Genomic DNA, 57671 nt, shown 5'->3' with positions numbered 1-57671 from the left:
CATCACTCGGCGTCGGGGTGGGGCTGGTGTTCGCGGTGCTCTTCGCGGCGGTCTACGTCGTCCTGGCCGTCTTCATCAGGAAGGGGCAGAACTGGGCCCGCATCACTGCAACCGTGCTGGCGACACTGAACGTGCTGCTGGTTCTCGGCGGGCTGCTGCTCCTGCCCATCGCCAACCGGGCCGTCGAAGCCAGCGGGCAGACGATTCCCCCGATATCGGGCTTCAGCACGGCGCTCGACATCCTGGTCATGCTCCTCGGTGTGGCCGGCGTCGTCATGACGTACCTGAAGCCCGCGCGCCCCTACTTCGCTCCGCAGCGCCTCGGGTACTGAGGACCAGCACGCACCTACTGGGCGCGGGAGATCGGACCAAGGTCCGGTTCCTGCGCCCTTTGGGCGTGATATGCCAGGATCTCCAGTTCGGTCGACATGTCCACTTTCCGCAACTGCACGTGTGACGGCACCTGGAGCACCACGGGTGCAAAACTGAGGATGCTCGAGATCCCGGCGGCGACGAGGCGGTCGCACAGTTCCTGCGCGACCGCTCCGGGGACCGCAAGAACCGCCATGTTGGTGCGTGTGCGGTCGAGCACCGCCTCGAGGTCGGCCACGGCACTCACCCGGAGGTAGCCCACCTCCGACCCGACGACGAGTTGATCGGCATCGAACAGTGCAACGATCTCGAAGCCCCGCGAGACGAATCCGGAGTAGCCGGCGAGCGCACGGCCGAGGTTGCCCACGCCGACGATCGCCACGCGCCAGTCGAGCGTCAAACCGAGGGCGAGGGAAATCTGCCGGTTGAGGTACTGCACCTCGTAGCCGACACCGCGCGTCCCGTAGGACCCGAGGTAGGAGAGGTCCTTGCGGAGCATCGGTGAATTCACCCCGGCGGCATCCGCCAATTCTTCCGAGGAGACCCGCTGGATGCCCTCGCCCAGGAGCGAGTTGAGGGCACGGAGGTAGATGGTGAGGCGTGCCACCGAGGCGGGCGGTATGTGGCGCACCGGATCGCCCACGGGCTCAAGGCCTGGCGTGTCCGGCGTTGTCACTGTTATCGGCTCCGTTGCTAGCGCCAAAGCACCCGATCGGCGGAAGGATCCCTCCACGTCGGGCGGACGTAGGTCCACTTTATGCTGAGGACGCAGGGCCACCAAGCTTGTGCACACCCTGGATGCAGGCCGCGCCCGTGGGGCGGCCTGTGCCCGGGATGAGCCCGGGCATGGCCGGTCACCCCTGGGACAGAAGCCGCCGCAGCCTCGACTCGTCGATGGACCAGAAGTCGCGCTGCACTCCGTCGATGAACAGCACGGGCAACTCCTCCGCGAACCGCGCCCCCAGGGCAGGCGCGTCACTCACCGACAGCTCCCGCCATTCCAGCCCGAGCTCGTCCGTCACGCGTGCCACCACGAGTCTCGCGTCCTCGCAGAGATGACATGCGGGGCGGGTCAGCAGGACGACGCCGGGACCGGGTAGCTGGGCGGGTGTTTCCATCGTTCCACCGTACTGCCGCGCCGCGGGCCCGGCCGCGGGGCGACGAACTAGACTCTGATCATGCCGGACGCCGCAGGGGGCACTCAGCCCACGCCAGAGCCTCCGGCGACCACTTCGGGCGAGGCAGCCTTCTTCGACGTCGACAACACGTTAATGCGTGGCGCGAGCCTGTTCCATGTGGGGCGCAAGATGTACCAGCGCAAGGCCTTCACCCTGCGCTTCGCAGCCGGCCTCGCGTGGAAGCAGCTGCGTTTCATCATGCGTGGCGAGACGATGACGGATGTGAACTCCGTGCGCGACGCTGCCCTGGCGTTCGCGATCGGCATCGCCCACGAGGACATCCTCGCCCTCGGCGAGGAGGTGTACGACGAGATGATCGCGTCGAAGATCTGGCCCGGGGCCCGTGCCCTCGCCGAGCACCACCTGTCCTCGGACCGCCAGGTATGGCTCGTGACGGGTACCCCCGTCGAGGTGGCGGCCGTCATCTCGAGCCGGCTCGGGCTCACAGGCGCACTCGGCACGGTCGGCGAGGTCGCCGAGGGTCTCTACACGGGTAAACTGGTCGGCGATTTCCTGCATGGACCCGCGAAGGCCGCCGCAGTCCTGGCACTGGCGCAGCGGGAGAACCTCGACCTCGCGCGGTGCTGGGGCTACAGCGACTCCTTCAACGACATCCCGCTGCTGAGCGTCGTCGGACATCCGGTGGCCATCAATCCGGACAGCAAGCTCCGCCGCCATGCCCGCGCGAACAACTGGCCGGTGTACGACTTCCGGAGCGGACGCCGCGCTGCGACGCTCGGACTGCGGGCGGCCACGGTCGCAGGATCCATCTATGGGCTCTGGCGCGGGTTCTCGCGGTTCAGGGGCCGCTGACCCGGTCCGCACCTGGGCGATGCTGTCGCCGGTGCTGCGAGGCCAGGGAACGACGACGGCCCGGCACCCGTGCCGTGATGGCAGGGTCCCGGGCCGGTCGGCACACTCCGGCATAGAGCCGGAAGCGTTGCTACTTCTTGTTGCGGCGCTGGTGACGGGTCTTTCGCAGCAGCTTGCGGTGCTTCTTCTTTGCCATACGCTTGCGGCGCTTCTTGATTACTGAACCCATAGAGTCCTCACAAACTGTTGTGGTGCCAGCACGTACTCCGGCGGTGAGCCAGGAGGCGGCACTGGGGCTGACGAAAGGCGCATACCTGGTGGCAATCGCCCGAATGATGCAATAAGTCGAGCGGGCCTAGGCCCGCCCAAAACGCTCCTTAACAGGGTACATCCGTTTGACGGACGGTCAGGACGACCCCTGGCGGCTCAGGCGCTCTCGGACTGCCCGTCCACTTGCGCCCGCTGGAGGAACTCTTCGACGGCCGACTCCGGTACGCGGTAGGAACGACCGAACTGCACGGCGGGCAGGTCCCCGGCGTGCACTAGCCTGTAGACGGTCATCTTCGAGACACGCATGAGGTCAGCGACCTCCGCGACCGTCAAGAACTGCACATCCGAGAAGTTATTCCCGTCTGCCATCACACCACTATTCCTTTGCTTGGATGTCCGTAACTCACCTGAGACCGGCATCGAGAAAAGACACCCTGGGCGACTGATCGGCGTGTCGCCTTGTAGCAAAAGGATTATCCGCCTAAGGGTTCACTCTAGTGGCTGATGTGACCAAAGTGAAAGAGCAGCTCGAGGCCCTCCACCTCTTCCTGCACCTCGCCTCGCATGCGCCGCCCGTTCTGGCCGGATACCCGAGGACTAGGACGAATGGTCGCGTCGACGCCGGAGCTGGGAGAGCAGGTCGGCGGCACGCTCCGCTGCACGACCCATGGTCCGACCGATCTGCGGCCGGGAGCCATCAGCTCCCGGCAGGACCTCCGGACCTGCCAGCACAGCGGCGGCCAGCACCCCGGCCTCCGCACCGGTCTGGCCCGTTCCGGCTTCAGGTTCGACGACGGGTGCCTGGCTACCTGCCCCCTGCTCGGACGGTCCGTCCGATCCAGCCGCGGGTACCGGCGGCTCGAAGTCGGCGAGCCAGTCCCGTACGAGGCCGAGCGGGGCCGTCTCCAATGAGTAGTAACGCTTCTGACCCTGGGCCCGCATGGTGACCAGGCCCGCTTCCCGCAGGACCTTGAGGTGCTTCGACACCGTCGGCTGACTCACCTCCAGCTCGACGACGAGCTCACCCACTGCTTTGTCACCGTCGCGCAGGTTCTTGAGGATCTGCCTGCGCGTACCTTCGGCGATGACAGCGAAAACATCATCGATACCCATTCGCCTACCCTAGCGATATATACGTGGCGGGGCATCCTGCCCGGCAGTGCTCAGTCGAACCATGGGTCGAGCCCGTGGAGAGGGAAGACCGCCTTGCGGGTCGCCATCACCGTCCGGTCGAGCTCGTCACTGGGGTCGTAGCCGATCTCCCATGAGCGCCACCACAGCTCGGCGCCGTCGCCCATGAGCCGCGGGGCATCGATGCCGTGCCGCTCCAGGACGTAGTCCCGCCACGCGGCGGGGACCGGCGTCGTCGGACCCATCGCCGCGCCCGCCGCGACCGCGACGAGCAGGGTCCACGACCTCGGCACCACGCTTGCGAGCGCATAACCGCCCCCACCGGTCGCGATCCATCGACCGCCGCACAACCTGTCCGCGAGATCGCGTACCGACAGCATCAGCGAGTGCTGCGCGTCCACACTGACCCGCAGGTTCGTCAGCGGGTCCTCACGGTGTGAATCGCAACCGTGCTGGCTGACGATGACGTCGGGTGCGAAGGCCCCGGCCAGCTGCGGCACCACGGCGTGGAAGGCCCTCAGGACGGCGGCGTCCCCGGCCGTCGTGGGGAGGGCGACGTTCACCGCATACCCCTCGGCGCCGGCACCGCCGGTCTCATTGGCGAACCCGGTACCCGGGAACAGGCTCATGCCCGTCTCGTGCAGGGAGATCGTCATGACGCGGGAGTCGTTCCAGAAGATGCTCTCGGTGCCGTCCCCATGATGGGCGTCGACGTCGATGTAGAGGACGCGCTGCGCACCGCGGTCGAGCAGTCGCTGGATGCAGGCGGCGGCGTCGTTGTAGATACAGAAACCGCTGGCCAGCGAACGCGCCGCGTGATGCATGCCGCCACCGAAATTGACCGCCCGGAGGGCGTCCCCCCTCATCACGGCTTCCGCCGCTCCCAGCGATCCGCCGGCGAGTCGCGCGCTCGCCTCGTGCATGCCGGCGAAGGCGGGATTGTCCTCCGTGCCGAGGCCCCGGGCCGGATCCGAGGTGTCGGGATTGCTACTCACCCGGCGGACCGCGCTGATGTAGTCAGGGCTGTGTACCGAGGCGAGCTCGTCGTCGGAGGCGACGAAGGGGGCCGTCACGCTGACGCCGGCGAGGTCGAGCAGCCCGCAATCGCGCATCAACCGTGCCGTCAGGTGCAGCCGCTCCGGGTTCATAGGGTGCTGGCCACCGAAGTCGTAGGCCAGCATGGAATCGTCCCAGACGACCTGGAGTGGCACCGCCGGCCCGGAATGCGTAGACATCACTGCAAGGCTACGCGATGCGTGATATTCCCACGACGATTCCTGGTGAGATGCTTTACTACTGCAGGGGACAATCAGGGTAGCCGCTTCGGCGGGAGGACCAGCACACGGGGCAGAGCGGACGTCAATGTTAAGTCAACAGCCACAGTGGCTGACGGACGATCGACGCGGATACGTCAGGCTGCTGGCGTCGGTCCGTGACTTCGTCGATTCCTTCGCGAACAGCTCGCCCGCGCGACTCGCCCTCTTCATCTTTACAGGCGTCATCCTGGTGTTCACGGCGCTGCTGAGCCTGCCGGTGTCCGCCAGCAACGGCGAAGTCACCGCCCTTCACGACGCCTTCTTCACCGCTGTGTCCGCGGTGTGTGTCACGGGCCTCACCGTCGTCTCCACCGCCACGCACTGGTCCTTCTTCGGGCAGCTCGTGATCCTTCTCGGCATCTTCATCGGCGGACTGGGCACCCTGACACTCGCTTCGCTCCTCGCCCTGATCGTGAGCAAGCGGCTCGGCGTGCGCGGGAAGCTCCTCGCCCAGGAGGCGCTCAACAACGCGAGCCGCCTCGGGGAGATCGGTACGCTCCTGCGGATCGTCATCACCACCTCCGTGCTCATCGAGATCGTGCTCGCCGTCGTGCTCATCCCGCGGTTCATGATTCTCGGGGAACCCTGGTGGCAGGCCATCTGGCACGGCATCTTCTATTCCATCTCGGCGTTCAACAACGCAGGTTTCACCCCGCACAGCAACGGACTGGTGCCCTACGAGACCGACCTCTGGATCCTCACGCCCCTCATGGTCGGAGTGTTCCTCGGCAGCCTCGGGTTCCCCGTGATCATGGTTTTCGTACAAGTGCGCCACCGCTTCAGGAAGTGGACGCTCCACGCGAAGCTCACGGTGTCGGTCTCGCTGATCCTGCTGGTCGCCGGCACGTTCGCCTGGGGCTTCCTCGAATGGGAGAACGATCGCACGATCTCGAACCTGACCATCGCGGACAAGACCATCCATGCCCTTTTCGCCTCCGTCATGACGCGGTCAGGGGGGTTCAACCTCGTCGACCAGAACGAGATGAATTCGACGACGATGCTGCTCACGGACGCGCTGATGTTCGCCGGAGGCGGGTCGGCATCGACCGCGGGCGGCATCAAGGTCACGACGATCGCCGTCATGTTCCTCGCCATCGTGGCCGAGGCCCGCGGTGATTCCGATGTCCGCGCCTGGGGCCGCACCATTCCTGCCGGCGCGATGCGGGTGGCCATCTCCGTCATCTTCATGGGCGCCACCCTCGTGCTGGTCGGCAGCGGGCTCATCCTCGCCCTCTCGGACGAACCGCTCGACAAGGTGGTCTTCGAGGTCATCTCTGCGTTCGCGACCGTCGGTCTCAGCACCAACCTGAGCGCCGAGTTGCCGCCCGCCGGCAAGTACGTCCTGTCCGCCCTGATGTTCGCCGGGCGCATGGGCACCATCACGCTCGCCTCGGCCCTTGCGCTGAGGCAACGCAGCACGCTGTACCGCTACCCCGAGGAAAGGCCGATCATTGGCTGAGAGACCCGCCCATAACGCCCCCGTGCTCGTGATCGGCCTCGGCCGCTTCGGAGCGGCCACCGCCGAACAGCTCGTCCGCCAGGGCCGGGAGGTCCTGGCTATCGAACGGGACCCACAGCTCGTGCAGAAGTTCGCCAGCATCCTCACCCATGTGGTCGAGGCCGATGCGACGAACATAGACTCCCTCCGCCAGTTGGGCGCGCAGGAGTTCTCGGCAGCCGTCGTCGGTGTCGGCACCTCGATCGAGTCGAGCGTGCTCATCACGGCGAACCTCGTGGACCTCGGCATCGACCACCTGTGGGTCAAGGCCATCACGCCCTCCCACGGCAAGATCCTGAAGCGCATCGGCGCCAACCACGTCATCTATCCCGAATCGGACGCCGGTCAGCGCGCCGCCCACCTCGTCGGTGGCCGCATGCTCGACTTCATCGAGTTCGACGACGGCTTCGCGATCGTCAAGATGTACCCGCCGAAGGAGACCCAGGGTTTCACGCTCGCGGAATCGTCCGTGCGCTCGAAGTACGGCGTCACCGTGGTCGGCGTGAAGTCACCGGGCGAGGACTTCACCTATGCGCGGCCCGAGACCAAGGTGTCCGGACGCGACATGCTGATCGTCTCCGGGCACGTGGACCTGCTCGAACGCTTCGCCGGCCGGCCCTAGGGTGCGGGTCCTCTCCCCCGGACCCCGATCCGCCGGCATGGCACCGCTGCCCCGCCGGCTCCGGGTAGCGACGGCGGCGGGGGCCGCGCTCGTGCTCGCCGTCGTCGTTCTGGCAGCCCGGATCCACGGGCTCGACCTCACGGTGTACCGGGAGGGGTCGCTGGCGCTCCTGGGCCACGCCGGGGACAAAGAGCTCTACGACGACGCGCTCGTCCAGACGGATACCCGTGGTCTGCCCTTCACCTATCCGCCCTTCGCGGCGATCCTCTTCGTACCCTTGGCGCTTGTTCCCGAAGCGCTTGCGCTGGTGATCGTCACCGCACTGTCGTGCGTCTGTCTCGTCGGTGTGGCCGTCGTCGTCGCACGCTATCTCCGCGCCTCCGGGGCGGTCCGCGGCGACAGGCCGTGGACTATGCCCGCCGCCGTCCTGGTGACGATGCTGCTGACCGGCATCAGCGGCCCGTGGCGTGAGGGTCTCGGCTTCGGCCAGGTCAACGCGCTCCTGATGGTCCTGATCCTCGCCGATCTGCTGCGCTCCACGCGGCTGCCCTCCGGCGTCCTGATCGGCGTCGCCGCGGGCATCAAGCTCACGCCTCTCGCGTTCGGCCTCGTCTTTTTGGCGCGGCGCGATTGGCGCTCGCTCGCGTGGATGACGGGCTCGTTCGCCGCGACGGTGGCCGTCGGCTGGGCCCTGGCACCCCGGGAATCGGCATTCTTCTGGCTCGGCGCACTGTTCGATGCCTCACGGGTGGGGTCGACGGCGGATCTCTACAACGTCTCGCTGAACTCGATCGTCGCGCAGTCCGGACTCGCCGAGAGTGTGCAACGGCCGGTGTGGGTCCTGGCATCGCTCGTGGTCATCGCGCTCGGCTACCGCGCCATCCGCAGGGCCGATGACGCCGGCGACCAGGTCCGAGCCATCACGGCCAACGCGGTCGTCATGCTCGCGATCTCGCCCATCTCGTGGTTCCACCACTGGGTCTGGATCGCCCTGCTGTTTCCCGTCGGCTACGTCTATGCGCGGGAACGAACGCGGGCACGGCGCACGACCAGTTGGGTGCTGCTCGCGGCGCTCGCTCCGGTCATGATGTTCTCCTCCATCACCGTCACGCTGACCCTCACCGGCACCGTGTCCGGAGAGGGTCCCCTTCCGCTTCGGCTCTTCACCGGTCTCGGAGTGGTACTGCCGGTGGCCCTGCTGGCGCTCTGGGCGCTGCGGCCGGTCAGGACGAGGCAGGGCCTGCCAGATCGCGGGTGATCTCGGCAGCCCGTGCCGTCGCGGCGTGAGCGCCGTCGGCAACGACCCGCGCAAGCCCCAGTCTCTCGAAGGTCTCGATGGCGCTCTGCGTCGTTCCGTGGGGGCTCGTGACGGCGCGGCGGAGCGCCGTTGCGTCAGCGCCCTCCTCGGCGAGCATGAAGCCCGCTCCGGCGACGGTCTCACGGGCTATCAGTGCCGAGAGGTCCGCATCCAGGCCGAGTTCGACCCCCGCAGCCGCCATCGCCTCGGCGAGGTAGAACGCGTAGGCGGGGCCGGATCCGCTGATGGCGGAGAGCGCGTCCACCTGTTCCTCCGGAATCTCGACGACGGTGCCGGCGGACTCCAGGAGGTTCCGCGCCCCCGCCATCAACTCTGTGCTCACGGCGGACCCGGCGGAGATGGACAAGACTCCCCTGCCGAGCCGGGACGGGGTGTTGGGCATGGAACGGATGACGGCCTGGCCCTTGGGCAGGGCTCCCTCGATCATTGCGGTGGTCACGGCCGCCGCGACGCTCACGACGACGGCGGACGGCGCCAGTGCCGGTGCGATCTCCCGGGCCAGCGGGACGATACCGATGGGCTTCACGCCCAGGATGACGACGTCGGCCCCGCGGATCGCCCTCGTGTTGGCGCCCTCGTCATCACCGGTCGCGAGGACCGTCACACCGTGCCGAGCGCGGAGTTCGCCCGCCCGCTCCGGCCGGCGGACCGTCGCGGTCACGTTCGAGGGGTCCGTCCCTGCCGCCAGCAGCCCGGCCAGGATGGACTCGTTCATGGATCCGCAACCGAGGAAGGCGATGCGCTGGGAGTTGTCCGTCGTCATGATCCCATCCTGCCACGAGGGCTCACAGCCCACTCCCAGGGTCCTTGCCGTTGGAGCACAAGGAGGGTCCCTAGTGTTGGGACCACCTCATAAGGGTGCGAGTGATGGGGACCGGAATTCCTGATCCGGTCCGGCGTCGGTGGCAACAGATGATTCCCCCAGCATCTGGACAGTCCGCCGGCGCCATTCCTCGTTCAAGGACCGTTCGCCCACACCTGGTCGGCCGGACCAGCCGTCAATGCTGCAGGTGCAACCGGGCGAACCGGAGCGTCTCCGCGAGCCACTCCTCGCGTTCGCCGGCAGCACGCGCACGCCGCGTACTCACCTCGACGGCCACGACCCCGTCCCATTCCGAAACGGCGAGATGCTCCAGTGCCTCGGCGCATCGCTGCTGCCCCTGGCCCGGCAGCAGGTGCTCGTCCTTGCCGTTCGGGGTCCCGTCCGTCAGGTGCACGTGCGCGAGTCGGCTCCCCAGGCCCCGGATCTCCTCGTAGGAGTCCATTCCTGCGATCGCCGCGTGGGAGAAGTCCCAGGTGATCCGCTCGTACGGCTCCGGCACCGGATTCCAGTGCGGCAGGTAGGCCTTCGCCTCACGGCCCCGGACCTTCCACGGGTACATGTTCTCGACAGCGATCTCGACCCCGTACTCCGATGCCACCCGCCGGATCCCTTCGGGGAATTCCTCCGCGTAACCGGTCTGCCAGCGGAAGGGCGGGTGGGTCACAACGGTCTTCGCGCCCACTTCCGCGGCCATGGCGGCCGACATCTCGATCTTCGTCCAGGCCTTGCCCCACACCTGCTGGGTCAGGAGCAGCGTGGGCGCGTGGATCGCGAGGATGGGCATCTCGTAGCGATCGCTGAGGACGGTCAGCCGGTCCGGGTCCTGGCTCACCGAATTGTTCGTGACCATGACCTCCACGCCGTCGTAGCCGAGGTCCTGGGCCAGGGCGAAGGCATCGTGGACCGCGAGCGGGTAGACCGAGGCACTGGAGAGGGCAACGGGGATCGACCGCGGCTTGCCGGTCGGGTCCTCCACGTCAGGCTCCACGGGGAAGGGACTCGCGTCGCGTGGAGTCGAGCTGGGAGTGTCCTACCCCGGCTCCCGGAAGCGGCTCGTCGGCCTCGAACATCTTGGCGTCGAAGCGCCTCAGCAACAGTCCCTCGCGGAGCGCCCACGGGCAGATATCCATGGCTGGGACATCGAAAAGCTCCAGGGCGCACTCGGCGACGAGCGCACCGGCGAGGACCTGTGGCGCGCGCAGATCGGACACGCCGTCGAGGTTGGTGCGGTCCTTGGCGCTCATGGCTGCCAGCCGCTTCGTCCACAGGGTGAGGTCCTCCAGGCGCAGTTCGCGGCGGACGAAGGGCCCCGCCGCCGACGGCGCGGCCCCTGCGATGCGTGCCAGCGACCGGAAGGTCTTCGACGTACCCGCCACCAGGTGGGGTGTCCCGAGGTGCGCGAACTGTGGGACGGCGTCGCGCAGGGTTGCCTTGATATAGCGGCGCAGCTCCTTCACGCTCTTGGCCGAAGGCGGATCCCCCTGCAGCCAGTCGCGGGTCAGCCGGCTCGCACCGAGCGGGACGGACAGCGCCACCTCCGGAAGCTCGTCCGTTCCCATCGCCATCTCGAAGGAGCCCCCGCCGATGTCGAGGTTCAGGATGGATTCCGCACCCCAGCCGTACCAGCGGCGGACGGCCTGGAAGGTCACCGCTGCTTCCTGGTCACCGGAGAGTTCCTGGAGGTCGACGCCGGTTTCCCTCCGCACGCGCTCCAGGACATCACGGCCGTTGCCGGCCTCTCGGATCGCGGAGGTGCAGAACGCGAGGAAATCCTCGGCGTCGTGCCCGGCGGCGAAGGCGCGCGCCTCACGGACGAAGCCGACGAGTTCGTCCTGGCCCGCCCGCGTGATGCTGCCGTGCTTGTCGAGGTAGGCGACGAGCTGCAGGGGCTTCTTATGGGACGCGAACGGCACCGGCCGACCGCCCGGACGGGCGTCCACAAGGAGAAGATGGACCGTGTTCGACCCTATATCCAGCACACCTAGCCGCATTGTTCCCGCGCTTCCAACTCTACCCAGGCCATTGTCAGTTCCTCACGCCGTGCCGCGGCTACTTGCCGGCCGCGACCTTGCGCTTGGCAGGCGCCCGCCGGGTCGTCTTCTTCGGCGCAGGCCCCTTGGCGCGCTTCTCGGCGAGCATGTCGATAGCCTGCTCACGCGTGAGTTCCTCGATCGCCATGGATCCGGGCACGGTGATGTTGGTGACGCCGTCGGTGACGTAGGGGCCGAACCGGCCGTCCTTCACCACGATGGGCTTCTCGCTCACGGGATCGTCACCGAACTCGGCCAGGGGCGGGGTCACCGTGCGGCCGCCGCGCTGCTTGGGCTGCTTGTAGATCTCCAGCGCCTGCTCGAGGGTGATGGAGAAGATCTCCTCCTCGGAGCCGATGGACCGGGAGTCGCTGCCCTTCTTCAGGTACGGGCCGAAGCGGCCATTCTGGACCGTGATCTCCTTGCCGTCCTCATCCGTCCCCAGGACGCGCGGCAGGTTCATGAGCTTGAGGGCGTCCTCGAGCGTCACGGTATCCACCGACATGGACGCGAACAGCGAGCCCGTGCGCGGCTTCACCTTTGCAGCCTTCTTCGGGGGCTTGGGCTTGCCGTTCTTGAAGAACTCGACCGGCTGGTTCGCGAGTTCCTCGGCGGTCACCTCGGGGATCAGCTCGATCACGTAGGGGCCGTAGCGGCCGTCGCGGGCGACGATGGAGCGGCCCGTCTCGGGGTCGGTTCCGAGGACACGCTCCTGTGTCGTCGGCGCCTCCATGAGTTCGATGGCCTTCTCGGCCGTCAGTTCATCGGGGGCGAGGTCCTCCGGGACATTGGCGCGCTGAGGCTCCGTGCCCTCGGGTGCATCGGCGGGCAGTGGCTTCTCCAGGTACGGGCCGAACTTGCCGACGCGCAGGGTGATGCCCTCGGCGATCTCCACGGAGTTGATGCGCCGCGCATCGATCTCCCCGAGGTCGTTGACGATCGTATGGAGACCTGTCTCCTTGCGGTCGCCGTAGTAGAAGCGGTTGAGCCACTCGACGCGACCCGCCTCCCCGCGGGAGATGCGGTCGAGGTCCTCCTCGAGCTCCGCCGTGAAGTCGTAGTCGACGTAATCGTTGAAGTGCTCCTCCAGCAGGCGCACCACCGAGAACGCGATCCAGCTCGGCACCAGGGCCTGGCCGCGCGTACGGACGTAGCCGCGGTCCATGATGGTCGACATCGTCGCGGCGTAGGTCGACGGGCGGCCGATACCGCGTTCGTCGAGCACCTTCACGAGCGATGCCTCCGTGTAGCGCGGTGGCGGGGACGTCTCGTGGCCGATGGCCTCGATGGCCTTGGCCCCCAGGGAGTCGCCCTTGACGACGTTCGGCAGGCGCGTGCCCTGCGCGTCGTCGTCCGTGCCGTCCTCGGTGCGGTCGGCGTCGCGACCCTCCTCGTAGGCGGCCATGAAACCGCGGAAGGTGATGACCGTGCCGGACGCGGCGAACTCGGCGTCCCGGCCGTCGGCGCTCTTCGCACCCAGGCGCAGCGACGCCGTCGAACCCTTGGCGTCGGCCATCTGGGAGGCGACCGTGCGCTTCCAGATCAGCTCGTAGAGGCGGAACTCGTCGCCACGCAGGGACTGCGCCACCTGCGCGGGCGTGCGGAAGGAGTCACCGGCGGGACGGATGGCCTCGTGCGCTTCCTGGGCGTTCTTGGCCTTGCCCTTGTAGACACGGCGCGACTCGGGGACGTACTCGGGGCCGTACAGCTCCGACGCCTGGCGACGGGCTGCGTTGATGGCCTGGTCCGACAGCGACGACGAATCGGTACGCATGTAGGTGATGTAGCCGTTCTCGTACAGCCGCTGCGCCACCTGCATGGTGACCTTCGAGCTGAAGCGCAGCTTGCGGGCCGCCTCCTGCTGCAGGGTCGACGTCGTGAACGGAGCCGCCGGCCGACGCGTGTAGGGCTTGGTCTCGAGCGACCGGACCGTGAACTCGGCCGTCTCCAGGCCGGTCGCCAGTGAGCGGGCGGCGTCCTCGTCGAGCCGGACCACGGTGGAGGCCTTCAGCTCGCCGCGGTCGGAGAAATCCTTGCCGGAGGCGATGCGGCTGCCGTCCACGGCCACGAGCTTCGCCGGGAAGGTGCTGCCTTTCGACGAGTCCTCCGGCGTGAACGTTCCGGTCAGGTCCCAGTACGACGCCGCGCGGAACGCCATGCGCTCCCGTTCCCGCTCGACGACGAGGCGCGTCGCGACGGACTGCACGCGACCGGCGGACAGTCCGCGAGCCACCTTACGCCAGAGGACGGGCGAGATCTCGTAGCCGTAGAGGCGGTCGAGGATGCGGCGGGTCTCCTGTGCGTCGACCATGGGGATGTCGACGTCGCGCAGTTCGCCGAGGGCACGCGTGACTGCTTCCTTGGTGATCTCGCCGAACGTCAGGCGGTACACGGGAACCTTCGGCTTGAGGACCTGCAGCAGGTGCCACGCGATCGCCTCGCCCTCGCGGTCGGCGTCAGTTGCGAGATAGAGCTCGTCGGCGTCCTTCAGGGCGGCCTTCAGCTCTGCGACCGTCTTCCGCTTGTCCGGGGAGACGACGTAGTACGGCTCGAAATCCTTGTCGAGATCCACGGCGAACTTACCCACCGAGGATTTCTTCAACTCGGCGGGGAGATCGGACGGCTGGGGGAGATCACGGATGTGCCCCATGGACGCCGCGACCTGGAAACCCTCACCGAGATACCCCGAGATGCTCTTGATCTTGCTGGGGGACTCAACGATGACGAGCTTCTTGCCGTGCTTCTTGTCCGTGGCCTTGGTCGGCACTTCTCTCCTATATATACGGGTGCGATACCGCGGCAGGAACGTGGGTATCGGGCTGGAACCCCCTGCTGGGCCTCACCACACAGTATGCGTCATGCGTACCTGCACAAGGGTAACCGCTGGTCTCAGGGGGCTGGAATCAGGAAACCCTCGCGGATGAGCTGTTCGACGTCGACCAGCAGTTCCGAGGTGAAGGCCGCGTCGGGCCGTTCCAGCAGCATGGCGAGGGCCCCCGCGATCTGGCCCGCGGTGAGGTCACCGTCGCACGCCGACGCGAATCCGGCGAGCTCCGTGCTCAGCAGGGTCGTGCGCCGGAGGCCGGCTCCCTGCCTCAGGAGGATCACTCCGGGGTGCTCCGCCCCGGGCCGCTGGTGGCGTTCCTCGGTGACGTCGTCCGCGACGAGGAGGAACTCGTCGGCGATGCCTATCCCGGACGCCGCCTGCTCCGTGTGCGCGGCGAGCCAGTCGTTGCGCCGGACAGCGGCAGCCAGGTGCGGGCCCACAGGTTGCTCGATCTCATGGGTGATCTCCTCGAGCGTCACCCGCACGAGGTTCCTCGCGTCGAGCGGCCGCCTCAACCAGACCCAGCCGAAGCCGATGCCCTCGACGCTGCGCAGGGCGAAGTCCGCAAGGTAGTCACCGAAGCTGTCGAGGTACGCCCCGCGGTCGCGATGCTCAGCTGCGTCCCGCAACCAGGTCTCCGCGTACTGGACCGGGGACAGCTGCTCGCGCTGGATGATCCAGGCGTCCACGCCGGCAGGGACGAAGGACCGGATCCGCCGGTCCCACGGCGTCCCCTCGGTGATCTCCCAGTTGCCGAGCAGCTGTGCCACCCCGCCCGGGGTCAGCACCCCGGGGAGCTCCCGGACCAGGGTCTCGACGATCGCGTCCCCGGCCAGGCCGCCGTCGCGGTAGGTGTAGGCCTCGTTCTGCGAATCCGTGCGCGGGGTGATCACGAAGGGCGGATTGGACACCACGAGGTCGAAGCGCTCCCCCGCGACCGGCTCGAGCAGGCTGCCCCGCCGTAGGCTCACCCGTTCCGCGAGGCGTCGCGGGTCGAGGTCGAGGGCGGGGGCGTTGAGGAGGAGGTTGAAGCGGGCGAAGGCGAGCGCTCGGTCCGAGATGTCCGTCGCGGTGACGTGGCCGGCATGGGACAGGAGGTGGAAGGCCTGGATACCGCAGCCGGTGCCGAGGTCCAGGGCCCGGTCCACCGGGGACCTCATGACGGTCTGCGCCAGCGTCAGGGATGCGCCGCCGATCCCGAGGACGTGGTCGTGGCGCAAGGGACCGGGTCGCTGCTCCGAGCCGAGGTCGCTGGCCACCCAGAGGTTGCCGCCGACGTCCGAGCCATAGGGTCGCAGCTCGACGGCCGCCCGCCACCGTTGTGCTGCATTGCCGGTCGGGGTCGCTGCCTGCGGGGACGGCGCGGCCCCCTCGGTCTCCTGGATTGTTCCGGCATTGCTGGCCGGGCCGTGGTTCTCGCACTCGATGAGCCGGAGCCGTTCGAGGCCCGCAACCCCGATCCTCGGGAAGGCTGCCGCGAGATCCTTTCCGGCCACGGTCTCCCCGAGGAGCCACAGCAGCACGGGAACGGCACTGTGTCCACCGGCACTGGCACCACTGGCACCGGCACCGACACGGGCTCCATCACCGTCACCACTGGCACCCTCGAGGATGCGCCGACTCTCCAGGAGTGCGGGCGCCAGCTGCCCCCTGCCGAGGGCCGCGTAGGCCGGGGCGCCCAGGAGTGCTCCGACACCGTCGACGGTGTAGTCGAGGGCTGCCAGATCCGCGGCAAGGGATGTGAGCGCTGCAATGTCAGCGCTCGACGGCGCCGACGCGACGTCCTCGTCGAACTCGCGCCATTCCGTCATGCCCACAGTGTCCGAACCGTCCACCGTGTCATCCGACCCTGCTGCGGCGATGCCCGTGCCCTCCGTCGAGTCCCCCGCCGTGCGGTCGGTATCCTGCCCCGTCATCAGGCAGCACCGGCTGCCGTCGCCTCGGACTCGTCGGCTTCGCACCCCTGCGGACAGCGCAGGGTGACAGGATCGGCCGCGCAGCCGACGCAGTACAGGGTGAGGTTCCGGCACTCGGAATTCGAACAGTTCTCGAAGGTGCTCGTGGGGGTCTGGCACCGCACGCACGTACCGAGGGTGACGGCGTCGTCGCTGAACTCGAGGTGCATGCGCTTGTCGAAGACGTAGAGCGAGCCCTCCCACAGTCCGCCGTCACGGTACTTCTCGCCGTAGCGGACGATGCCGCCGTCGAGCTGGTACACCTCCTGGAAGCCGCGGTTGATCATGAGGCTGGAGAGCACTTCGCACCGGATCCCCCCGGTGCAGTAGGTGACCACGGGCTTGTCCTTGAGGTCGTCGTACCTCCCGGAGTCGAGTTCGCGGACGAAGTCCTGGGTCGTCCGCACGTCGGGAACCACTGCTCCCCTGAAACGGCCGATCTGCGCCTCGAGAGCATTGCGACCGTCGAAGAAGACGACTTCCTCCCCCGCTGCGCGTTTGGTATCGACCAGCGCGTGCAGTTCCTCGGGCGCCAGGTGGGTGCCACCGCCCACTACGCCGTTCTCGTCGACTTCCAGCTCACCGGGAGCGCCGAACGAGACGATCTCGTCGCGGACCTTCACACTCAGGCGCGGGAAGTCGCCGGCGCCGCCGTCGGACCATTTGACCTCCAGCCCCCTGAAGGCGGGATACTCGCGCGTCGTCCTGACGTACTGCTTCACGGCAGCGATCTCGCCGCCTACCGTGCCGTTGATGCCGTCCTTCGAGATGAGAATTCTTCCCCGCAGCCCCCATTTCTCACAGAGTGCGCGTTGCCACAGCCTGATCGCTTCCGGATCGGGCAGGGGCGTGAAGCAGTAATACAGGGCAATACGGTTCATCGACACGGTTTAAAGCCTACTTGGCGTCTCATAACGGTCACGTCGCCGCCGTCTCTGTGATTACCCGTGCGCGAGAACTATCGTTCAGCACATGGGCGCAGACGCAGACGCAGAACTCTTCCAGACCTGGATCACCGGATGGTCCGCGTGCCGCGGGTACGAGCCGCACGACGACGGACGCAGCACCTCCGTACTCCTGACGGACCAGCAGCACCAGACGGAGCACTTCCTGTTCGAGCCCACGACCGAGCGGTTCCTCGAACTCGCCGCCGAGACGAAGCAGGACCCCCGGCGGGTGCTGACCGTCGTCACCACTCGGATGCAGGACCTGATCGATGCCGCCGATCCGCTCCACATGCACGTGACCGATCGCCAGCAATCCCTGATGAGCGCGGACATGCACAGGCAGGATGTCGAGGACCCGCGGGTTCCCGGTGACGAATTCACTCTCGAGCGGGAGAGCGCCGGCGCATGCCGACGCGTCACGGTCCGCGCAGGCGACGCCGTAGCGGCTAGCGGTTCCGTCTCCGTGGTCGGCGAATTCGCGGTGTATGACCGCATCGTCACGGAGGAGGGCTTCCGACGTCGGGGACTCGCAACGTACGTCATGCGCGCTCTGACCGCCGGAGTACTGCAGGATGACGTCACGACAGGACTCCTCATGGCGTCGGCCGACGGTCGGGCACTGTATGAGTTCCTCGGCTGGCGACACCTCATCGACGTGTTCGTCATCAGAGGATAAGCGCCGTTTCGGCCGCTGCCGCACCCGGTCCGATGGGAGAATTGCCGCGTGAGTGCGCAGAACTCCCTGATACCGCTCCTCGGCGGGGGACCCGATCCTGAGCAGCTCCTCCACGTCCGCGAGATCCCGGCCCGTGAGGCCGAGTACGCGCCCTGGCCGGAGTGGGCGCACCCTGACGTCGTCGAGGCCTTCGCTACGCGCGGGGTGCGCGAGCCGTGGCGGCACCAGGTGGAGGGGGCGACGTCCGCTCACGATGGAGCGCACACCATCATCGCGACAGGCACCGCGTCCGGTAAATCCCTGTGCTACCAGCTGCCGGTGCTCGACGAGATCCACCGCAGCGAGCTGCGTGACCGCGCCACCCTCGCGCCGAACGGCTCCGTGGCCCTCTACCTCGCGCCGACCAAAGCGCTCGCCGCGGACCAGTTGTCCGCGATCAACGCGCTGAAGCTGCCTACTGTCCGGGCGGAGACGTACGACGGCGACACGGAGTCCGGCGCCCGCCGCTGGATCCGGGACCACGCCAACCTCGTCCTCGCAAACCCCGACATGCTGCACTACGGGATCCTGCCGAACCACACCTGGTGGGCACGCTTCTTCCGGCGGCTCAAGTACGTCATCATCGACGAGGCGCACAGTTACCGGGGCGTCTTCGGGTCCCACGTGGCGAATCTACTGCGGCGGCTGCGGCGGATCTGCGCAAGCTACGGGGCGCACCCGGTGTTCATCGGCGCATCAGCGACGGCAGCGGAGCCGGCTGCGTCCTTCGGCCGGCTGATCGGTGCTCCTGTCCGTGCAGTAGACCGCGACAGCTCGCCCCATGGCTCGACCACTGTTGCTTTCTGGGAACCGCAACTCACCGGCATGAAGGGTGAGAACGGCGCAGCCACCCGGCGCACGGTGATCGCCGAGACGTCCGACCTGCTTGCGAACCTCGTTTCGTCGCACGTGAGGACCATCGCGTTCATCAAGTCCAGGCGTGGCGCCGAGAGCATCGCGCAGACCTCTCGGCGGATGCTCGAGGATGTGCATCCAAGCCTGCCCCACCGGATAGCCGCCTACCGATCGGGGTACCTGCCCGAGGAGAGACGGGCCCTCGAAACGGCCCTGCGCAGCGGAGAACTGCTGGGTGTCGCGAGTACCTCCGCGCTGGAGCTCGGGATCGACATCTCGGGGCTGGACGCGGTCCTGATAGCCGGCTGGCCAGGCACGCGTGCGTCTTTGATGCAGCAGATCGGCCGGGCGGGGAGGTCGGGACAGGATGCGATCGCTGCCTTCGTCGCCAGCGACGACCCCCTGGATACCTATTTGGTGCACCATCCGGAGGCGGTGTTCGATCTCGCCGTCGAGGCCACGGTGTTCGATCCGTCGAACCCCTACGTACTCGGCCCGCACCTCTGCGCTGCCGCGGCCGAACGACCCCTCACCGATGAGGACCTCGATCTTTTCGGAGCCACGTCCGAGGATCTCCTCGGCACCCTGTGCGAGCAGGGCTTCCTGCGCCGTCGACCCGCAGGGTGGTTCTGGACGCACCCGCAGAGTGCCGCTGCGATGGTCAATCTCCGCGCGGACGGCGGCGGGCCGATCAACATCGTCGAAGCCGAGTCCGGCGCGCTGCTCGGAACGATGGACTCGCCCCAGAGCCATTACCAGGCGCACCCTGGTGCTGTCTACGTCCACCAGGGCCGGACGTACGTGGTGCAGGAGCTCAACGAGCAGGACCATTGCGCGGTGGTGGCCCGTGCTCACCCGGACTACTACACCCAGGCGCGGGACGTCACGCAGATCGAAGTCATCGGCAGGGACATCAGCCAGCTGTGGGGCGGTGTGCTCGCCAATTTCGGTGATGTGAAGGTCACCACCCAGGTGGTCTCCTTCCAGCGCAAGGCCTTCTCATCGAACGAGATCCTGGGTGAGGAGCCCCTTGAACTCGAGGCGAGGGACCTCTTCACAAAAAGCGTATGGTTCGAGATCAGCCCGCAGCTGCTCGAGGCCGAAGGTATCTCCGCGGAGGAGCTCCCGGGCGCACTCCACGCTGCCGAGCACGCCGCTATCGGGCTGCTGCCGCTGGTGGCGTCGAGTGACCGTTGGGACATCGGAGGCGTCTCGACAGCCCTGCACGCGGACACGGGCCAGCCCACCATCTTCGTGTACGACGGGCACCCGGGCGGAGCCGGTTTCGCCGAGCGGGGATTCGACGCGGCTCGCATCTGGCTGTCGGCGACACGGGATGCGATCGCCGCCTGTGAGTGCGAGTCCGGGTGCCCCTCCTGCGTCCAGTCCCCGAAGTGCGGCAACCGGAACAATCCCCTCAGCAAGGGCGGCGCTGTCGCGGTCCTGTCCCTCATCCTGCAGCAGGCGGGACCCGCTGCTGACCCCGGGACCAGCGATCCCGTGGCACCGCCCCGCCCCCAGCCGTCCGGAGGTGCCGACGAATCCCCTTCCTCCTCCCCTACCCGCCTGGCCGGCTGACGGCCTGACCCGCAGACCGCCTGACCCTGTCGCGCGGAGCATCGCTGCGCCGTCCGCTCAGGTACGCGATCCCGTTGATCGAGCGGGCGCGGAGACGTCTGGGACTATCGCCTCCGTCGCCGGGGCGCTACCTCGCTCATGCATCACTCGCTATGGTGGCGGACCGGCCCTCGCGGCCCCGACCGCATTGGGCAGCACTCCCCCCACACCGACGGAGACACGGATGAAGGCCGTGCCGGCCCCCGACTCTCCGATCACGCACTCCTCGATCGTTGCCCGGTGCCGATCCGCTACTGATGCAGCTGCGTCGCAAGGGTCTCCAGGAGCGAGCCCCCTGGCGGTGTCCGCAGCCGCCAGAGCAGACAGGTCAGCAGCGGTCGCCGCCATGGACGCGGCCGACGCGGCCTGCGTCAGCAGGACTGCCGATGCAATGAGCAGCAGAGTCAGCAGCGCGAGTCCGGTCATCAGGAACGTCCCGGCGCCTGTCTCGGGATCAAGGCAATCCCGCCTGCTGGCTGAATGCTCCCTCCTACCCACCGTGTTCCTCCTTCCCGCTTGCTGAAGCGACGAGTTCGATGTTCATCAGTTCGACGACGGGCCCCTCTACGCGTGCCCGTACCTCCACGGTTGTCCAGCCCGAGTCGGAGACCACCTGTGCGGAGGCCTCGCTGCCGGCGAGCCGCCGCACCGTCTGCTCGACGGAGGCGCTGCCTTCACCCCGCATGACCTCGCGGGCGCCGGCCCGCGCCGCCTCCTCGATGCGTAACTGCACTATCCCGACATGGGCCATACCGAGCAGAAGGCCGAGCAGGACGACCAGGGCAGGGAGCACGACGGCGACTTCGGCAGTGACCGAGCCTCGCTCGGCTCGCTTCACCCGCCGGTCGGCCCACCGCACCGCGAGCCGAGGCGCGGCTGCACCTCCGGTGCGGCTGCGGGTGCTGACGCGCCCCTGTCTGCCGCCGCATGCACGACCGACTCGTCCGGTCGGAGGCCGCGCTGCTGCAGGCACCGCGTCGTTGTGTCCCGACCCGCCCTGGCCCTTCCGCATCAGCCGAAGTTCAACGCGGACGTGATCAGGGACATGAGAAGGCCCTTGATCTCACCACTGGACAGGACCGCGACGAGCAATGCCGCGAATCCCACCGCCGCGAGAGTGGCGATCGCGTACTCCGCCGTCGCCATACCCGCCTCGCGGTCGGCAGCGCCATCCCGACAGTGCCGGATGACCCGCTCATTCGATCGATGACGCCGGGCGCGCACGCGACGTGCTGTCCGGTCGGGACGGACGTCACGATGGTCGCTCATAGGAGCGGCGGGCTCTTCCCCTTCGGTGCGTCCTCCTCCGTGTCCAAGCGTCAGGGTCCGTGCCGAAGGAACGACTGACAGAACGGGCGCGGGAAACCTGACGGTATCCCTGCCTTCGATCCGGACCCGGTGCAACCCCCCGTGCGGGTTGCTTTCTTTCCAGGCCTCCGGCCGGCCGGATACGGCACAGGCGAAGCCGGCGTTCCCAGACCCCGCGCCACCGACCTCCGCTGCGTCCGGATGTGCAACTCCGGCTCCTGCCTGGTGCGAGGACGGGTCCGTTGCAGGGCGGATGACGGTCAGGTCCTGCGCCACCTCCTCCTGGCTCCTGCCCTTCGCCGGACTCGGGTGCAATTGCTTCACCATGACATCTCCTTTTCATCGACGTGGAAGCTCATCCACGATGTGCAAGCGACGATCGCTGCAGGACCAACTCTGGTGATCCCACCGACGGTGCCGGCCGGCCGAGCGACTTAAGTGGATAACCGGACGGGACGTGGAGTCTGCCCAACGGCGGTTCTGACCGCAGTGGCCCTTCACTGGCATGAGGGCCACTGCCCGACGCGCCTAGAGTGCCGGTAGGAGACCCAGCACGACGGGTACGACGCCGAGGCAGATGAACGCCGGGAGCGAGCACAGACCGAGTGGAAGGACGAGTTGCACTCCGAGCGCAGCGACCTTCCTGTCGATCTCGCGCTTGCGGTGTCGCCGGATCTGGGCAGCGTGAGCGTTCAGGAGCGCCGCCGATGGTGCACCGGTGGACGTAGCGAAATGGAGACCCTGACGGACATCCGCGATGATTCGAGCATTGGATCGGGCAAGTTCCCGCTGGTGCCGTTCCGGGGCTCCGACCCGTCGCGCATCCTGCGTCGATCCGGCGTCCCATGCCGCTTCCCAGGAAGCACCGAGGAGTCGCGCGGCCCGAACCCTCGTCAGGGACGAGCCGACATCGGAGCCGCACGCCTCCGCGACAACAGACAGGGCGCTCTCGACTGACGCGCCGGCCGTCAGCATCGCTGCTATCAGGTCGAGGAGGAGCGGAGCATCGTTGATGCCCCCTCCCACCGTCCGGCTTTCGGTCGTCGTGCTCGTGCTCCCGTGGCGTCCGGACGGAAGCGTGAGCAGGAAAGCTCCGCTGGCGAGCAGGAGGAACGCTGCCAAGCCCGCCATCACGGCACCGCTCCCGCGCGCCGAACCAATCTTCGGGACCACAACCGCGAGGTGATCATCAGGAGAACCCCCGTTGCCAGGGTCAGTCTCCCGAGGGGGGATCCGAAAAGAACTTCTGGCGGATCGACGCCGAGGGCAAAGCCGAGAATCAACCCTACGCCTGGCAGCCATGCGAGTAGGACGACGGTGGCACGAGGGCCGGCCAGGACCGTCTCTTGGGCCGATAGGCCATCGAGGTCGGCATCGAGTTGCGCTGCATACTGTTCCAGGATCCCGGCGAGGGGAGCGCCGCTTCGCTCGGCGACGATCAGGCAGCCGGCAAGGTCCACCCACAGGCGATCCATGTGCGTGGTGGCGCCCCGTCCGTCAGCCCTTCCTGAGGATGGACCGGTTGCCATCCGGAGCGCATGGGGAATGCTGAGCCCGAGTTCGGCGGCCCGACGCGCGGTCGAGATCACCGGCAGTGCAGCGACTGCGAAGTCACTGTTCCCATCGGCGTAGATCCGCTCCATGTCCGCCCACAACACGAACGGAGGGCGCCCTGCACGCAGCAGACCTGCCAGTTGATGAACGAAGAGCGGAAGTTCGTATACGCCCAAGGCGCCGCGTGGCATGCGGCGGGTCCACCTCCGCGAGCGGGTCGCTGTCGAGGGTCGGCCACCTGGCGGCCCGGTGCGGGCAGGTCTTCTCAGCACCGGCGCGAACCCGATGGAACCCGCTGGGGTGGTGCGGGGCAGCGCGAGCACTGCGCTGGCGCACACCAGCAGAAAGGCGACGGTCAGCCCGGTCATGGCGTGTGACGGTAATGGGGCTCCTCTGCGCCTCGGTCAGCGTCGGACTCGACCCACCCGACGCGGCGTGCGAACTCCTCCCAGCCCGCCGAGCGACGGCATCCCGTGTCCATGTGGACGAGCACCGGAATAACGACCAACCCTTGTGTCTGCACCAACCGCAGCAGACCGATGCTTTGAACGTGCCGGCCTTGAGAGCCACGGGCTACGTGCACCACCACGTCGAGGGCACTTGCGGCTTGAAGGGCAAGTGCTTCGGACGTCAGGCCCGCGAGCGCAGCGAGTGCGCTCAACCGCGCGGGTACAGCTTCGGCCGAATTGGCATGGATCGTTGCTCCACCGCCGTCGTGCCCCGTGTTCATGGCCGCCAGCAGTTCGCGAACCTCCGCCCCCCTGCACTCGCCGACGACGAGCCGGTCCGGCCTCATTCTCAGCGCCTGCCTCACGAGCTCGGTGAGGTCCAGCACTCCAGCACCTTCGAGATTGCCGTGGCGTGCCTGCAATCCAACGGTATGTGGGTGCTCCGGATTGAGCTCGGCCGCGTCCTCGACCAGCACCACGCGCTCGTGCGGAGCGGCGAGCCCGAGCAGGGTGGAGAGCAGGGTGGTCTTGCCCGTCCCCGTCGCGCCACTGATGAGGAAGTTGAGACGGCACCGCATCATCAGTGTCAACGCCTGAGCCATCATCGGTCCCCCCGTCCCGCCTGCGGTGAGTTCCTGGAGCGAGAACACGCGCGGGCGCCGGATCCTGATGCACAGGAGGGTGCCCGTCGTGGAGATGGGAGGAAGGACCGCGTGGACGCGGAGTCCCTCGATCTGCACGTCGACGGCCGGACAGCCGTCGTCGAGCCGCCTGCCTCCCGCAGCGACGAGCCGGACGGCCAGGGCGCGCACCTCGTCGTCGGTCGCGAAAGCGCGACCGACTCGTCGAAGTCCACTGGCGCCGTCGACCCAGACGTCGTCCGGCCCGTTGACCAGGATGTCGGTGACGGCATCATCCGCCAGGAGATACTCGAGTGGCCCGAGGCCCTTGAGCTCGGCTCGGACGTGATCGAGGGCTGACAGCACACCCGCCGACCCCAGCAGCCTCCCACTCGATCCGATCGCATCCGCGAATGCCGCACCGGTCGTCACGACATCACCGGCGAGGACGGCTCGCCGCACCGCCTCCACCATCGAGGCGCCGTGGCGTTCAGGTGCCACTGCGTCCGACGTTGCCTGACCACCGACGGGATGGGTAGAAGCATCGTGGCTCGCGGCACGGAGTTGCCGACGTGTCTGCCCCACCGGCAGGTCGCCGTCCCTCATTCGAACAGCTCGAGACCGCGGCTGATCGAGTCCACAGTTTTCCGTGCCTTTCGCGGAAGTCGGACATCGAGCATGCGTCCGCTTGCTTCGGCGGAGGAGACACCGCGTACAGAGGGTAGGTACGGCAGCGGTCCTGGCTGTTCCATCAACTCTGCAACATGCCAGGCATCGAGTCCGTCGAAGACCGGGCCACGAAGTACGACGGTCAGAGGAAGGGACGAATGGGTCCGGGAGATGCCACGTGCCGCAGCGACGCCCCTCGGACGGGACGGAACGAGCAACACCAGCTCGTCACACATGGACGCCAGGACTGCGCCCGCAGCACTGCTGACGGCGCAGTCCACGAGGGTCAGATCGAAGGCTCCGCGCGCTGCGTCGAGGACAACCCCGGCCGTATCCAGTCCGTCGCTCGGCCCGATGTCAGCTACCCCTGAAGTATGGGACAGTACGGACAAGTTGTGGTCGGAGGGCAGCGCAGACGCCAGTTGTTCGGAATTGAGCGTCCCGCGGATGTCACCGAGATCCTGCCAGCGCACACCCGGACGCTCCTCCAGCCCGAGGGCGAGATCCAGACCACCGCCGGTTGCATGCCCGTCCACGAGCAGGGTGGTTCGCCCTCGACGCGCAAGGCTGCGAGCGCACCAGAACGCGAATGTACTGACACCGCACCCGCCGACGGCGCCGAGGAAACCGACCAGCGATCCCGCGGCAGCCGGGTTCACCCGACGGCCGAGGTGCTCGGCCAACCAACCCCCTCCCTGAGGCAGGATGACGACCCGGGACGACGCGAGGTTCGCCGCCCGCGCCCAGGCCCTCGCCTCGTCATCCGCCGTTCCCACCACGATGACGTCGCGGTGGTGTGGCAGCCCTCCCAGAGCTTGATCTGCACCGACCAGCAGCACGGTAGGGTCCAGCGGCAAGGCATCCGCGAGTCCCCCCACGAGCACCGGCGTGACCCCTGCTGCCGCACACGCGCGGGCAACCTGGTCCTGCACGAGCTGCGAACCGCCCGCAAGGACCACCGGCCTACGTCGGGCGTCGAAGCTCCATGTCTGCTGCGTCATGTGGCTAGCCTCCCCGAGGGCCGGTGATCTCCGGGTCGAACGACCGGTATGTGGACAACAGCACCGGACGAATCTGCGAATTGCAGGAATGACACTGCGACGGCCGACAATATGACCATGTACATCGCCGTGGCGCCTTCGTCGTCGAGCCACGGCAGCAGTGGCACTGTCGAGCTGCAACGCCTCGATGCTGGCGGGACGCGGGTCGGCGAAACGAGAACCGTCGAACGCAGGCTGCTGCGATCCGTCGTCGCGGAGGAAGAAGCCCGCGCTCCGCGCTGGGTGTGGAGCGGCACGAGGCTCTGGTACCCCTCTTTGCTGGCGACGGGCATCACTGTCGACCGCTGCTGGGACCTCACCCTCACGCGCTCCATCCTCTCCAACTCGCCGTTCTGCCACTCCTCGCCGTACATCGACTCCCTGCGGGCAACCACGCACCCTGCTAACGGGGCCGAGCCGCCCAGAACCCTCCTGCCACCCCCGCCTGCCCCCAACCAGCATTCCCTCTTCGATGAACCGCGGGAGGAAACGGGCCCCTTCCTCGAGGACGTCATCCGGGAGTTCGGCAATCAACTCGCTGCGAGTTCGCGATCCTCCGACCCCAGGCGCCTCAACCTGCTCATCGCGGCCGAATCCGCCGGTAGCCTGATCGCGTCCGAGATGGAGCACTGGGGACTCCCCTGGCGCAGGGACGTTCACGAGAACCTCCTCGAGCAGACCCTCGGTCCGCGCCCCCCGGAGGGTTCCCGGCCGGCGGAACTGGAAGGGCTCGCGGGCGAGCTGCGACGAATTCTGGGCCACCCGGCGCTGAATCCGGACTCGCCGCAGGACGTGCTGCGCGCCCTGCATCGCGCCGGTATAGAGGTGAAGACGACTCGCTCCTGGGAGCTGGAGCGGCAGCAGCATGCCGTCATCGAACCCCTCCTCGCCTACAAGAAGCTGTCGCGACTCCTGACGGCGAACGGGTGGAACTGGCTTGATGCCTGGGTGCGCGACGGCCGGTTCCGGCCCGAGTACGTCGTCGGCGGCGTCGTGTCGGGGAGATGGGCCTCTCGCGGTGGCGGAGCCCTGCAGATCCCGCGACTGGTGCGCGACGCCGTCCGGCCTGATGACGGCCACCTCTTCATCGTGGCGGATGCCGCCCAGCTCGAGCCAAGGGTCCTGGCCGCGCTGGGACGCGATTCGGCGCTGGCAACGGCGGCCCGTGGCAAAGATCTCTACCAGGGCATCGCCGACCAGGGTTTCGGTGGCGATCGCTCGAAGGCCAAGCTCGCGATGCTCGGTGCCATGTACGGAGCTACCAGCGGCGAATCCGGCAGGCTGATGCCCGAGCTGACGCGCGCGTATCCGCGTGCGATCGGTGTCGTCGAAGCAGCAGCGAGGGCCGGTGAGGCGGGCGACGGAGTCTCGAGCTATCTCGGTCGGGGATGCCCCCCGGCATCCGATGAGTGGCGCGCTCGGCAGCTGACGACGACGGCGGAGGAACAGCGCCGCGCGGACGGCGCAGCGCGTGCCCGTGGACGATTCACGCGGAACTTCGTGGTGCAGGCGTCCGCCGCTGAATGGGCGTTGTGCTGGCTTGCAGAGATACGACGCCGGCTCGCGGCGAGCAGCATCCCGGACCCGAGAAGCCGCATCGCGCTCTTCCTCCATGACGAGGTGGTCCTCCACGCGCCCACCGCACACGCGGAAGAAGCACGGACGATCCTCGAGGAATCGGCCCGGTCTGCGACACGTCTGATCTTCGGTGACATACCGATCGAGTTCTCTATCGCAACGGTCACCGTGCGTTCCTACGCGGACGCCAAATAGCTTCTTCGACCAGGCGCTCATGAGCACTTATGCACATAGTGCAGTGGGGCCGGTCACGGGCTCGTTCGGCCCGTACGGTGGCAGGACGAATGGCGAGAGGTGGGCAGGGTGAGCGTGTTGAAGGTCGATACCGACCGGTATGAGGAAGCCGCGGGACTGGAGGATGCGGCCGGTCGAGGTATTGCAGATGCTGTCGCAGCGGCGAGCTCGACACTCGAACGGACGGCCGGAATGGCGGGTTGGGATGCCATGGGGTCGGGATGGGCGGCTTCGTACGACCTGGCCGCCCGGGAGGTGCTCGATGCCTGTCGCGAACTAGCCCTCGCGTCCTCGGACACGTCCCGTGCACTCTCCGTGGCAGCGGGTAATTACGTCGAGGCCGAGCACGTCGCGTCGATGGGCCTGTCCGCCCTGATCATCCCGTTCATGCCGGCGGCCTTGCCCGAGACCTACGGATCAGCCCTCCCGTCAGCCGCTGACGGCAGTCCCGGTTGGCCGCCACCCTGCTGGGACATCGTCGCCGGCATAGCGGGAGTCGTCTGGCCGGCTGGTGATCCGGATGTGCTGAGGACAGCCGGCACCACCTGGACGAGACTCGCGAGCGACCTCGAGGCAGGCATCACCGGCCCTTCCACTTCTGCACGCGACACTGTCCAGGGCCTGCTGTCACGGGACCTCACGGTGTTCCGCGAGCGGAGCACCGCTACCCGGGACTACGGCTACCAGATCGCGCAGGCGTCGAGGGATATCGCCGGCGGGTGCGTATCCCTGGCCGATGCGATCGGAACGGCCCATGAGGAGTTGATCGATGAGACGCGGTCTTTCGCGGCCGAGTGTGCGCTGCTGGCCGGGGTCGGAATCGCGTTGGGTTTCGTCACCCTGGGAGGATCTGCTGCCATCACGTCCCTCGTCGGGGCTGCCCGGGCTGCCCAGATGGTGGCCAGGGTGCACGAGGTGCTCTCGCGACTCGTCGTCGTGGCTCGCAGCGTAGCCGTCATTGCCACACGCCTGCCGGGAGCGGGCAGGCTGACTGCGGGTCTCCACTCCTTGTCGAAGGCCTCCGCTGCCCTGTCGTCACGTACTCAGCCGGCACGGCAGGCGCTCTCCTCGGTGTCGGGGCACAGCGCATTCTCCGACCAGCGGTCCCGCTTGGCGCCCGCGATCCGGATTGTCCGCCCCCTCGGCGCGGTGGGCATCAAGGTACTCGACTCCACCGCGGTCTCCGTCGCGCTCTCGAACCCTGCCCGGCTGGCGTTGGACCTGCTTCCGCTTGCGGCCCGGCGCACCGCGCTGCCTTCCGTAGTGACGAAGGGAAGCGCTTCGGATCAGATCTTCGCAATGCTCAGGAACAAGGGCCTCGGCACGTCGCCCCTCATTCCCGCAGCGGAGGCGGCGATCAGGACCAAGGACCGCGTCGGGACGGCGACCGAGATGGCCGCGCTTCCCACCACGATCCCGGCGCGCTATGCGCCCCGGAGGATCACGAGCCAGTCGCTCGCGGACTCCGGCCCGGGACGGCTCACAGCGGCGCGGGGATTTCCTGCGAACGATCCCACGGTTGCACCCACCCGAGTCCCTCGAACATCGCATCCAGCAACATCGCAGTGAAGCCCCAGACCACCGCGTCGGGCGTGAGGAACGCAGCGGTCCGACTAATGGAGCCGTTGCGCCGGAGGACCGCTGTCCTCCGGTTCGCAGGATGAAGGAGCGTACTGACGGGACACCGGAACACCGATTCGGACTCAGCAGTGTCCACGGCATGAATAGCCGATTGCTCCGCCCACCACCCGAGGACCGGGGTGACCAGGAAATTGCTGATGGGAAGACCCACTTCCGGCAGCTTCCCCAGGAGTTCGACGCCGGAGGGGTCCAGCCCCGTCTCCTCTCTCGCTTCGCGAAGGGCGGCGGCCCCCTCGTCAGCGTCACCCGGGTCGATGGTTCCGCCGGGAAAAGCGACCTGTCCCGGATGGCTGGACAACGAGCTCGCTCGCATCACGAACAAGAGATCCAGGTCGTTGCGACCGAGGCTCCGCGGGCTGGGTCTGCGGGAGCCGTCGCCCTGCCCCCCGAAGAGGATGAGGACGGCCGCGCGTCGGCTCTTCGCCGCGTCCAGGGTGGCGAGCTGCCAGCCGCTCGGCTTCAAAAGGGTCGCATCCGGTCGGTCCATCGAACTCACCCAGGCGGCCAGCTCCTCGTAGGCGGTCACGTCAGCAACCATGGCATCGGGCACACCGACGCCGACGAATCGGTGGACAGTCCTGTCGGGGACTGCTCCTGGATGAAGGCGGTTGCTCAGGCACCCAGCCCGTGTCCTGCCTCGCGCAGTTCGGCCCGGGTACGTCCGCCACGCATCAACTCCAGGAGCTCTTCCCGCCCGGGCGCCAGCTCGTACTTGAGCAGCTTCGCCGCCTTCATCGGGTCCGTCTCACCGTCACCGTAGGAGGGGCACAACGCCGCGATCGGGCAGACGCCGCACGCGGGCTTCTTCGCGTGGCAGATCCGCCGCCCGTGGAAGATGACACGGTGGGACAGCATCGTCCAGTCCCTGCGCTCGAAGAGGACTGCGACGTCCATTTCGACCTTTACCGGATCTTCGGAGGTGGTCCAGCGGAACCGCCGCGACAGTCGTCCGAAGTGCGTGTCCACGGTGATACCGGGAACGCCGAACGCATTCCCGAGGACGACATTGGCCGTCTTGCGCCCTACTCCGGGCAGGGTGACCAGGTCCTCCAGTCTGGCTGGGACCTCTCCGTCGAACTCGTCGACCAGGCGCCGGGACAGCGAGAGAAGGCTGTTGGCTTTGGCCCGGTAGAAACCGGTGGGCCGGATGATCTCCTGGAGGTCCGTTTCATCCGCTTCGGACAGGGCCTGTGCGTCGGGGTAGCGTTCGAAGAGGGCCGGGGTGGTGAGGTTGACCCGCACGTCGGTCGTCTGGGCGGAGAGCACTGTCGCCACCAGGAGCTCGAAGGCGTTCTTGAAGTCCAGTTCGGCAACCGCGTAGGGGTAGGTCTCGCTGAGGATCCTGTTGATCTTACGAGCCCGACGCTTGAGCGCGAGAGGCGCCTCCTCCTCGACCTTCGCTTTCCTGCCTGCCACGATGGGCTTCCTTTCGGCGGTACTGTTCAGGCCACTGGGGCAGCGGCGAGGGCGGAGCGTCAGTCGCGGGGAGCGCGCTCGATGTTGCGCAGGTCCCGCAGGACGCCTACTGCGCCCGTGCGCTTGTCCTGTACCAGGAATTCACGACCACGGTCTTCGATACCTACTTCCCAATCCCCGGGTTGCAGGGTGAAGACCTCCCGCCCCGTCTGCTCGTCGAAGGCCGGTCGCGGGGAACCGACCGCGAACCAGAAGGCCTCGACGACGGGCTCCTCGTCGGCCGACCGGGTTGCGGTGATAGGTTCCTGGCGACTCCGGTCCTCCGAGGAGCTGTCAGCCTCCGCATAGGTCCTCGTGGGCTCGTCACGCACCACGTCGTGAACGCGCGTCTCGTCGACGCGCTTCACCACGGAGTCCGAGCGATCGGCCGTGTCCGCAGATGCTGCTGCATCATGATCGGATTTCTGGGAGCTAGCCCGCTCGAGACCGGACTGACCTGATGCAGCGGCTCCTGCTCCGACCGCGCCCGCTCCGCCGGCACCGTAGAGACCTGCTCCGTTCTGCCGAACTGCCGCAGCAGCAGGATTGACGCCGTCCTCCGGGGATCGTCGCGCGCGGTCACTGGACCGGACCGGAGCGGACGTGGCAGCGGTCGTGGTTTCGTCCTTCGCGCCGGGCTTCGCCTCGGGAGCGGCCTTCGCAGGTTTCGGCGGCCGCGGGCGCGCGGCCGTCATGGGGCGCGCGGCTGTGTGGGCGGGAATTTCGGGTCGGTCCGCGAAGTCGTTCCTGATGACGGGCAGGAACGGCCCGACGACGGTCGCGGCCAGCATGCCCAAGCTACCGATCAGCGCGAGAAGCGGCCCGTAGTGGAAGGCGGTGACGGTTTGCAGGAAGAAGTAGGTAGCGGCCAGCACGGCGGCGACCGACGCGAACTGATCGACGGAGAGGGAGCCGACACGGAGGCCGGCAGAGCCCAGCCGGCGTCCGGCGATAAGGGCCGCTGCGACCACGGGCAGCAGGATACCGATCCCGATGAAGAAGAGCGGTTCGCTGTTCCAGAAGGTGGAGTAGCGCACCACACCGTCGATGAACGGTAGGAGCGTTCCGATGAAGGCGAGCGCTACTCCTCCCCCGAAGATGACCTCGCGCAGGGTGAACGGACCGAGGAGAGCTTCGCTGGGCCCGAGGGGAGCCGACGTTGTGCCGGTAGAGGCCACACTGCCCGCGGGCGATGCACCACCCTTCCGCGAAACTTCGGCGGCGGAAACATCACCTGCAGTCGACGATGACGCGGAAGACGATAACGCGGTCGACGACGACGCGGTAGACGATGACCGGGACGGCGCAGTCGTACCGACTCCTGAGGAGCCCGAGGTAGAGTGCCCGCTGCCGTGTCTGGGCCCCGGGTGTGATTCTGCCGATGTGGTGCCGGTGGCTCGCTGCCCCTCGGATGCTTCGGTCATGATCTACTCCCGTTCATAGCGCTGGTCACCCGCGGCCCCACGGACCGCCGGCGCTGAATACCTCCTTCCACCCTAGCCACCGGCCCGCGGCATCTCCACCAACACGGAAGGGAGACAGGCCGCCGCTCACCGCACAATCAGCGCATCTCGGCTAGGTCCTGTGATGTCCGGCACACGCCTGCTGGGAGAACTCGATAGTCTTCCCCCTGGAGCACGTTGTGGCGTGGGAAGTCCTTGCGGCACCCGCGCCCCGTCTTGCACAGAGAAACGTCACCGGACACGTCACAAAGGGGTAGAACATGAGCGCCGAACGCCAGGGCGACGCCTTCGAGAACCTGCTGCACGAGGAACGCCGCTTCCCGCCCAGCGAGGAGTTCGCCGCGAATGCCGTCGCACAGCCGTCCCTCTATGACGAGGCACGCGAGCAGGGTACCGAATTCTGGGCACGGCAGGCACGCGAGCTCCTCACTTGGGAGAAGGACTTCACCCAGACGCTCGACTGGTCGGACGCGCCCTTCGCGAAGTGGTTCGTCGGTGGCACGGTGAACGCTGCGTACAACGCGCTCGACCGCCATGTCGAGGCCGGTCTCGGCGACCGCGTCGCGATCCACTTCGAGGGTGAGCCCGGGGACACGCGCACCATCACTTACGCGGAGCTTACCCGGGAGGTCAAGCAGGCGGCGAACGCCTTCGAGTCCCTCGGCGTCCGGAAGGGCGACCGCGTGGCCGTCTACCTTCCGATGATCCCCGAAGCCGTTGTCACTATGCTGGCCTGCGCGAGGATCGGCGCGGTCCACTCCGTGGTCTTCGGTGGCTTCTCGGCCGATGCGCTCCGCAGCCGCATCGACGACGCCGAGGCCAAACTCGTGGTGACCTCCGACGGCACCTACCGCCGCGGCAAGCCGAGCGCCCTCAAGCCGGCCGTCGACGGCGCCCTCGAGAAGGAGGGCCACACGGTCACGAGCGTCGTGGTCGTCCGCCGCAACAACGAGCCGGTCGAATGGACCGAGGGACGCGACGTCTGGTGGCACGACGTCGTCGCCCATGCCTCCGAGGAGCACACCGCCGTGGCGCACGATGCGGAGCACCCGCTCTTCATCCTGTACACCTCGGGGACCACGGGGAAGCCGAAGGGCATCCTGCACACGACCGGCGGCTACCTGACGCAGACGGCCTTCACCCACAAGAACACCTTCGACCTGCGGCCCGAGACCGACGTCTTCTGGTGCACGGCGGACATCGGCTGGGTCACCGGCCACAGCTATGTCGCCTACGCCCCCCTCGTGAACGGCGCCACGCAGCTCATGTACGAGGGAACGCCGGACACCCCGCACCAGGGTCGGTGGTGGGAGCTGATCGAGAAGTACAAGGTCTCCATCCTCTACACGGCGCCGACGGCGATCCGCACGTTCATGAAGTGGGGCCGCGACATCCCCAAGAAGTACGACCTCTCGTCCATCCGCGTCCTCGGGTCCGTCGGGGAGCCCATCAATCCCGAGGCCTGGATGTGGTACCGGGAGGTCATCGGCGGCGGCAAGGCCCCTGTGGTGGATACGTGGTGGCAGACGGAGACCGGCGCGCACATGATCGCGCCGATGCCGGGTGTGACTGCGGCGAAGCCGGGCTCCGCGCAGGTGGCCGTACCCGGAATCGCCGTCGACGTCGTCGACGAGATGGGCGAGTCGGTGCCGAACGGCTCCGGTGGCTACCTGGTCATCCGGGAACCGTGGCCCGCCATGCTGCGCGGCATCTGGGGCGACCCCCAGCGGTTCAAGGACACCTACTGGTCCCGCTTCGACGCCATGTACTTCGCTGGCGACGGCGCCAAGAAGGACGATGACGGAGACATCTGGCTCCTGGGCAGGGTCGACGACGTCATGAACATCTCGGGCCACCGACTGTCCACGACGGAGATAGAGTCGGCGCTGGTGAGCCACCCGTCCGTGGCGGAGGCCGCCGTCGTCGGCGCGAGCGACGAGACGACGGGCCAGGCCGTGGTCGCATTCGTCATCCTGCGCGGTTCGGCGAAGGACGACGACGACATCGTCACCACGCTGCGCAATCACGTGGGTAAGGAGATCGGCCCGATCGCGAAGCCGCGGAACATCCTGGTGGTTCCCGAACTGCCCAAGACGCGCAGCGGGAAGATCATGCGCCGGCTGCTCAAGGATGTCGCCGAGGGTCGCGAGGTCGGGGATGCCACGACGCTGTCCGACCCGACGATCATGCAGCAGATCGCCGCTTCCCTGCGGAAGTAGCGGCTGCAGGACGGAGTGGGAAAGGCCCCCGCACCTGCGGGGGCCTTTCGCGGATCGTGCAGGTACGTCAGCCGATCGTGGCGTCGACCGTGACCTCGATGTTGCCGCGGGTGGCGTTGGAGTACGGGCATACCTGGTGCGCCTGCTCCACGAGCAGGTCTGCCGTCTCCTGGTCCACTCCGCCGATCTCGGCGTGGAGGGCGACGGCGAGCGTGAAGGCCCCGCCGTCGGTGGGGTTGATGCTGACCTCGGCCGTGACGGCGGTGTCACTGATCCTGGCCTTGCTTCGGGCCGCGACGAGCTTCAGGGCGCTGTGGAAGCAGGCGGCGTAGCCGACGGCGAAGAGTTGCTCGGGATTGGTTGCCCCACCGGCGCCACCCATCTCCTTGGGAACTGCCAGATCGACGACGAGCATCCCGTCATCGGTGTGAGCCTTGCCGTTACGTCCGTCGCCGGTCGCGGTGGCGACTGCCGTATAGAGAGCACTCATGGTGTCGATCCTTTCGTCCCGGGTACCCTGCTGGCCCCCGCTCCTCCTGTAGACTAACTAGTCAGTCTACCTGCACCAAATCGCCCACCTAGCGCTACCGATCCCCCAGGGAGCATGATGAACGCCCAGCCGCCCGTCCGCGAGCGCATCCTGGCATCGGCGACCGCACTGTTCGAGGCCACCAGCATCCGCTCGATCAGCGCCGACAGGATCATTGCCGACGCCGGCACCACGAAGGTGACGTTCTACCGCCACTTCCCGACCAAGGATCACCTCGTGGTCGCCTATCTCGATGGTCGACTCGAGCTGCTGAAGGGCGCCGTCGACCGCGAGACCACTGCCGGCCAGGACGCTTGCGCCGTCCTGCTGCAGCTCGCCTCCGCTCATGGCAGCGAAGCCTGCCGACCGGGCTTCCGCGGATGCACCTTCATCAACGCTGCTGCCGAGTACCCCGCCGACGGCAACGTGGTCCGCGCCGCCGTCGAGCGATACCGGACATGGCTTCACGGCCTCGTCGCGGAGCTGGTCCGCGATTTGGGTGCGGACCAGCCGACCGTCGTCGCCGACCAACTGATCATGCTGCGCGACGGCGCGATGGTGCACGGCTTCATGGGCGATCCCGCCTCCGTGACCGACGCGCTCGTCACTGCCGGACGGGCCATCATCAGCGCTCACCTCCGCACACCCCTTCCCGCCTGACTTCACTGCGGCGGAACGACCTGCAGCGGAACGACCTGCAGCTGAGCAACCCACAGCTGAGCAACCCACAGCTGAGCAACCCACAGCGGAACCGCCTGCAGTGGAACGAGGTCTGGCGGATACGCCGGTGTGATCTTGATCCTGAAAGATGGCCCGCGTCCGCCGCCGGGAGGATGATTTCAGCGTGTCCACAACCCTGCAGCAGCCCCCCGTATCGAATCCGCGCATGGCCCGCCGCGTCGCCGGAGCCTCCTTCGTCGGAACCGCCCTCGAATCCTACGATTTCTACGTTTTCGGCACAGCTGCCGCACTCGTCTTCAACACCGTCTTCTTCACGGAACAGGATGCGCTGGCCGGCACGCTCTCGGCGTTCCTGGTCTTCGCCATGGGGTTCGTCGCCCGTCCACTCGGCGCCATCATCTTCGGCCACCTCGGTGACCGCATCGGCCGCAAGCGCACACTGATCTGGACCATCACGCTGATGGGCCTCGCCACCGGCACTGTGGGGCTCCTCCCGGACTACACCTCCATCGGCATCTGGGCACCGATCATCCTCACAGCGCTGCGGTTCCTGCAGGGACTCTCCCTCGGCGGCGAATGGGGCGGCTCCATCCTCATCGCCACCGAGCACGCCGAACCCCGCAAGCGGGCACTCTACGCGTCGATCCCCCAGCTCGGTTCCCCCGTCGGCACCATGCTGATCTCCGCCATCTTCCTCGTCCTCGCCGTCGTCGCGCCCGAGGTCATGACCACTTGGGGCTGGCGTATCCCGTTCCTGCTCGCGTTCCCCTTCCTCGCCGTCGCGATCTACCTCCGCCTCGCCATCGACGAGACACCGGTCTTCGAGCAGGCGAGCCGGAACCACGAGCTCCCCCGCGTGCCGTTCCTCGAGGTCCTGAAGTCGCAGCCCGCCGCGATCGTCGTCGCCATCGCCTCGGCGGTCCTGGGCATCGGCTCCTACTTCCTGATGGTGACCTACACGCAGGCCTACGGAACCACCACCCTCGGCCTCTCCCAGGAAACCGTGCTGAACGCGGCGCTCGTGGGATCCGTCCTGCAGCTCGGCACCATTCCCGCGTTCGGCTACCTGGCGATGCGCATCGGCTCGGCGAAGGTCGTTGCCGGCGGGGCCGTCGGCACGGCGCTCATCGCCTTCCCCCTGTATTGGATCATCAGTGTCGCCACGGAGCCGGTGTACATCGCCGCGATCATCCTCGGCGGCATCCTCCCGACCGCGAGCTGGGCCGCACTCGGCGGACTCATGGCGGATATCTTCAAACCCGCGACGGCATTCACCGCCCTGTCCTTCGCCTACAGCATCGCAGCGATCGTGGCGGGCTTCGCCCCCTCGATCACGCAGCAGTTCGGTATCGCGACGGGGGGCGCCTGGTGGCATCCCGGCGTCGTCCTCGCGGCCATGAGCCTGATCACCGTCGCCGGAGCGCTCGGCGCCGTCCGGCTGCGGTCGCGGCTCGCGCATCCCGAAACGGCCGGCGCGGGTGCGGCATAGTTAGGGCATGACGCCGGCACGCACCCCCAGCATCCTCGTGATCAATGGACCGAATCTGAACCTGCTCGGTACGCGGGAACCGGACGTGTACGGTACGGCGACGCTCGACGACGTCGTCCGGCTCGCGTCCGACGCGGCGCGCAGGGGCGGGTGCGCCGCCACGGCGATGCAGTCCAATCACGAGGGCGAGATCATCGACGCGATCCACGCCGCCCGGGAGACGTCGGACGCGATCGTCATCAACGCCGGGGCACTCACCCACACCTCCATCGCCATCCGCGATGCCCTCGCCGGCGTCGCCCTCCCCGTCGTCGAGGTGCACATCAGCAACGTGCACCGGCGCGAGGACTTCCGGCACCACTCGTACATCTCGGGCGTGGCCGACGCCGTGATCGTGGGTGCGGGGATCGATGGCTACCGGCTCGCCGTGGACCACCTCGCCAGGGGCCTGACCGGTTCCTGAGCCGGCTCGACGGCCCGCGCGGCATCGTTCCCGAAAAGTTAGGCCGACCGCCGCCGGTTGAGTGGGGATGGCACCTCCCATAGGGCACGATGGAGCTATGACGGACATCACTCCTGCCGGAAGCTCGGCCGATCTGCCCGAAAACCCCGACGCCCCCCTGCTCGAGGTACGGAACCTGGCGGTGAGCTTCCGGACGACCCACGGCGAGGTCCAGGCGGTCGAGGATGCGAGTTTCACTCTTGAGCGCGGCAGCACCCTGGCGATCGTCGGTGAGTCCGGTTCGGGGAAGTCGACGACGGCGATGGCGTGCATCGGCCTGCTGCCCCGCAACGGCCGGGTCACCTCGGGAAGCATCACGTTCGAGGGACGGGACCTCGTCGGTCTGTCCGAAGCGAAGATGCGAGCCATCCGCGGCAGGGCGATCGGCCTCGTCCCGCAGGATCCGATGTCCAACCTGAATCCGGTGACGAAGATCGGCACGCAGGTCGCCGAGACCCTCCTCGTGCACGGCATGGCGACCAAGAAGAACGTCAAGCAGCGCGTCATCGAGGTACTTACCGCCGCCGGCCTGCCCGACGCCGGCGAGCGCGCAAAGCAGTACCCCCACGAGTTCTCCGGCGGCATGCGCCAGCGGGCACTGATCGCGATCGGCCTCGCCTGCCAGCCGCGCCTCCTCATCGCCGATGAGCCGACATCGGCCCTGGACGTGACCGTGCAGCGCACTATCCTCGACCAGATCGAGACCATGACCGAGCAGATCGGTACGTCCGTGCTGCTCATCACCCACGACCTCGGCCTCGCCGCCGAACGCGCCTCGCAGCTCGTGGTGATGCACCGTGGGCGAGTCGTGGAGACCGGCCCGGCCGAGCAGCTGCTCAATGACCCGCAACACCCCTACACGCAGTCGCTCGTGCGGGCGGCTCCCAGCGTCGCCGCGGTCCGACTGCGTCCCGGCGCCTTCAACGCGGACGCTGCGACGCGCCTCAAGCTCGCCGAGGCGGTATTCGCCGAGCACGAAGCTGGGCACGACGACGCAAGACATCCCGACTCCGCAACCGCGGATACGGCTGCCCCGCCCACTCCCGCTGCGCCCACCGGTGCCCACGCAGCGACGTCCTCGACGGACCGACCGGCCCAGCCCCGGTCCACCACCGGGACCACCGGGACCACCGGGACCACCGGGACCACCGCAGCCACCCCGCCGGCGAACATCGTCGAGATCCGCGACCTCACCAAGATCTACAAGCGGCGCGGCAGCAAGGAGGACTTCTATGCAGCGAAGAACGTCACGCTCGACGTGCCCCGCGGGCAGACCGTCGCGATCGTCGGGGAGTCCGGTTCGGGCAAGACGACGACGGCGAGGATGCTGCTCAAGCTGATCGAGCCGACATCGGGCACCATGACCTTCGACGGCATGGATGTCGCCACCCTCGACAAGGCGCAGCTCAACGATTTCCGGCAGCGCGTGCAGCCGATCTTCCAGGATCCCTACTCGTCGCTGAACCCGATGTTCACGATCGAGCGCATCGTCGAGGAACCGCTCAACGCCTACAAGCGGGGCTCGAAGAAGGATCGGGCGGCGCGCGTCCGTGAGCTCATGGACCAGGTCTCGCTCCCGCAGAACGCGCTGAGGCGCTACCCGGCGGAGCTCTCCGGTGGTCAGCGGCAGCGCGTCGCGATCGCCCGGGCCCTTGCCCTGCAGCCCGAGCTGATCGTGTGCGACGAGCCGGTCTCCGCGCTCGACGTTCTGGTACAGGCGCAGATCCTCAAACTCCTCGGCGACCTGCAGTCCGAGCTGGGCCTGAGCTACCTGTTCATCTCGCACGACCTCGCGGTGGTGCGGCTCATCTCGGACTACGTCTGCGTCATGAAGGACGGCGAGCTCGTGGAGGCGGCAAGTTCCGAAGAGGTGTTCCAGAACCCACGCCACCCCTACACCCGGAAGCTCCTCGCCTCCATTCCCGGGAACGAACTCAATATCCCCGAGGACCTCGCCTCCTAGTCGCCATCACCAGCTGATGCGGCCGGAGGATCTCACTCCGTGCCTCGTATTCCGTCCGCACCAGGCCGGCGTGCTCGTTCACGAGGCATATGAGAGCGGCCACCACCTTCTGAGGTGATGGCCGCCGGCTACGCGGACGAACGAGGGCTACTTTCTGCGGGTCTTCGGATCGAGGGCCTCGCGCAGCGATTCGCCAAGCAACGTGAAGCCGAGTGCCGTGATGACGATGCACGCGCCCGGGAGGAAGGCGAGCTGCGGTGCGACCGCGAGTTCAGCCTGCGCGTAGGTCAGCATGCGTCCCCACTCGGCGGTCTGCGGAAGCCCGCCGCCGAGGCCGAGGAAGGCCAGCGCGGCGGCGTCGATCACGGCGGTAGCGAGGCTGAGGGTAGCCTGCACGATCACGGGACCCATGCTGTTCGGCAGCAGGTGGCTCATCGTGATGGTGCGGCGGCTGAGCCCGAGGGTCTGCGCCGCGAGGATGTAGTCGGCACCACGCTGCGAGAGCATCGACGAGCGCAGGAGCCTCGCGAAGATCGGGATCTGGGAGACGCCGATGGCGATCATGATCGCGTAGGTGCTCTGGCCCAGCATCGCGGCGATGCTGACGGCGAGGAGGAGGCTGGGGACGGACAGCAGGATGTCCACGAACCGCATGATCAGGCTGTCCACCCAGCCGCCGAGGCCACCGGCCAGGACGCCCAGCAGCATACCGCCCGCGAGACCGAGCGCCGTCGAGATGACACCGATGAGCAGCGATGCCCGGGCGCCCCAGATGAGCTTGCTGAGGACGTCCCCACCGAAGCGGTCGAGGCCCAGCGGGAAGCCTTCGATCTCGCCCGGTCCGGGGATGGTGGTAGGAGTGATGGAGGTACGGCCGGGGAGGTCGTTCCCGCCGTAGGGTGCCAGGAGCGGGGCGAGGATCGCGACGAGCAGGAAGAGCCCGATGATGACGGCGCCCACGATTGCCTGCGGGTTGGTGCGCAGGCGGAGGAAAGCATCCTTCCAGAGTCCGGTTCCCCGTCCGGTGTCGATGGCGGGATCGTTCGGAGCCGCTGAACCGCCGACGGCGGGAGGCAGGATGGTACTCATTGCACACGCACCCTCGGGTCGATGACGGAGTAGGACAGGTCGACGATCAGGTTGATCAGCGCGTACAGGACCGCGATGAAGATGATGAAGCCCTGGAGCACGGGGTAGTCCAGCCCGAAGATCGCGTCACGCAGGAACCTGCCGATGCCGTTGAAGGCGAAGACCGTCTCGGTGAGCACCGCTCCCGAAATGAGCAGGCCGAGCTGGAGGCCGATGGTCGTGACCACCGGCAGCATCGCGTTCCTCAGGATGAAACTCCCGCGGATGGTCCGCTCCATCAGGCCCTTGGCGCGCGCGGTTCGCACGTAGTCGGCGTTCTGCACCTCGAGCACCGAGGCTCGCGTGATGCGGACGATGATCGCCAGCGGAATGGTGCCCAGGGCCAGCCCCGGGAGGATGAGGTGGAGGAAGGCGTCCCAGGCGGCGTCGTACTCGCCCGTCAGCAGGCCGTCCAGCACGTAGAACTGCGTGTAGTGCGTGGCGTCGATGCGGGGGCTCTGCCGACCGTCGGGAGGCAGGAGGGACCACTGGATGGCGAACAGGTACTTGAGGATGAAGGCCAGGAAGAAGACCGGCACGGTGATGCCGACCAGGCTGAGCACCACCGAGCTGTGGTCGAGGAACCTGCCGTAGTGCCTTGCCGCGAGGTATCCGAGCGGCACACCCACGCCGATCGAGAAGATCAGCGCGATCACGGTGAGTTCGAGCGTGGCGGGGAACCGCGTGGCGAACTCCTCGAGTACCGGGCGACCGGTGTTGATGGATACCCCGAAGTCACCCTGCAGCAGCTTGCCGATGTAGGTCAGGTACTGAACGATCAGGGGGCGGTCGAAGCCGTACAGCTCGTTGACCCGGGCGATCGCCTCGGGGGTCGCCTTCTCTCCCAGCAGCGCGGTCGCCGGACCACCGGGCAGGCTCCGCACCCAGAGGAACAGCAGGATGGACAGGCCGAACAGGGTGGGGACGAGCAGGGCTATCCGCTTGCCGATGACGCGTAACACTCAGGGATCCTTCCGGGTCGACCGGCGGGAGCCGGACAAGGGTCGAACAGCACGGGCCGGCCACCGGGATCAGTGGCCGGCCCGTGCAGCGTGGTGCTGCTACTCGCTCAGCTCGATCGCGGTGAAGACCTCGTCGTTGACGGGGCTCGCCGGGTAGGAGGTGACGCGGGGCGCGAACGCCAGCGATGGAGCGGGGTGGGCGAGCGGGATGGCCGGGTTGAACTCGGCGATCTGCTCGTTGATGTCCTTGTACAGCTCCGTCTGCTGGTCGCGGTCACTGACGCCGCGTGCCTCGTCGAGGGCCGCGAACAGCTCGGGGTTGTCGAAGCCGAACTCCAGCTTCTCCTGACCGAAGAAGACGCCGATGAAGTTGTCGGTGTCGTTGTAGTCGCCGGTCCACCCGAGGAGGTGCAGGCCGTGGTCCGGGGTGCCCTGGACCTGGTTGAGGTAGTCGGGCGACCAGGCTGCGGGAGCCGGGTTGACCGTGATACCTACCTCGCCGAGCTGCGCCTGCAGGTTGGTGAAGACCTGCTCGGGAGTCGGCATGTACGGGCGTGAGACGTTCGTCGGGTAGTTGAACGTGACATCGAAGCCGTCCGGGTAGCCGGCGTCGGCCAGCAGTTCCTTCGCACGGGTCGGGTCGTAGTCGTACGTCGTGACGTCCTCGTTGTAGCCGTCGACGACGTCGGGGATGAACTGCGTGGCGACCTTCGTGCCCTCGGGCAGGGTCTGCGCCACGAGCGCATCCTTGTCGATTGCGTGGGCGATGGCCTCGCGGACCTTCGGGTCCTTGAGCTCGGGGATGGCCTGGTTCATACCGAGGTAGAGGATGGTGAACGGATCACGCGGGGTGATGTTGTAGCCGGCGTCCTTCAGGGACTGCGTGTCGGCGGGTGCAACGAGGTCGTAGCCGTCGATGTCACCGGCCTCGAGTGCCTGGCGGCGTGCCTGCGGGTCGTCGATGATGCGGAAGATCGTGTTGGTGATCTGGCCCTTGTCGCCCCAGTAGTCGTCGTAGATCGAGACCTCGAGCTGCTGCCCGACGTCCCACGAGTCGAACTTGAACGGACCGGTGCCCACGGGGTGGCCGAGGGCGTACTCGCTCAGCGAGGGGGCTTCGGCGGTGCCGCCGATGTCGTCGGCCGAGTACTGCTCGAGCGCCGTCGGGCTCTGCATGGCGAAGGCCGGCAGGGACAGGGCTGCGATGAATCCGGCGAACGGCTTGGCGAGGTTGACGGTGACTTCGTTGTCACTGTTGGCCTCGCAGGACTCGTAGACGGCGTTCTCGGGGCTGTCGGCGAAGCCACGGAACAGCGAGCCGTAGTAGTACGACGTCGTCTCGGCCTGCTGGATGCCGGTCCAGTTGTACCAGCGGTCGAAGTTGAAGCAGACTGCCTCCGCGTCGAACGGGGTGCCGTCGTGGAAGGTCACGCCTTCCTTGAGCTGGAAGACCGTGGACAGTCCGTCCTCGGCGGTCTCCCACGACTCGGCGAGCAGTGGTGCCGGATCAGCTGTGCCTGCTTCGACGCCCACGAGGCCCTCGAAGATCTGGCGGCTGACGCGGAAGGACTCACCGTCGCTGGCGAAGGCAGGATCGAGCGACTTCGGATCGGAGGACGCAGCGAAGACGAAGGTGGAGTCGACCGCGGTATCGCCCTCGGCCGCGGTGTCCTCCTCGCGCTGGCTCTGAACGCAGCCCGTGAGAAGGAGAGCTGCGATGGACATTCCTGCTGTGAGCGCAGCGCGTTTTCTTGTGAAACCCGCGCCGCGCACGGATGTGCCTCGGTTGGACATGTGTTGCTCCCTGGTGAATGAGTGATTCCTACCGGATCTACCGGTATCCATGGGGACCACAGCGCGAACGCGCTGATCCGTGTGACGAGCCTAACTTCCAGGACGACCGTGAACGGTATTTCCCGGGCTTCCATGGTCACGATTTGGCATCACGCACAGTCCGGTGCGCGGTTGTCACGAGCACGAAATACCCCCGACATCGGAGGACCGAGCACGGACACCGGTGCACGCACGCACCGGTCCTCACCAGCAGTCGATCGAGTGGCTATGGACCTACCCGCGCGCGCACTGCCCGGCAGAGACGGCGTCGTCCAGGCCCGGCGCGCTCTCCGCGATGGGACGCAGCTCAGCCAGCGACAGCGCATAGCCGACAGGGGCGTTCGCAGTCGACTTGGCGAACACGACGCCGGCGACGCGACCCTGCAGATCCAGCAGCGGCCCGCCCGAGTTCCCCTGCTGCACATCGGCGGCGAGGCTGTAGACCTCGAGCGGCTGTGGATCCGCGCCGTAGATGTTCTTGACCAGGACGGGCGAGAGGCTCTGAACGCTTGCCGGCTGGATCCGGTACGGACCACCGGCGGGGTATCCCGCGAAGGCCGCCGTCGCGCCGGTGTCGAGCTCCTCGCCGAGAGGTAGCGGGGCTGCCTGCAATCCGTCGACCGCGATCACCGCGATGTCGCGGTCGGTGTCGAGCTGCACCACCCTCCCGGGCAGGGCTCCTCCGCCGGGGACCTCGACCACGGGCTCATCGACACCGGCGACGACGTGCGCGTTGGTGACCACACGCCCAGGGGCGACGACGAAGCCGGAACCGGTCTGGTTCTGCCCGCACTGGAAGGCCGTCCCCGTGATACGGACCACCGAGGCAGCAGCGGCGGCCAGTTCGGGGGTGTCGACCGAAGCATCGGGCACTTCAGCGGGCGCCACCGGTCCGACGGTCGCCAGGATCGTGGGGATGCCGTCGTCGACGGCGATCGTGCGCAGCTCGGCCATCCAGGTACGGACCGGTCCGGGCGTCACGGTATCGATGCCGCGGATCACCTGGGAGGCCGCGAGCTGCTGGGACAGGAACGGGACGCCGAGGGTCCCGACGCTGAATGCGAGCATCGAAAGGACCAGGGCGGCGACGACCACGTTCACCACACCACCGAGGACCCGGTCGATGATCCGGAGCGGCGGGAAGTCCGACCAGCGACGGATGGACGCGCCGAGAGCCGAACCGACGGCCTGTCCGAGAATGATCAGCACGACGACCGTGGCGATGACCGCGATGAGTCGCCACGGGTTGTCGGGGACCCAGCCGCTGACGAGCGGAATCGCGAAGAAGGCCGCGACCGCGCCCGCCACGAAGCCGGCGATACCGCCCAGGGTGACCAGGAAGCCATTGCGGATACCGGTCACGAGGTAGCCGAGCAGCACCACCAGCAGGACGAGATCGAGGAGCGTGAACTCCGCGAAGCTGATTTCGGGCACGTAGGTTCTCCCCTTGCTATGGACAGCGGGAGAAACGCGAACCTCCCTACACTGCGAGCGATTCTAGCTGTGCAGGATGTGAGGAGCGTGGGAGGACCGATCCCTCGACCCCCGGGGACCCGAATGCGCCGGACGCAGCGTGTATCAGTCGTCACATCCGCTCCGGTACGGCAAGATGGACAGGGGAAGACAGCGGGGACCGCCGCGGATCGACGCACGACAGACGCATCAGGAGAATTCATGGACATCGAGGTACTGCGCCGGGCGCCCCTCTTCGCATCACTGGGAGACGATGTCTTCGCCGCGCTCACGGACGAGCTGATCGAAGTGGACCTCCCCCGCGGTTCGTCGGTCTTCCGCGAGGGCGACCAGGGCGACCAGCTGTACTTCATCGTCTCCGGCAAGATCAAGCTGGGTCGCACGGCGCAGGACGGTCGCGAGAACCTCCTGGCCATCCTCGGCCCCGGCGAACTGTTCGGCGAGATGGCACTCTTCGATCCGAGCCCCCGGACGGCGACGGCGACGGCGGTGTCCGAGACGCGCCTGGCCGGCCTGAAGAACGAGAACCTCCGCACCCTCCTCGAGACCCGGCCCGAGGTCTCGGCCCAGCTCCTCCAGGCCCTCGCCCGCCGCCTGCGCCGCACCAACGAGTCCCTCGCCGATCTCGTCTTCTCCGACGTCCCGGGGCGCGTCGCCAAGGCGCTGCTCGACCTCGCCGATCGGTTCGGCCGCCCTGCCACCGACGGCATCCTCGTCGCCCACGAACTCACGCAGGAGGAATTGGCGCAGCTCGTCGGCGCATCACGGGAGACGGTCAACAAGGCCCTCGCGGAGTTCGTCCAGCGCGGCTGGCTGCGCCTCGAGGCGCGCGCCGTCGTCATCCTCGACATCCAGCGGCTGCGCCAGCGCAGCCGCTGATCCGAGCCGTCGCATGAAGAAGGCATCTACCGAACGGCAGGTGCCTCCTTCATGCTGCGAGCAGGCGGGCGTCAGCGGCCCCGCTGGACCGAGCCGCCCTCGGTGAGCTTGGGGCACTCGACCTGCAGCATCAGGTCGCCGTCGTGCTCCGACAGCTCGGGGTGGTAGAGCTTCACCGGGCGCTTGTGCGAGAGGTACGCGATGCAGCCCCGGGAGGACCCGATCTTCTCGAGGATGATCTCGACCGCTGGTACCGCGAGTTCACTGAGGGTGCGACCCACCGTGTTCGGCTGGCCCACCTCGTCCCCCAGCTTCGTGGTGTCGCGGTCCGCGACCTCCTTGGCGGCCCAGCGCCACTGTCCCCAGACGCCCTTGCTTCCGAGGATGCTCGGTTCCTGGTTCACGGGCTGGGCTGCGGCGAAGTAATGGGTGTCGAAGCGACGGTGCGCGAAGTCCGGGGTCAGCCAGTGCGAGAGGGGCTTGATGAGGTCGGTCCGCACGCCGAGTCCGCGGCGGGAGAGGATATCGGTGAACCGGCACTCACCCTCGTTGATGGCTTCGCGGGCCTTCATCCATTCCTTGGCCTGCGTCCCCTCCACGAGGGACGACGCATCCGGTCCTGCGAGCAGGACACCGGTCTCCTCGAACAGCTCACGGATGGCGCAGAGTACATGCCGACGGGCAACGCGGTGGTCGGCGACGCCGAGGGTCTTCGCCCACACCGACGGCGTAGGACCGAACCAGCTGATGTCGTCGTCGTCGGACTCCTCGATGCTTCCGCCCGGGAAACCGAGAACCCCCAGCGGGGACTGCCCGCGCCGGTAGGAGAGGTAGGTCTCCGTGCCGATCGCAGTGTCGCGGAGGAGGACCACCGACGACGCCGCCCTGGGCTTGAGGGGAGTACGGTCCCCGTGCTCTATCCAGCTCTGAGCCGCGGTGCGCTGGTCCGGATGTACGGGGAACAGCCTGGTGCTGAGACGGTCCACGGCCTAGGTGAACTCCGCGATGACCTCGACCTCGACGGGCGAGTCGAGGGGGAGGACGGCCACGCCGACGGCGGAACGGGCGTGGACGCCGGCATCTCCGAGGACGGCGCCGAGCAGTTCGGAGGCTCCGTTGACGACCCCGGGCTGACCGGTGAAGGAGGGGTCGGAGGCTACGAACCCCACGACCTTGACGATGCGGGTGATGCGGTCGAGGTCGCCGATCTGGCTCTTGATGGCAGCGAGGGCGTTCACCGCACAAGTGGCAGCGAGGGCCGTGGCCGTCTCGGCGTCGACGCCGCCGTCCGCAGCGCCGACCCTGCCCGAAGCTGGGAGTTTGCCGTCAATCAGAGGCAGCTGCCCGGAGGTGTACACGAGGTTGCCGCTGATCACTGCCGGCACGTAGGCGGCCAGCGGAGGAACGACACCGGGAAGGGTCACTCCTCGCTCGGCCAGGCGTGCCTCGACGGCGGAAACCGTGGGAAGTTGAGCCGACAAGGCTAGTTCTTCTCCCTCTTCAGGTAGGCGACGAGTCCCTTGCCGTCCGGTCCGGGAACCACCTGCACGAGCTCCCATCCATCATCGCCCCACTGGTCCAGAATCTGCTTCGTGGCATGGATGATGAGCGGAATCGTGGAGTACTCCCATTTCGTCATGAGGAAAGCCTAGCGCGTGCTTGTAAACTGGAATAATGGCTGCGCGCAAATCCCCCCTGTTCGACACGGCTACCACCCTCGGCAAGATCATTGCGTTCCTCGGAATCAGTGGACTCGCCGGCGTGCTCGCCGCAGGTCTCCTCGTCCCCGTGGCTGCTGCCGCCGGCACGGGAGCCTCCGCCTCCATCCAGTTCTTCGAGGAACTGCCTGCCGAGCTGGAGCGCGATGCGCTGGCCCAGCCCACCAAGATCGTGGCAGCGGACGGATCGCTGATCGCGACGCTGTTCGAGGAGAACCGGCAGCCCATCACGCTCGACCAGGTGTCGCCCTACATGAAGGACGCCCTGATCGCCATCGAGGACTACCGGTTCTACGATCACGGCGGCGTGGATGTCGAGGGCATCATGGGCGCCCTCGCCAGCAACCTCACCAGCGGCACCGAGCGGGGAGCCTCGACCCTGACGCAGCAGTTCGTCACGAACGTCCTGATCGACTCCGCGCTGCAGAACAACGAGACCGCAGTGTTCAGCGGCGACAAGACGGTGGGCGACAAGCTCCGCGAGATGAAGCTCGCCATCGCGGTGGAGAAGGAACTGAGCAAGGACGAGATCCTCGAGGGCTACCTCAACATCGTCCAGTTCAGCGGCACGAGCTACGGGGTCCAGGCGGCCTCGAAATACTTCTTCAACGTCGACGCGGCGAACCTCAACATCCAGCAGAGCGCGTTGCTCGCCGGTGTGGTGAACGGCCCCACGCTATACAGCCCCGAGTTGAATCCCGAAGCATCGCTGCAGCGCCGCAACCTCGTCATCGGAGCCATGCTCACCCGGGGCAAGATCACGCAGGAGGAGCACGACGCCGCCGTCGCCACCGGACTGGACCTGGCTATCACGCCGACGCTGAACGGCTGCGTGGGCGCGGCACAGGCACCGTACTTCTGCGACTACGTCACCCACCTCATCATGAACGACCCCGCGTACGGCGAGACGACGGAGGACCGCGAGAAGGTGCTGTACCGCTCCGGCCTCACGATCAAGACGACCCTCGACCCCCGCGTCCAGGGCGCCGCGCAGACAGCCGTCAACGAGACCGCCAACCCGGACACGACGGACGGCGCCGTGGGCCACACGATGATCAGCCTGGATCCCAAGACCGGCAGCATCCTGTCGATGGCGCAGAACACGCGCTACAACCCCGAGGTGGCCCAGGGCAACACCGTCCTCAACTTCAACGTCGACCAGTTCGACGGCGGCGACCCGACGAAGAGCCTGGGCGGCGGCGGCGGATTCCAGCCCGGCTCCACCTACAAGCCGTTCACCGTCGCCGCATGGGTGGAGAGTGGCAAGGCGCTCAACCAGGTGGTCGACGGCACCAAGAAGACCTATCGGCAGGGTGACGAGTGGAGGGCGAGTTGCGCGCAGGGCGGTGAGTTCCAGATCCAGGAAGAGGATGGGTACACCCCGCAGAACTACGGCGACATCAACTACCGGTACACCTCCGTCCTCGACGGCCTCGCGCAGTCGCTGAATACCATCACGATGTCGAGCGCGAAGCAGCTGGACCTGTGCCGGATCCGGGACATGGCCTACGACCTCGGCGTCCATCAGGCCAAGAGTGCCGAAGGCGAGGAAGTGGCGTTCGGCTTCCAGCCGTCCGCACTGATCGGTGGTGGCGGCGAGGCCGCTCCGATGTCGATGGCGACGGCCTACTCGGGGTTCGCCAATGACGGGGTCGTATGCCGGCCCCGCGCGCTGACCGAGGTGACCGCGATCGACGGGACCAGCTACCCGGTCCCCGCCGTCGCCTGCGAACGGAAGATCTCCCAGGATGTTGCACGAGGCGTCAACTACGCCACGCAGCGCGTCATGACCGACGGCTCGGGACAGCTCCTGGAATACGGAGGGATCCCCATGGCCGGCAAGACCGGCACCAACGACGAACGCTCGCAGACCTGGTTCATGGGCTACAACTCCGACATGGTCACGGCCAGCTGGGTGGGCAACTGGCAGGCGGAAGGACCGGGCAGTTCGCTGGGCGGCCTCCAGATCGGCGGTCAGGTGTACCCCGAGATCGACGGCTCCCTGATCGCCGGACCGTCGTGGGCGGAGTTCATGCAGCAGATCCCGGGCCTGTACGTCGGCGCACCCTTCGCCGCGCCCCCTGCCAGCGTCATCAACGGCGCACAGCGCGGCACCACGACGCCGACCAACCCCGGCCGGCAGACGTCTCCCGCCGCTCCAGGTACCGGCACCAACACCGGCGGTACTGGCACTGGCGGCACCACCGGTGGTACCACTGGAGGAGCGGCCGGCGACGGCGGCAACAACGGCAACGGAGGAAACGGCTAGCGTGACATCGACTCAGACATCCCGGAGCGGGGCACCGCTCGGCTGGGCGGCAGGACTCACCCTGACCACCGCGGCCGCAACCCTCGCCTACGCCGCGGCTGTCGAGCGCACCCTGTACCAGGTGCGGGAGGAGACGTTGCCCATCCTTCCTCCGGGCGCCGCTCCCCTGCGGATACTGCACCTCTCGGACATCCACATGGTCCCCGGCCAGAAGTCGAAGGCGGACTGGCTCCACAGTCTGGCCAGCCTGAATCCCGACCTGGTGGTCAACACGGGCGACAACCTCAGCCACAAGAAGGCCGTGGGGCCACTACTCGAGGCGCTGGAACCACTCCTCAAGGTTCCGGGGGTCTTCGTCCCGGGCTCCAACGACTACTACGCCCCGGTGTTCAAGAATCCCCTGAGGTACTTCGCGGGGCCATCGATCGCTCCGAAGGAATCCGCGGCGCAGGACCTGCCGTGGGCCGATATGTTCAGTGCCTTCGGTGCCGCCGGTTGGGTCGACCTGACCAACAGGTCACAGTCCATCGGCTTCCGGAACATGCGGATCGACTTCACGGGAGTGGACGACCCGCACCTGGATCGGGACCGCTACGCGTCCTACCCTCCCGGCAGCAGCACCTCGGCGGAGGCGCCGCACATCCGGGTCGCCGTCGCGCACGCTCCCTACCAGCGCGTCCTCGACTACTTCACCGCCGGCGGTGCGGACCTCATGCTCGCGGGGCATACGCACGGCGGCCAGGTCTGCATCCCGGGATACGGCGCACTCCTCAGCAACTGCGACCTGCCGACCTGGCGCGCACGGGGCCTGACCCAGTGGGACCATGAGGGCCGAAGCGTTCCCCTGAACGTCTCGGCGGGCATCGGTACTTCGCGCTTCGCTCCGGTCCGGTTCGCCTGCCGACCCGAAGCAGTGCTCCTGACGCTTACTCCCCGGAATTCCCGCTAGCCAGTAGTTTCTGCTTCTTCGGGTTTCTCGGACGTGGTCGGCGATACAGCCCTCCTGTCCTAGCATGGTTGCCAAGGGACACCAACAACCATCGTTCACCGAAGAGACGGCATGACGAACCAGAACACACTGTGGCAATCGCTCGGCCGGCTCTACCCGTATGTCAAACCGATCATCCCCCGCCTGATCCTGGGGCTGCTCTGCGCGCTCGGCGCGAGCGTGATGGCACTGGCCATCCCCCAGGTGCTGCGTGTGCTCATCAATGACGCGCTGGCGGAGGGTGGGTCGGCGCGCACGGTGTGGGTGGCTTCCGGCGTCGTGCTGGTCCTCGGTGTCCTCGAGGCGGTCTTCGTGGCGCTGCGGCGTCAGTTCGTCATCGCACCGGCGACGACGGTGGAGATGAACATGCGCACGTCCTTCTACCGCCACCTGCAGAACCTGACGGTTGAGTTCCACGATCGCTGGGGCAGCGGGCAACTCCTCTCCCGCGCCATGAGCGACATCAACCTCATGCGCCGATGGATGGCCTTCGGCCTGATCATGCTCGTGGTGACGTCGCTGACCGTGGTGATGGGCGTGGTGATCATGTTCTTCACCAGCTGGGCCCTTGCCCTGATCTTCGTCGCGGCCGCCGTACCCCTCATGGTGTACGGGTACCGCTTCCGCACCTCCTACAGCCGCGTTTCCCGCAAGAGCCAGGACCAGGCCGGAGACCTCGCGACGACGGTCGAGGAGTCGGTACACGGCATCCGCGTCCTCAAGGCATTCGGGCGCAGCCGCGAAGCCCTGGAGGACTTCGAGGCGCAGGCCGAGGAGTTGCGCCAGACGGAGATCGTCAAGGCGAGATCCCTCGCACACTTCTCCATGATCGTGACCCTGCTGCCGGAGCTGGCCCTGGGGGCCTCGCTCGTCGTCGGTGTGGCCCTGGCTGCGAGCGGCGACGTGACCATCGGTGCGCTCGTGGCCTTCTTCGCCACGGCTGCAGCCGTCGCCGGGCCGGTCGAGTTCATCGGCCCCCTGCTCGCTATGACCTTCACGGCGAAGACGGCCATCGACAGGCACTACGAGGTGATGGATTCCGAGAACACCATCACCGATGCCGCGGCGCCTGTCCATCTCGGAGCGGCCAGGGGCGACGTCGTGTTCGAAGCCGTCCACTTCCGCTACCCCGACGCACAGGACCACGCCGGGGACGTGCTGAACGGTATCGACCTGCGGCTGCGAGCCGGCGAGACAATGGCCCTGGTCGGAGTCACCGGCTGCGGCAAGAGCACTCTGCTCCAGCTGGTCCCCCGTTTGTACGACGTGACGGGCGGTGGCATCACCATCGACGACGTGGACGTGCGCAGCTTCACCCTGGAGGACTTGCGAACCCTCGTCGCCGTGGCCTTCGAGGACACGACCCTCTTCTCCACCTCCGTGCGCGACAACGTGCTCATGGGTTCGGACGCCACGGGAGCCGAGGCGGATCGCATCCTGGCGGAAGCGCTCGAGGTGGCGCAGGCACAGTTCGCCTACGATCTGCCCGAGGGACTCGAGACGCTCATCGGGGAGGAGGGGCTCAGCCTTTCGGGCGGTCAGCGCCAGCGGATCGCCCTGGCACGGGCCATCGCGGCACAACCGACGGTCCTCGTTCTCGACGATCCCCTGTCCGCCCTCGACGTCGCCACCGAGGAACGCGTCGAGGAAGGGCTACGCGCCGTGCTCGGCTCGACGACCACACTGATCGTGGCGCACCGCCCGTCCACCGTGGCGCTGGCGGATCGCGTCGCCCTTCTGCAGGACGGGCGCATCGCCGACGTCGGCACGCACTCCGAACTCCTCGCCCGCAACGACCACTACCGGTACGTCATCGCCAGCCTCGACGACGAGGAGATCGCCCAGCTCGGGCGCGCGGTCCGACCCGAGCTCGACGACGAGGAGGCACTGGCATGAGCCGGACCACGACGCCCACCGGCAGGACGCCGAAGGACAGGAAGAGGAAGAGAGTCCTGGACAGGAACACCGGCACGGAGCCCCAGGGAGGACCGTCCGTCGGCGTCCTCAACGAGGACGCGATCCTCCTCGACCGCGCCCAGAGCAAGTCCGTCCGCTCGAGGTCCTTCCAGCTCCTCGGCTCCCTCATCCGCCCGAACCGCAGGCAGTTCGTCTGGACCGTCCTGCTGGTGGTCATCTCGCAGGCGGCGCGCGTCGCCGGTCCCGCCATCATCGCGTTCGGCATCGACCGCGCCCTGCCTGCTCTGATAGCTGGGGACTCCCTCATGCTGTGGGTCGCCGGCGGTACCTACCTCCTGGCGGCCGTGCTCGCCTCGGTCCTGACCGCAGGCTATGTCCGGGCGACGGCACAGCTGAGCCAGGCCATGCTCCTGGACCTCCGTGTGCGCGTCTTCCGGCACACGCAGCGGCTGAGCCTGGAGTTCCACGAGAAGTACACCTCGGGCCGCATCATCTCCCGGCAGACATCGGACCTGGAGGCGCTCCGGGAGCTCCTCGATTCGGGTGTCAGCTCGCTCGCCTCGGGCGCCATCTTCATGATCTTCACGGCGATCACCATCTTCGCCCTCGACTGGCGGACGGGCTTCCTGATCCTGGCCGCCGCGGTGCCGATGTTCTTCCTGACACGCTGGTACCAGAGGCACTCGCAGATCGCCTTCCGCGAGTCGAGGGTGGTGTCGGCGAAGCTGATCGTGCACTTCATCGAGACCATGACCGGTATCCGTGCCGTGAAGGCGTTCCGCCGCGAGTCCGTGAACGCCCGTCGCTACGACGAGCTGGCAGAGGACTACCGGACGGTCACCGTCCGTTCCATCAACCTGAACGGGATCTTCCAGCCCGGGCTGGTCCTGATCGGCAACGTGACGGTCGCCGTGGTGCTCATGGTCGGCGGGTTCAGGGTTCTGGGCGGCACCCTCGAGGTAGGGGCCCTTCTCGCGCTGCTCCTCTACAGCAAGCGCTTCTTCCAGCCCGTTGACCAGATGGCGATGTTCTACAACTCCTTCCAGTCGGCTGCGGCCGCACTCGAGAAGGTCTCCGGCCTGCTCGAGGAGGTTCCCACCGTCCGCCCGCCCAAGAACCCGGTGTCGCTGCCGGACCCTCGCGGTGCCGTCGAGTTCCACGACGTCGAGTTCCGCTACGGCAAGGGGCCCGTGGTGCTGCCCACCATGAACCTCGCCATCCGGGCGGGCCAGACCGTCGCCCTGGTGGGCCAGACGGGCGCGGGCAAGTCGACGCTCGCGAAGCTCATCGCGCGCTTCTACGACGTCTCCGAGGGCAGGCTCACGCTCGACGGCGTGGACCTCCGCGACCTCGCGTCGACGGACCTCCGCCGCGCCGTCGTCATGGTGACGCAGGAGGCGTTCCTGTTCAGCGGGTCGGTGGCGGACAACATCGCGCTCGGGAAGCCCGAGGCCAGCCGGGAGGAGATCGTCGCAGCGGCCCGCGCCGTCGGCGCCGAGGAGTTCATCCTCGAGCTCCCGGAGGGCTTCGACACCGACGTGAACAAACGCGGCGGTCGTGTCTCTGCGGGCCAGCGGCAGCTCATCAGCTTCGCGCGGGCGTTCCTCGCGGATCCGGCGGTCCTCATCCTCGACGAGGCGACGTCGTCCCTCGACATCCCGAGCGAGCGCCTCGTGCAGGAGGGCCTGCAGAAGCTCCTCGGCAACCGCACGGCGCTCATCATCGCGCATCGCCTGTCCACCGTCGCGATCGCCGACCGCGTCCTCGTGGTGCACGACGGCCGCATCGTCGAGGATGGCACCCCCGCCGAGCTCATCGGCGGCTCGGGGCGATTCGCGACGCTGCACGCGGCGTGGAAGGACTCACTCGTCTGACGACCTCCGGTGCCGGCGCGCCCGGTTTTCCTCGCCGCTGATCCTCGGCTATTCTGGGACAGTTGCTGTTCGGGAGGTTCGTCCTCCCGTGTGGGAGCACCGGGGTGTGGCGCAGCTTGGTAGCGCGCGTCGTTCGGGACGACGAGGTCGCAGGTTCAATTCCTGTCACCCCGACCGGATTAATACGCAGGAAGCCCGCTGGGGACCAGCGGGCTTCCTGTATATCCGGCTGGTTCAGCGGGCCGGGACGGTCACGACCTCATAGCCGCGGGGATTCAGGGCGCCGAACTTCGCGTTGGCGAGGGCCAGCGTCTTGCCGAACAGGGCCACCGTCGTCGGGACGTCGAACCGTGGGCTCTTGATGACGTCCTCCACCTGACCGCTCGCAAGGTCGTTCGACAGGTCGATGCGGCTGACCTGGTTCTTCCTGTTCTGGACGGCGTACACGGTGTCGCCCTTGGCAAGGATGCCGTCGACGTTCGGCAGCGCGCCGGTCGCGATGACATCGCTCACTCCGGTGTCCGGGTCAACGGTGTAGAGCGCCTGGTTGGCGGAGTGCGCCACGATCAGTGTCCTTCCACCGTCGACCGACGTGATGCCGTTGAGGTTGAAACCAGTTTCCACCAGGGCCGCCGGGCCGGACAGCGGAATCGTCTGCACCTCACCGAGCTCCCCGTGCCGGCCGACCGGGATGAAGTAGAGCTCGGCGCGGCGGGAGTTGGTGAAGTAGGCCCCGTCCTTCGTGAGTGTGACGTCGTTGATGAAGGCCTCTGCCCTCGTCAACCGGACGTCGGCGACGGGGGCGCCGGTGCGGGTGTCGTACACGTAGGCCTGACCCTTGGCGCCGCCTGAGACGAACAACAGATCGTTCTTCACATCGGCTTTCAAACCGACAGCGACCCTGCCGTCCGGTGCGTCGATGAAGGGTTCCGCAGTGCCCTTCCGGATATCGCCACGGTAGATGTCGCCGTCGCCGAGGTCTCCCGCGTAGAACGTTGATCCCCTGCCTGCGGCGATACCCTCAGCTCCCGACGCACCGGGGAGCGGGATGAACGCTCCCGGGTGCTTCTGAGCTGCGGCCGCCGCCGCCTGGGTAGATGACGGCGGGGCTGCGACGGCTCCTGTGGCCGGCAGCAGTAGCCCGCCGGTCGCGACGATCGCAACCGCCGCGCGTGTCAGCGCCATACGGCGCACGGACGTTGACTGACTGGTGCTGTGGGAGGTGGTGGTATTCACGGTGCTCCTCGTTGGTTCGCGCGCGCGGCCCTGCCCGGGGCTCCGCACGGCTCTGTGACGGATGGGTTGCTGAGAAGGCGATGGAACAGTCGATCGTCGTGAACCGCGGCTGCAGCCGTGGTACTGACGGCCTGGGTCTGCCAGTTCGATAACGCGCCGGTCACGGGCTTTGTCCCCCGTAGCCAAGGGGTGGTCGCACCGTGGTTCGGGACACTACCGCCGCCGGCGGATCGGGCGTCAGGCGAACGTGCGACCCGTCAGCCGCTCGTACGCCTCGACGTAGCGTGCGCGTGTGCGCTCGACGACGTCGTCGGGCAGTGCGGGAGGCTCCGACGAGCGGTCCCAGCCCGTGGCGTCGGACGTCAGCCAGTCGCGGACGAACTGCTTGTCGAACGACGGCTGCACCTGCCCGGGCGCGTAGAGTGCCGCATCCCAGAAACGCGAGGAATCCGGCGTCAGCACCTCGTCCCCGAGCGTGATGCGCCCCGTGGCAGGGTCGAGCCCGAATTCCACCTTCGTGTCCGCGAGGATGATGCCCCTCTCGCGCGCGATCTCCTCGGCCCTCGCGTAGATGTCGAGCGTGAGCGTGCGGAGCTCGGCCGCGGCGTCGTCACCCACGGTCATGACGACGGCGTCATAGGTGATGTTCTCGTCGTGCTCGCCCACCTCGGCCTTCGCGGAGGGAGTGAAGAGCGCGGGATGCAGGCGCGAGCCGTCCACGAGGCCCTCGGGCAACGGCAACGAGCACACGGTCCGCGACGCCCGGTACTCGAGCAGCCCGCTTCCCGTGAGGTAGCCGCGCGCGATGCACTCGATGGGATACATGATGAGCTTGCGGCAGATCATGGCCCGGCCCTCGACGGCGGCGGGGACACCGCCTGCCGCATCGGCGGCGATCACATGGTTCGGGATACCGCCGAGCTGCTCGAACCACCAGAGGCTGAGCTGCGTCAGGACGCGGCCCTTGTCGGGGATCTCGGTGGCGAGGACGTGGTCGTATGCGCTGATGCGGTCGCTGGCGACCACGAGGACGACGTCGTCGGGCCCGCCCTCAGGCTCGTACAGGTCGCGTACCTTGCCGGAGTAGACGTGCCGCCAGCCCGGGAGGTCGACGTGCGGGGGCGCGAAACCGCTCATGTCGTAGCCGCCGCGGGTCCGGAGACGGTGACTTCGGCGCGGGATGCCTTGAGCGCGATGTCCGTTCGGAACTGCCCGCCCTGGAGCTCGATCAGGGAGAGGCCCTCATAGGCGGTGGAGCGCGCGTCCTCCAGGGAGTCCCCGAGCCCGACGACGGCCAGCACGCGGCCGCCGGCGCTGACCACCTTGCCGTCGCGCAGCGCGGTTCCCGCATGCAGCACGGTGGCGCCGTCGACCTTGCCTGCCTTCTTCAGGCCCCGGATGCGCCGTCCGGTGACAGGAGTGTCGGGATAGTTCTCGGATGCGAGGACGACGGCGACGGCCGTCTGCGGAGACCAGTTCAGCTGATCGATCTGGTCGAGGGTGCCCTTGGCGGCCGCGAGCAGCACGCCGCCGAGGGGTGTCGCCAGCCGGGCGAGCACGGCCTGGGTCTCGGGGTCGCCGAAGCGGGCGTTGAACTCGATGACGCGCATGCCGCGGGAGGTGAGGGCGAGCCCCACGTAGAGGACACCGGCGAACGGCGTGCCGCGGTGGGCCATCTCGTCGATCACGGGCTGGGCAACGCGCGAGATGACC

General features: G+C 67.6%; 52 protein-coding genes and 1 tRNA gene (2 of these 53 running past the window's edge). 20 read left to right on the top strand and 33 right to left on the bottom strand.

Annotation, left to right across the window (positions count from 1 at the left end; all coding sequences use genetic code 11):
* Positions 1–332, top strand: partial view of a hypothetical protein gene (locus RCH21_RS05485; RefSeq protein WP_326963519.1) — the final stretch only. 352 nt of this gene lie to the left of the window's left edge; the window shows 332 of its 684 coding nt (coding positions 353–684); its start codon lies beyond the left edge, outside the window; it ends in the stop codon at positions 330–332.
* 14 nt (positions 333–346) lie between these two features.
* Here the strand turns inward: RCH21_RS05485 and RCH21_RS05480 are convergent, their stop codons facing one another.
* Entirely contained in the window at positions 347–1048 is a 702-nt protein-coding gene (locus RCH21_RS05480; protein ID WP_235830484.1) for a redox-sensing transcriptional repressor Rex, read from the bottom strand.
* A gap of 178 nt (positions 1049–1226) precedes the next feature.
* Complete coding sequence (locus RCH21_RS05475; protein WP_120147284.1) at positions 1227–1490, bottom strand: glutaredoxin family protein; 264 nt, start codon at positions 1488–1490, stop codon at positions 1227–1229.
* A 60-nt stretch (positions 1491–1550) separates the two neighbouring features.
* On the opposite strand from RCH21_RS05475, the gene RCH21_RS05470 reads away from it, so the two are divergent.
* Positions 1551–2363 (top strand): HAD family hydrolase, encoded by an 813-nt coding sequence (locus RCH21_RS05470; RefSeq protein WP_326963518.1) that lies wholly within the window; start codon positions 1551–1553, stop codon positions 2361–2363.
* Between the two features lie 130 nt (positions 2364–2493).
* On the opposite strand, the gene RCH21_RS05465 is transcribed toward RCH21_RS05470, so the two are convergent.
* From RCH21_RS05465 to RCH21_RS05450, 4 genes are all read right to left on the bottom strand, one after another.
* Positions 2494–2592 (bottom strand): 30S ribosomal protein bS22, encoded by a 99-nt coding sequence (locus tag RCH21_RS05465; protein WP_003792170.1) that lies wholly within the window; start codon positions 2590–2592, stop codon positions 2494–2496.
* A gap of 197 nt (positions 2593–2789) precedes the next feature.
* Entirely contained in the window at positions 2790–3002 is a 213-nt protein-coding gene (locus tag RCH21_RS05460) for a helix-turn-helix domain-containing protein (protein ID WP_120147286.1), read from the bottom strand.
* A gap of 228 nt (positions 3003–3230) precedes the next feature.
* Positions 3231–3746: an ArsR/SmtB family transcription factor gene (locus RCH21_RS05455; RefSeq protein ID WP_326963517.1), complete on the bottom strand. Its 516-nt coding sequence runs from the start codon at positions 3744–3746 to the stop codon at positions 3231–3233.
* Positions 3747–3796: 50 nt separating this feature from the next.
* Positions 3797–4999, bottom strand: a complete 1203-nt coding sequence (locus RCH21_RS05450; protein WP_326963516.1) for an acetoin utilization protein AcuC — start codon at positions 4997–4999, stop codon at positions 3797–3799.
* A gap of 127 nt (positions 5000–5126) precedes the next feature.
* On the opposite strand from RCH21_RS05450, the gene RCH21_RS05445 reads away from it, so the two are divergent.
* From RCH21_RS05445 to RCH21_RS05435, 3 genes are read left to right on the top strand one after another with little or no spacing between them, the layout of a single operon-like run.
* Complete coding sequence (locus RCH21_RS05445; protein ID WP_120147288.1) at positions 5127–6539, top strand: TrkH family potassium uptake protein; 1413 nt, start codon at positions 5127–5129, stop codon at positions 6537–6539.
* A gap of 22 nt (positions 6540–6561) precedes the next feature.
* Entirely contained in the window at positions 6562–7200 is a 639-nt protein-coding gene (locus tag RCH21_RS05440; RefSeq protein WP_120147289.1) for a potassium channel family protein, read from the top strand.
* 37 nt (positions 7201–7237) lie between these two features.
* A complete protein-coding gene (locus RCH21_RS05435) occupies positions 7238–8458 on the top strand; it encodes a glycosyltransferase 87 family protein (RefSeq protein WP_326963515.1) in 1221 nt (406 codons plus the stop codon).
* On the opposite strand, the gene proC is transcribed toward RCH21_RS05435, so the two are convergent.
* The 6 genes from proC to trhO all read right to left on the bottom strand — a co-directional run bounded on the left by proC (position 8424) and on the right by trhO (position 17040).
* Positions 8424–9281, bottom strand: a complete 858-nt coding sequence (proC, locus tag RCH21_RS05430; RefSeq protein WP_120147291.1) for a pyrroline-5-carboxylate reductase — start codon at positions 9279–9281, stop codon at positions 8424–8426. The genes RCH21_RS05435 and proC overlap by 35 nt on opposite strands.
* Before the next feature lie 235 nt (positions 9282–9516).
* Positions 9517–10317: a sugar phosphate isomerase/epimerase family protein gene (locus RCH21_RS05425; RefSeq protein ID WP_326963514.1), complete on the bottom strand. Its 801-nt coding sequence runs from the start codon at positions 10315–10317 to the stop codon at positions 9517–9519.
* A 1-nt stretch (position 10318) separates the two neighbouring features.
* A complete protein-coding gene (locus RCH21_RS05420) occupies positions 10319–11332 on the bottom strand; it encodes a Ppx/GppA phosphatase family protein (RefSeq protein WP_120147293.1) in 1014 nt (337 codons plus the stop codon).
* Between the two features lie 58 nt (positions 11333–11390).
* A complete protein-coding gene (topA, locus tag RCH21_RS05415) occupies positions 11391–14138 on the bottom strand; it encodes a type I DNA topoisomerase (RefSeq protein ID WP_120147294.1) in 2748 nt (915 codons plus the stop codon).
* Between the two features lie 122 nt (positions 14139–14260).
* On the bottom strand, positions 14261–16114 hold the full coding sequence (locus RCH21_RS05410) for a DUF7059 domain-containing protein (protein ID WP_326963513.1): 1854 nt from the start codon (positions 16112–16114) through the stop codon (positions 14261–14263).
* Positions 16114–17040 (bottom strand): oxygen-dependent tRNA uridine(34) hydroxylase TrhO, encoded by a 927-nt coding sequence (gene trhO / locus RCH21_RS05405; protein ID WP_326963512.1) that lies wholly within the window; start codon positions 17038–17040, stop codon positions 16114–16116. The genes RCH21_RS05410 and trhO overlap by 1 nt, the downstream gene beginning before the upstream one ends.
* An 85-nt stretch (positions 17041–17125) precedes the next feature.
* Between trhO and RCH21_RS05400 the strand changes: the two genes are divergently transcribed.
* Both RCH21_RS05400 and RCH21_RS05395 read left to right on the top strand, forming a co-directional pair.
* Positions 17126–17776 carry a GNAT family N-acetyltransferase gene (locus tag RCH21_RS05400; RefSeq protein ID WP_326963511.1) on the top strand — a complete coding sequence of 217 codons (651 nt, stop codon included), beginning with the start codon at positions 17126–17128 and terminating at the stop codon, positions 17774–17776.
* A 48-nt stretch (positions 17777–17824) separates the two neighbouring features.
* Positions 17825–20248: a DEAD/DEAH box helicase gene (locus tag RCH21_RS05395; RefSeq protein ID WP_326963510.1), complete on the top strand. Its 2424-nt coding sequence runs from the start codon at positions 17825–17827 to the stop codon at positions 20246–20248.
* A 150-nt stretch (positions 20249–20398) separates the two neighbouring features.
* On the opposite strand, the gene RCH21_RS05390 is transcribed toward RCH21_RS05395, so the two are convergent.
* The 7 genes from RCH21_RS05390 to ssd all read right to left on the bottom strand — a co-directional run bounded on the left by RCH21_RS05390 (position 20399) and on the right by ssd (position 25888).
* On the bottom strand, positions 20399–20785 hold the full coding sequence (locus RCH21_RS05390) for an Rv3654c family TadE-like protein (protein WP_326963509.1): 387 nt from the start codon (positions 20783–20785) through the stop codon (positions 20399–20401).
* Positions 20778–21125 carry a TadE family type IV pilus minor pilin gene (locus RCH21_RS05385; protein ID WP_268877996.1) on the bottom strand — a complete coding sequence of 116 codons (348 nt, stop codon included), beginning with the start codon at positions 21123–21125 and terminating at the stop codon, positions 20778–20780. Before RCH21_RS05385 ends, RCH21_RS05390 begins: the two co-directional genes overlap by 8 nt.
* A gap of 173 nt (positions 21126–21298) precedes the next feature.
* On the bottom strand, positions 21299–21556 hold the full coding sequence (locus tag RCH21_RS05380; protein WP_326963508.1) for a DUF4244 domain-containing protein: 258 nt from the start codon (positions 21554–21556) through the stop codon (positions 21299–21301).
* Positions 21557–22123: 567 nt separating this feature from the next.
* On the bottom strand, positions 22124–22726 hold the full coding sequence (locus tag RCH21_RS05375; RefSeq protein WP_326963507.1) for a type II secretion system F family protein: 603 nt from the start codon (positions 22724–22726) through the stop codon (positions 22124–22126).
* On the bottom strand, positions 22726–23340 hold the full coding sequence (locus RCH21_RS05370; RefSeq protein ID WP_326963506.1) for a type II secretion system F family protein: 615 nt from the start codon (positions 23338–23340) through the stop codon (positions 22726–22728). The genes RCH21_RS05375 and RCH21_RS05370 overlap by 1 nt, the downstream gene beginning before the upstream one ends.
* A 173-nt stretch (positions 23341–23513) precedes the next feature.
* A complete protein-coding gene (locus tag RCH21_RS05365) occupies positions 23514–24719 on the bottom strand; it encodes a TadA family conjugal transfer-associated ATPase (protein WP_442784669.1) in 1206 nt (401 codons plus the stop codon).
* A gap of 101 nt (positions 24720–24820) precedes the next feature.
* Positions 24821–25888 (bottom strand): septum site-determining protein Ssd, encoded by a 1068-nt coding sequence (gene ssd / locus RCH21_RS05360; RefSeq protein ID WP_326963505.1) that lies wholly within the window; start codon positions 25886–25888, stop codon positions 24821–24823.
* 117 nt (positions 25889–26005) lie between these two features.
* On the opposite strand from ssd, the gene RCH21_RS05355 reads away from it, so the two are divergent.
* Both RCH21_RS05355 and RCH21_RS05350 read left to right on the top strand, forming a co-directional pair.
* On the top strand, positions 26006–27700 hold the full coding sequence (locus RCH21_RS05355; RefSeq protein WP_326963504.1) for a bifunctional 3'-5' exonuclease/DNA polymerase: 1695 nt from the start codon (positions 26006–26008) through the stop codon (positions 27698–27700).
* A gap of 108 nt (positions 27701–27808) precedes the next feature.
* Positions 27809–29308 carry a WXG100-like domain-containing protein gene (locus RCH21_RS05350; protein ID WP_326963503.1) on the top strand — a complete coding sequence of 500 codons (1500 nt, stop codon included), beginning with the start codon at positions 27809–27811 and terminating at the stop codon, positions 29306–29308.
* On the opposite strand, the gene RCH21_RS05345 is transcribed toward RCH21_RS05350, so the two are convergent.
* The 3 genes from RCH21_RS05345 to RCH21_RS05335 form a co-directional block, all read right to left on the bottom strand.
* The gene (locus tag RCH21_RS05345; protein ID WP_326963502.1) at positions 29220–29906 is read right to left on the bottom strand and encodes an NUDIX hydrolase; all 687 of its coding nucleotides are present in this window, start codon (positions 29904–29906) and stop codon (positions 29220–29222) included. The genes RCH21_RS05350 and RCH21_RS05345 overlap by 89 nt on opposite strands.
* 86 nt (positions 29907–29992) lie before the next feature.
* On the bottom strand, positions 29993–30796 hold the full coding sequence (nth, locus tag RCH21_RS05340; RefSeq protein WP_326963501.1) for an endonuclease III: 804 nt from the start codon (positions 30794–30796) through the stop codon (positions 29993–29995).
* A gap of 59 nt (positions 30797–30855) precedes the next feature.
* Positions 30856–32013: a hypothetical protein gene (locus RCH21_RS05335; protein ID WP_326963500.1), complete on the bottom strand. Its 1158-nt coding sequence runs from the start codon at positions 32011–32013 to the stop codon at positions 30856–30858.
* A gap of 545 nt (positions 32014–32558) precedes the next feature.
* Between RCH21_RS05335 and acs the strand changes: the two genes are divergently transcribed.
* Positions 32559–34517 (top strand): acetate--CoA ligase, encoded by a 1959-nt coding sequence (gene acs, locus RCH21_RS05330; RefSeq protein WP_326963499.1) that lies wholly within the window; start codon positions 32559–32561, stop codon positions 34515–34517.
* Positions 34518–34584: 67 nt separating this feature from the next.
* Here the strand turns inward: acs and RCH21_RS05325 are convergent, their stop codons facing one another.
* A complete protein-coding gene (locus tag RCH21_RS05325; protein ID WP_120147307.1) occupies positions 34585–35007 on the bottom strand; it encodes an organic hydroperoxide resistance protein in 423 nt (140 codons plus the stop codon).
* A gap of 114 nt (positions 35008–35121) precedes the next feature.
* Here RCH21_RS05325 and RCH21_RS05320 point away from each other — a divergent pair, with 114 nt between their 5' ends.
* The 4 genes from RCH21_RS05320 (at position 35122) to RCH21_RS05305 (ending at position 39681) form a co-directional block, all read left to right on the top strand.
* Entirely contained in the window at positions 35122–35706 is a 585-nt protein-coding gene (locus tag RCH21_RS05320) for a TetR/AcrR family transcriptional regulator (RefSeq protein WP_326963498.1), read from the top strand.
* A 184-nt stretch (positions 35707–35890) separates the two neighbouring features.
* On the top strand, positions 35891–37216 hold the full coding sequence (locus tag RCH21_RS05315; protein WP_326963497.1) for an MFS transporter: 1326 nt from the start codon (positions 35891–35893) through the stop codon (positions 37214–37216).
* A 7-nt stretch (positions 37217–37223) separates the two neighbouring features.
* Positions 37224–37679 (top strand): type II 3-dehydroquinate dehydratase, encoded by a 456-nt coding sequence (gene aroQ / locus RCH21_RS05310; RefSeq protein WP_326963496.1) that lies wholly within the window; start codon positions 37224–37226, stop codon positions 37677–37679.
* A gap of 97 nt (positions 37680–37776) precedes the next feature.
* Entirely contained in the window at positions 37777–39681 is a 1905-nt protein-coding gene (locus tag RCH21_RS05305; protein WP_326963495.1) for an ABC transporter ATP-binding protein, read from the top strand.
* Between the two features lie 147 nt (positions 39682–39828).
* Here RCH21_RS05305 and RCH21_RS05300 read toward each other — a convergent pair whose 3' ends face one another.
* The 4 genes from RCH21_RS05300 to RCH21_RS05285 form a co-directional block, all read right to left on the bottom strand.
* Positions 39829–40770 (bottom strand): ABC transporter permease, encoded by a 942-nt coding sequence (locus RCH21_RS05300; RefSeq protein WP_120147312.1) that lies wholly within the window; start codon positions 40768–40770, stop codon positions 39829–39831.
* Positions 40767–41771: an ABC transporter permease gene (locus RCH21_RS05295; RefSeq protein ID WP_120147313.1), complete on the bottom strand. Its 1005-nt coding sequence runs from the start codon at positions 41769–41771 to the stop codon at positions 40767–40769. Before RCH21_RS05295 ends, RCH21_RS05300 begins: the two co-directional genes overlap by 4 nt.
* A gap of 99 nt (positions 41772–41870) precedes the next feature.
* On the bottom strand, positions 41871–43565 hold the full coding sequence (locus RCH21_RS05290; protein WP_326963494.1) for an ABC transporter substrate-binding protein: 1695 nt from the start codon (positions 43563–43565) through the stop codon (positions 41871–41873).
* Positions 43566–43838: 273 nt separating this feature from the next.
* Positions 43839–45038: a MarP family serine protease gene (locus RCH21_RS05285; protein WP_326963493.1), complete on the bottom strand. Its 1200-nt coding sequence runs from the start codon at positions 45036–45038 to the stop codon at positions 43839–43841.
* Positions 45039–45278: 240 nt separating this feature from the next.
* Here RCH21_RS05285 and RCH21_RS05280 point away from each other — a divergent pair, with 240 nt between their 5' ends.
* Complete coding sequence (locus tag RCH21_RS05280; RefSeq protein ID WP_087028341.1) at positions 45279–45956, top strand: Crp/Fnr family transcriptional regulator; 678 nt, start codon at positions 45279–45281, stop codon at positions 45954–45956.
* 71 nt (positions 45957–46027) lie between these two features.
* Here RCH21_RS05280 and RCH21_RS05275 read toward each other — a convergent pair whose 3' ends face one another.
* The 3 genes from RCH21_RS05275 to RCH21_RS05265 are packed head-to-tail and all read right to left on the bottom strand — an operon-like array spanning position 46028 to position 47595.
* On the bottom strand, positions 46028–46942 hold the full coding sequence (locus RCH21_RS05275) for an NUDIX hydrolase (protein ID WP_326963492.1): 915 nt from the start codon (positions 46940–46942) through the stop codon (positions 46028–46030).
* Positions 46943–46945: 3 nt separating this feature from the next.
* Entirely contained in the window at positions 46946–47437 is a 492-nt protein-coding gene (locus tag RCH21_RS05270; RefSeq protein ID WP_326963491.1) for a RidA family protein, read from the bottom strand.
* 2 nt (positions 47438–47439) lie between these two features.
* Positions 47440–47595, bottom strand: coding sequence for a DUF4177 domain-containing protein (locus RCH21_RS05265; protein ID WP_120147317.1), 156 nt, complete (start codon positions 47593–47595; stop codon positions 47440–47442).
* Positions 47596–47630: 35 nt separating this feature from the next.
* Here RCH21_RS05265 and RCH21_RS05260 point away from each other — a divergent pair, with 35 nt between their 5' ends.
* From RCH21_RS05260 to RCH21_RS05240, 5 genes are all read left to right on the top strand, one after another.
* A complete protein-coding gene (locus RCH21_RS05260) occupies positions 47631–49943 on the top strand; it encodes a transglycosylase domain-containing protein (RefSeq protein WP_326963490.1) in 2313 nt (770 codons plus the stop codon).
* Between the two features lies 1 nt (position 49944).
* Positions 49945–50892 carry a metallophosphoesterase gene (locus tag RCH21_RS05255; protein WP_442784668.1) on the top strand — a complete coding sequence of 316 codons (948 nt, stop codon included), beginning with the start codon at positions 49945–49947 and terminating at the stop codon, positions 50890–50892.
* A gap of 111 nt (positions 50893–51003) precedes the next feature.
* Positions 51004–52827, top strand: a complete 1824-nt coding sequence (locus tag RCH21_RS05250; RefSeq protein WP_326963489.1) for an ABC transporter ATP-binding protein — start codon at positions 51004–51006, stop codon at positions 52825–52827.
* Positions 52824–54722: an ABC transporter ATP-binding protein gene (locus RCH21_RS05245; RefSeq protein ID WP_326963488.1), complete on the top strand. Its 1899-nt coding sequence runs from the start codon at positions 52824–52826 to the stop codon at positions 54720–54722. The genes RCH21_RS05250 and RCH21_RS05245 overlap by 4 nt, the downstream gene beginning before the upstream one ends.
* Positions 54723–54822: 100 nt before the next feature.
* A tRNA-Pro gene (locus RCH21_RS05240) sits at positions 54823–54896 on the top strand.
* Between the two features lie 60 nt (positions 54897–54956).
* Here RCH21_RS05240 and RCH21_RS05235 read toward each other — a convergent pair.
* From RCH21_RS05235 to purD, 3 genes are all read right to left on the bottom strand, one after another.
* Positions 54957–55958: a hypothetical protein gene (locus tag RCH21_RS05235; RefSeq protein ID WP_326963487.1), complete on the bottom strand. Its 1002-nt coding sequence runs from the start codon at positions 55956–55958 to the stop codon at positions 54957–54959.
* A 237-nt stretch (positions 55959–56195) separates the two neighbouring features.
* A complete protein-coding gene (locus RCH21_RS05230; RefSeq protein WP_326963486.1) occupies positions 56196–57095 on the bottom strand; it encodes a phosphoribosylaminoimidazolesuccinocarboxamide synthase in 900 nt (299 codons plus the stop codon).
* Positions 57092–57671, bottom strand: the final stretch of a protein-coding gene (purD, locus tag RCH21_RS05225) for a phosphoribosylamine--glycine ligase (protein ID WP_326963485.1). The gene runs 713 nt beyond the window's last position; 580 of the gene's 1293 nt are visible here — the last part of the coding sequence; the start codon falls outside the window, past its right edge; its stop codon occupies positions 57092–57094. Before purD ends, RCH21_RS05230 begins: the two co-directional genes overlap by 4 nt.

This window comes from Arthrobacter sp. PL16 (assembly GCF_035985055.1).
Lineage (GTDB): Bacteria > Actinomycetota > Actinomycetes > Actinomycetales > Micrococcaceae > Arthrobacter_D > Arthrobacter_D cheniae.
The sequence above is the reverse complement of the archived record's forward strand: the minus strand, read 5'-3'. Positions and strand labels throughout refer to the sequence as shown.

Excerpts from the sequence above, each read along its gene's own strand:
- RCH21_RS05475 (WP_120147284.1), bottom strand. The coding sequence starts at position 1,490 with ATGGAAACACCCGCCCAGCTACCCGGTCCCGGCGTCGTCCTGCTGACC.
- RCH21_RS05470 (WP_326963518.1), top strand. The coding sequence starts at position 1,551 with ATGCCGGACGCCGCAGGGGGCACTCAGCCCACGCCAGAGCCTCCGGCG.
- RCH21_RS05465 (WP_003792170.1), bottom strand. The coding sequence starts at position 2,592 with ATGGGTTCAGTAATCAAGAAGCGCCGCAAGCGTATGGCAAAGAAGAAG.
- RCH21_RS05460 (WP_120147286.1), bottom strand. The coding sequence starts at position 3,002 with ATGGCAGACGGGAATAACTTCTCGGATGTGCAGTTCTTGACGGTCGCG.
- RCH21_RS05455 (WP_326963517.1), bottom strand. The coding sequence starts at position 3,746 with ATGGGTATCGATGATGTTTTCGCTGTCATCGCCGAAGGTACGCGCAGG.
- RCH21_RS05450 (WP_326963516.1), bottom strand. The coding sequence starts at position 4,999 with ATGTCTACGCATTCCGGGCCGGCGGTGCCACTCCAGGTCGTCTGGGAC.
- RCH21_RS05445 (WP_120147288.1), top strand. The coding sequence starts at position 5,127 with ATGTTAAGTCAACAGCCACAGTGGCTGACGGACGATCGACGCGGATAC.
- RCH21_RS05435 (WP_326963515.1), top strand. The coding sequence starts at position 7,238 with ATGGCACCGCTGCCCCGCCGGCTCCGGGTAGCGACGGCGGCGGGGGCC.
- proC (WP_120147291.1), bottom strand. The coding sequence starts at position 9,281 with ATGACGACGGACAACTCCCAGCGCATCGCCTTCCTCGGTTGCGGATCC.
- RCH21_RS05420 (WP_120147293.1), bottom strand. The coding sequence starts at position 11,332 with ATGCGGCTAGGTGTGCTGGATATAGGGTCGAACACGGTCCATCTTCTC.
- RCH21_RS05410 (WP_326963513.1), bottom strand. The coding sequence starts at position 16,114 with ATGACGGGGCAGGATACCGACCGCACGGCGGGGGACTCGACGGAGGGC.
- RCH21_RS05400 (WP_326963511.1), top strand. The coding sequence starts at position 17,126 with ATGGGCGCAGACGCAGACGCAGAACTCTTCCAGACCTGGATCACCGGA.
- RCH21_RS05380 (WP_326963508.1), bottom strand. The coding sequence starts at position 21,556 with ATGAGCGACCATCGTGACGTCCGTCCCGACCGGACAGCACGTCGCGTG.
- RCH21_RS05375 (WP_326963507.1), bottom strand. The coding sequence starts at position 22,726 with ATGGCGGGCTTGGCAGCGTTCCTCCTGCTCGCCAGCGGAGCTTTCCTG.
- RCH21_RS05370 (WP_326963506.1), bottom strand. The coding sequence starts at position 23,340 with ATGCCACGCGGCGCCTTGGGCGTATACGAACTTCCGCTCTTCGTTCAT.
- ssd (WP_326963505.1), bottom strand. The coding sequence starts at position 25,888 with ATGACGCAGCAGACATGGAGCTTCGACGCCCGACGTAGGCCGGTGGTC.
- RCH21_RS05355 (WP_326963504.1), top strand. The coding sequence starts at position 26,006 with ATGTACATCGCCGTGGCGCCTTCGTCGTCGAGCCACGGCAGCAGTGGC.
- acs (WP_326963499.1), top strand. The coding sequence starts at position 32,559 with ATGAGCGCCGAACGCCAGGGCGACGCCTTCGAGAACCTGCTGCACGAG.
- RCH21_RS05325 (WP_120147307.1), bottom strand. The coding sequence starts at position 35,007 with ATGAGTGCTCTCTATACGGCAGTCGCCACCGCGACCGGCGACGGACGT.
- RCH21_RS05320 (WP_326963498.1), top strand. The coding sequence starts at position 35,122 with ATGATGAACGCCCAGCCGCCCGTCCGCGAGCGCATCCTGGCATCGGCG.
- aroQ (WP_326963496.1), top strand. The coding sequence starts at position 37,224 with ATGACGCCGGCACGCACCCCCAGCATCCTCGTGATCAATGGACCGAAT.
- RCH21_RS05305 (WP_326963495.1), top strand. The coding sequence starts at position 37,777 with ATGACGGACATCACTCCTGCCGGAAGCTCGGCCGATCTGCCCGAAAAC.
- RCH21_RS05300 (WP_120147312.1), bottom strand. The coding sequence starts at position 40,770 with ATGAGTACCATCCTGCCTCCCGCCGTCGGCGGTTCAGCGGCTCCGAAC.
- RCH21_RS05290 (WP_326963494.1), bottom strand. The coding sequence starts at position 43,565 with ATGTCCAACCGAGGCACATCCGTGCGCGGCGCGGGTTTCACAAGAAAA.
- RCH21_RS05280 (WP_087028341.1), top strand. The coding sequence starts at position 45,279 with ATGGACATCGAGGTACTGCGCCGGGCGCCCCTCTTCGCATCACTGGGA.
- RCH21_RS05265 (WP_120147317.1), bottom strand. The coding sequence starts at position 47,595 with ATGACGAAATGGGAGTACTCCACGATTCCGCTCATCATCCATGCCACG.
- RCH21_RS05260 (WP_326963490.1), top strand. The coding sequence starts at position 47,631 with ATGGCTGCGCGCAAATCCCCCCTGTTCGACACGGCTACCACCCTCGGC.
- RCH21_RS05250 (WP_326963489.1), top strand. The coding sequence starts at position 51,004 with ATGACGAACCAGAACACACTGTGGCAATCGCTCGGCCGGCTCTACCCG.
- RCH21_RS05245 (WP_326963488.1), top strand. The coding sequence starts at position 52,824 with ATGAGCCGGACCACGACGCCCACCGGCAGGACGCCGAAGGACAGGAAG.
- RCH21_RS05230 (WP_326963486.1), bottom strand. The coding sequence starts at position 57,095 with ATGAGCGGTTTCGCGCCCCCGCACGTCGACCTCCCGGGCTGGCGGCAC.